Consider the following 57,671-nt stretch of genomic DNA (forward strand, 5'->3'; position numbering starts at 1 on the left):
GGGCGCTCTTAGAGGTCGCGCGGATTGGTCACAGCTTGGCCGCGGTCGAGTGTCTGGGGGCGAGGGCGGGTACGGGCCTGCCGATCATGAAGTTATCTACGCTTCGTGATCGTCTGGAGGCCGCGTGCCCACCCTGCCATCATGGCTGACCGAGCCGTTGTGGGACCAGTTCACCGCGCTGCTGCCTCATCGAGACGAGTTCGATCCCACCCATCCGCTGGGCTGCCATCGCCGCCGGATCGCGGATCGGATCGTGTTCGACAAGCTCCTGCAGGTACTGCGGTTCGGCTGCTTGTATGAGGGCATCGCTGACAGCACCTGCTCGGCGACCACCATCCGCGATCGTCGTGACGAGTGGATCAGGCTCGGGGTCTTCGCCCAGCTGCGTCGGATCGTCCTGGACGCCTACGACCGCATCGTCGGTCTGCTGCTGCACGACATCGCCGTCGATGGCGCCATCACCAAGGCCCCCGGCGGCGGCGAGGTCGCCGGTCCGTCGCCGGTGGACCGGCGCAAACAGGGTATGAAACGTTCGGTGCTCGTCGAGGGATACGGCATCCCGCTGGGCCGAGTCCTGGCCGGAGCCAACCGGCACGACTCCCCGCTACTGGGCCCCACCCTCGACCGCCTCGATGCTCTCGGCCCGCTGCCCGACGACATCACCGTGCACCTCGACGCCGGCTATGACTCCGGCAAGACCCGCGACACGCTGGCCGAACGAGGCCTGCACGGCGAGATCGCGCACAAGGGTGAGAAAGCGCCGATCCAGGCCACCCGCCGCTGGCACGTCGAGCGGACCAACGCTTGGCACAACAGCTTCAACCGGCTGCAGCGCTGCTACGAACGACGAGAAATCGTCGTCGACGCGTTCTTCGACCTCGCCGACACGATCGTCACACTCCGTAGCTTGATTCGGCAGGCCTGGACCACACACCGCTGGAACGCCCGACCTGCACGACGTCCATGATCACCAACCAATCCGCGCGACCTCTTACTCACTAATGGGTTATAGGTCACACTCAGCCTTGTACGGGTGCTTCGGTTGACTCCACCCGGCTGGCTGGGGAGCACGGTCCGGGGCGGGAGCAACCCTCCCAGGGCCGAGGCCGACCGCGATCAGGGCATGGCAGCCTCGGCCCACCCCTGCGGCGGTCCTTCTTGCCAGGCCGCAAGGGACGGACCGGGCCCGCCGACGACCGCACGGAGCAGCATCCCGCGGATCGTCAGACATGTTGTCAGGACCCTCACCTCTACCAGGCCTCGTATGCGTTGATGGACTACTTCTCCGGCCACTGCCGCCGCGGAACGATCGCCGACGGCTACGCCGGCCCCGCCCAGCTCCCACCCGCCGATGCCCCCTACGACCCCGACGACACCGGCGGCGACATCCTCGGACGGGCACTGCCGGATCACTACACCCCCGATGAGATCCAACTACTGACCATCGCCATCGCCGCACTCGCCGTGTCCTACCTGGACCGGGACAGCGCCTACCGCCGCCGCGGTCTCCAGCTCTGAACCAGACGAACACCGCGTCGTCGTCGCGATCAACGGCCCAAATCACCGGCTCAAGGACAGATTCCTGTCCGCCGGCCCCACAGCTGCGTCACGATCCAGCCGGGCCGGTCAACACCGCCCCCGGACCGGGAACGATCGTCACCAGTGCCGCATCAAGTCCCGGACCGTGAACGGCAACTCAAGGACACCGTGTTCAAACAACAGCCGCTCAACATCGGCTGTCGTGAGCGGTTCCCCGTCCTGCGCCGCGTGGAACGCCATGTTCTTGGCATCGGCTATGAGCGCCTCGTGCTCGGCGCACCATGTCGTGACTTTCCGCTTCACGACATGCCGCTTCGGCGGCGCCAGCGATTTGTAGGTATAGGCTCGATACGCATCATGCGCGGTCTTGTATCCGCGTCCCTGCGCGTCATCAAGAATCTCACCGGTCGATGCAGCGACCACGACATGGCGCTGATCGGTGTCCGTCGACAACGCCTCGCTGACGACGACCTTCGCGGCCCGACCTCCCATACCGGTTCTCCCTCGATAGTCGGCAGGACACGACCGGCCGAGCACAGTCCCATCTGGCCGGGTCCACCGTGGGGCCGTCGACGTCGTCGTCGGTGGACCGCCACGCGACCCGGCCGGTGGCCACGTGCACGATCCGTACCTCGTCGATCTCGGCGTCGGCGACCCCTTCGATCGCGACCGGGATCGCACCCTCCACCGTCGGATAGATCATCGTGAACGCCGACGCGGGTAGCCAGTCGCTGGACAGCTCCACATCGGCCTCGATCCGATACCCGCCCACCCACACAGACGACTCGGCCACGGGCTCGCTCACGGCGCGACCACCCTCCTCACCGGACGCCGGCCACCGCGCCCGCCACATCGGCGGTATCCGGTTCGGGTGTGCGGTCCCCGGCCAACGAGGCCGGCATCTGGATCCGCAACCCGACCAACAGGCGCGGGCTCCACACCCGCTCAGCACCCAGACCGACCAGCAGCTTGTTACGCCGCAACCACGCCACCGCCGCATCAGTCTGGGCGGACCCGATCCGGGCCCGCAGCTCGCGGGTGATCGTCCCGTGGGCCCGGTGCGAACCCAGCAACACCTCGGCCACCGCATCCACCGCCTCACGCATCTGGGCCTCGGGGGCGAGCCGGTCACATACCGTCCTGATCCGCGTCGCCAGGGGCTTGCGGTCGGCCGGGTGAATCTGGGCATCCGCCACCGGCTGCAGCTGTAGGTCCACCCGGTACCACGCCCACGGCCCCGACCCGGAGGTCTTCTTTTTCTTCTTCTTGTCATACAACGTCCCGGTCATCGGCCCGGCCGGGTCGACGACCAGCACGACCGCCGCTTTCGGGACGTTCTGCCGCGCCGTCGTGAGGTAACCCGACCACTCCGTTTCCACCGTGAAATCAGCGAGTGTCAGGCCCGCCGTCTCCGCGAGTGCGGGCAGCCCGTCAATACCGCCGGGCAGGTCGTGGCGGGCCCGCACCTGCAGCGGCAGGCGAGCGTCGCCGAATACCGACTTCGCCGTCAACGACGACCCGACCTTCAGCGATCCAACCTGCTTCGCAGGGACCACCGCGGCACGTTTCGTCCCGTCCTGCAACCGACGCAACGCACCCGGACCGAACAGCAACACCACCGTCTCGGGCCCTGACTTCGGCTTCAGCTCAGGCTTGGGTGCTGGCACGGCCAGGGTGTTCGTGCCGGTGGTGAGCTCGTCGGCGGTCATCGGCGGCCCAGTCCGGCGAAGCGGCTGTAGTGCAGCTGGTGGGCCACCGCGATGGTGCGGGTGGGGCCGCCCCGGTTCTTCGCCAGGATCAGATCGGCCTCCCCGGCGCGGGGGTCGTTGTGGTCGTAGGCGTCGGGGCGGTGCAGCAGGATCACGATATCGGCGTCTTGTTCCAGTGCGCCGGACTCGCGTAGGTCCGATAGCACGGGTCGTTTGTCGGCTCGTTGTTCGGGTCCGCGGTTGAGCTGGGATAGCGCGATCACCGGGACGTCGAAGTCTTTCGCCAGCACCTTCAGCTGTCGGGAGAAGTCGCTGACCTCGACTTGCCGGTTCTCCACCCGGCTACCGGAGGACATGAGTTGGAGGTAGTCCACGACGATCAGGTCCAGGCCGTGGCGGGCCTGCACCCGGCGCGCCTTCGCCCGGATCTGGGAGACCGTTGTGGTCGCGGTGTCGTCGATGAACAACTCGCCACCGGCGAGGACCCGGGTCGCGGCGGCGGTGATCCGCTCGTAGGCGACCTGATCGAGCGCATGTGGGGTGCGGAGATCCGAGACCCGGACTCGCGCCTCCGCGGCGATGATCTTGTCGCGGATCTCGGATTCGGACATTTCCAGGGAGAAGATCACGCTGGTCTTGCCGTGCCGGACTGATGCTGCCCGCACCATGTCCAGGGCCAGGGTCGATTTCCCGAGCCCGGGGCGGGCGGCGATCACGATCAGCTGGCCGGGTTTCCAGCCGCCGGTGACCTCGTCCAGGTCGTCCAGGCCGCTGGGCAGCCCGGGTTCACCCCAGCCGGCTTGCAGGCCGTCCAGCCCGGCGAGCCACGCGGCGTGACCGGATCCGAACGCGACACACCCAGCGGAATCATCATGCACAGCCGACACGCCGTCCAGCGTAGAACGAGCCCGGTCAATGACCCCGCTGATTTCCCCCGACTGCACGCCGATGTGGCCGAGTTGTTGGATCCGGATCCCGGATTCAACCAGGCGGCGCAGCGTCGCTTTCTCGGCCACGATCTCGGCGTAGTAGGCGGCGTTCGCCGCGGTCGGTACGGCCGCGATCAGGGTGTGTAGAGACGCCGCGCCACCGATCCGACCCAGCTCCCCGCGACGGTCCAACTCGGCGGCGACCGCGACCGGATCCGACGGCTCCCCGCTGGCATCGAGGCCGCAGATCACCTGATAGACGGCGGCATGTGCGGGCCGGTAGAAATCCCGGACCGTCACCGTCTCGGTGACCTCCCCGACCACCTCAGGCGAGAGCATCATCGCCCCGAGCACCGCCTGCTCGGCGACCAGATCGTGCGGCGGCAACGGCCCCGCACCCGACTCCGAGGCCGGTGTCGAGGTGCTCACGCGGTCACCGCCGAGCTCTGACCGGGACGGCAGGCCGGGCACGGCACACACCGGCCGTCGCCCCCGTCGACCGTCCGCATCACCGCACCGTCACCGGCACGGGCCTCACACATCCCACACGCCGCCGACGACTCCGAGGTCTCGACCTGCTCAGGAACGGAGACCGGGTCGACGCCAGCAGCCGCCGGCTGATCCTGCGTGGCCTGTTCCGGGCGTTGAGAGCGCCGCTGTGGGCCGTCGCGGCGGACTGGAGGGTCGAGCAAGGGCAGCGGGGTCTCGGCCAGTGGTTCCGCAGTCAGAGCGCGGCGTCGGCGAGCGAGGTGGCGGGTGAAGGCGTTCACGACGTAGACGACCGGGGCGCCCTTCGCCTCCGACAACGCCGCCTGCCCGATCACTGCCGCCTCGACCAACGACAGCCCGTGCACGGACACGGCCTCACAGATCGCGGCCTGGACCTGATCAGCATCCGCCGGGGTCAACCGCCACCCCGTCTTGCCCCGAGCCTGCGCCCACGCCACCCACGGCAACCGACGTACCACCTCCCGAGCCTCGACCCCCAGCGACACATCCAGCGCCTCATCGACCGGCTCGGTGAGTGCCTCGGTGAATGCCTCGGCCCGGCCATCGAGCCCAGTGCGCTCGGCGAGACCGCCCGCCCCGAGACCGACCGCCTCGACAACCGAACCGCCGCGACCGAACCCGGCTGGCGCGGCCGCCGCGGCGCTCGGAGCGGGCGGCGGAGCCGACCCGCGCGCGAGCGCGCTCGATCCTTCGATCTCTCTCTCTTCGAGAGAGATCGAAGATCTCTCGATCTGAAGGTGTCCCCGAAAACGGGGGACAGTCCTGACCTGCACAAACTCTGACTGTCCCCGGAATCCGGGGACAGTCGGCTCACCCTGTCCCCCGATCTCGGGGACAGCTCCGACCAGGGCGAACTCTTCCTGTCCCCGGATCTCGGGGACAGGACCTTCGACCTGTCCCCGAGATCCGGGGACAGTGCTGACCTGCGGCGATCGGGAACGGTCTGGGCGAGGCCGTGGGATGGTGTGACGCCCCGCGCGGGGCGTCTTCCCGGTCGCTTCGACGTCCCGGTAGACCGCGTCCCGCGCCGCGGTGAACGCGGCGTCGGCCTCGGTCAGCGTCGCCGCGCCGCGGTAGCCGGCCGGCGGGTGCAGACTGACCGCGAACCGGTCCGGGACCGGACGGCCGCGGCCGTCGCGGCGCTGCCGACGGCGACCGGTGTCCGGGTCGGCACCACCGTCGTAGACGGTGAGGAATCCGATCTCGATCAACTCGGCCAGGATCGGGGCGAGCTTGTCCGCGCGACCGACACCGACGTGATAGGCCAGCCGTTCACGATCGAGCACCGGGGCCTGATCACCGGCCGGGCGCATCGTGGCCATATCGGCCAGGACCTCCGCCGCAACCCGCGCGGCCGGGGACACACCGCTGTAATGCACCCACCGCGGCGAGAGCCCGATGCTCGTCGCCGACGCCACACCCACGGTGAACGGCTCCCGACCGGCCACCGCCGGCGCGGCGCGGTGTGGGGAGTTCCTCCAGGGCGTGCTCATCGCACACCACCCGTCGATGCGGAGACCCACAGGTCAACAGGTGTAAACGGCTCGTGGCCGGGGTGGCCGGGGTGGCCGGGGTGGCCGGGGTGGCCGGGGTGGCCGGGGTGGCCGGGGTGGCCGGTCATAGGTAGAGTTCTCCTATCTCAGCCTCACGGCTGGTTGGATGGACGACTGGCGGCCCTTTTCCTTGGTGGGTGGGGGCCGTTTGTCGTATTCGGGGGACAGACAGTAGTCAGGTCGCTCGCGGTCGCCACATCCGCCCCACCGGCCCGGTCGCGGCAGCGACGCCGACGCTGGTAGGTCTGCGGGCGGGCGGATCACGAACATCTCCGATCCCCCGCCGCGGACGCTGCGGTACCGGGGATGCCGCGGCGCAGGTGGTGTCGTTGGTTCGCTGACAGTCCGCCCCAGATCCCGTACTGCTCGCCGGTGGCCAGGGCGTATTCCAGGCACGGGAGCCGGACCGGGCACAGCGTGCAGATCCGTTTCGCGGTATCGGCGGGCTCGCCAGGTTCGGGATAGAAGACACCCGGGTCGGTCTGGGCACAGAGTCCAGCGCCCGGCCAGGACACGTCCGTCATACCGGACGACATGATGACCTCCGCTCCTTCACGGTCAAGCGATGACGTGCCTGCTCATCGGCAGGCGCTCTGCAGCGCGTGGGCGCGCTGCGCGGTGACGGTGAGCTGGTAGCGGGCCGCGACTCGGACGAAGTCGTGGGCGTAGGCACACGCGTCGACCGGGGGCATCCAGTGCTCGGGGCCGTGGTCGGACTTCGACCTGTTGACCTGCGCGGTGGTCGCGCGCAGGTTGTCCGGGTCGTTCGCGAACTCCTCACGCCGGGCATCGGTCCAGGCATGCGCGCCGGACCGATGCGCCAACGCGAGCGGGATGACGTGATCGACATCGAGGTCACGGGTCGGGCCGGTCACGGTCTGCCCGCTGTAAGGATCCCGCAGCGTCCCCACTGTCACGTCACAGCCACGCGTGACCGTCGTCTGGGTGAGGTCGCGGGCCAGGACAGCGTCGCGGACATCGCAGCCCGGCCCGACCGCCAGCGCCCAGCCGGGACCGAACGCGTCGCGGCGGTAGTCACGCCCGTGCCGGTCCGGGGCGACCCGCAGCCCGGACACATCCACCGGCCCGGCCGCAGTCACCATCTCCGCCGACCCCGCCGCGCCTGAACCGGTGTCGGTGTCGGTGTCGTCGCGGAGGGCCCAGACCTCGACCAGTACGAACACGGTCAGGGCGAGGGCTGCCATCAGCAGCGTCGCGGCCCGCCGTTCCCCGACCGGGCTACGCCTGCGCACCTGATTCATCCGGGTCATGATGTCGAGTCCTGCTCATCCCGATCATCCGGGGTTCGATCATCCAGGGTGGCCTGGTAGCGGCCCCGGGCGACACGACTGATGCGGCCGCACCCGATCAGCGTGTCGAGGGCGTCGTGCACGGCGGCCTTCGACACGGTCGCCGCGTCCACCAGGTTCCCGGTCGTGGCGGTCCCGCCCTGGATCAGAGCGAGGACCTCGGCCTGCACCGGCGACAACACGACCTCCGCAGCAGCAGCTGACAGAGCGGCGGTGTCGGCACCACCGGCGCCGGTGGTGCGGGTGCCCCACGCGGCTCGCCGCGGGCCGCCCGGAAAGCCGGCCGGGCCGGGCCCGTCAGTGTCGAGGAGGTGGTGGGTGCCACCGAGCCCGCCGACCTGCCACCGCCCGCCCACCGCCGGGCCGAGCACGCTGGTGATCGCGGCGTCGTCGAGTGGATGCAACTCCGGCTGGTTGAAGTAGCGGTCGAACGCGGTCGAGGCGGTCAACGCCGGCGCCGGGAGGCCTTTGCTGACCATCCGGGCCGCGTCCGCGTCCGAGGGCAGCCAGTCCCAGCGGACCGGCGCGTCCAGGTGGGCGTGTACGGCCATCCCGGGCACCGGCCGCCGCGGCCGGGCATCGTTGAGCGGGAGCTCGGCCGGGTCGAACAGCAGGCCCGGCACCAGATCCGAGGATGATTTCGAGTTGGTGCGGAACGCGATCACCTGCGCCGCGAACGCCGACCGGGCATGGTCCCCGCCCCACGCTGCTTGTCCTTGGGACTGGTTGAGCCCGACCAGCCAGATGCCCAGGGCGCGGACGGTGTTGACGGTCTCGGTCCAGAGTGCGGCGACCTTCGGGTCGTGGGCGACGAAGGAGTACTCGTCGTGCAGGAACATCCACCCAGGGACGTCCTGGCTGGGGAAGATCAGATCGGAGCCGGCCTCGGCGGCGATCTGTGCGCGCGCGGCCAGGATCGCAGTGACCAGCCGCGGCAACGCGAGGACGTTCTGTTTGCCGATGACCGCGACCCGCGCCCGTGTCGCGAGGGCGGTGGAGGAGTTCCCTTTCGGATCGGCATACAGCAGGTTCAGGACGCCGGTCGACAACGCCGAGGTCACCAGGATGTTCGTAGCGCCGGACTTCCCGCCACCGGTCGACCCGAGCACCGCGGTCGGGACGGTGCCGCCGTCATCCCACATGAGCACATCGACCTCGCCGGACCCGTCGATCGACCGGCCGACACCCTTGATCACGCCGTCGGCCACGCGTGGCGCGGTGAACAACCGGGTCTGCGCGACCGGGTCGGTGTGGATGATCGTCAACCGCGCCCGCGCCGCACCTTCCCCACGGCGCCCGGGCGCGAACAGGACCCGGTCGGCGTCGAGCCCGAGCCCACCGGCCAGGCGTACCCGATGGGAGACCAGGTCATCGAGGGTGTGTGTCCCGCGGGCCAGGACCACATCGAAACACGTCGTGTATGCGTCGTCGGTGCGGTTGGTCAGGCGTGACCCGGGGACCTTCCCGTTCCTGGCGGCGTTGGTCTCCGCCCACGCCAAGCAGTACCGGTCGTGCTCCGGGTCCGGCGGCGCGACCGCAGGCAACTGCTGCGGCGGCGTCAACGCCGCAACCCGCGGCCCGATCGGGTGTGCCCGCCACCAGCGGGCACCGATCGCTGTGGTGCCGAGGACCGCGGCGGCGGCGAGTAGCGGCGACGGGCCGGCCGCGGCGAGGTGATAGGCCAGAACTGATGCACCCGCACCACTACCGGCCAGCTCGGGCCACCACCGCCCGACCGCCGACCGGTAGCGGGCAGCGACCACCGCAGCTGCACCCAACGGCACCGCCGCGGCGGGCGCGGCGAGGACCGCCGGGTCCGCACCGGCCACCGCCGCCAGCCCGGCGCCGAGCCAGTGCCCACCCATCCCGGCCACACCACCAAGTGCGGCCGGGATCCACGGCCACCGCCGCCGTCGGTTCCGGGCCGCAACCAACACCCGACGCGCGTTCTCCACCCGATCATCACCACCAGCCGAGGCCGCCGCTGCCACGTCGTCGGCGCCGGGCACGACCGTTCCCTTCACCCGCGACCAGAGCACGCCCAGCACTGCACCCGAGCCGGGTGCAGTCGTCGTGTCGTCGACAGCACCGTCGCGGTCGCGGGCGGTCTGTCGGGATTGCGGCCGCGCCTCGGCCCGCTGCGCCGCGAGCCGGGCAGCATGCTCGAACCGCGTCTTCCGCGTGATCGTCGGAACAGACTTCGACCGGGTCATGACCGTCCTTCCTTCTTCTACTGGTCAGAACCGTGCTGATGGAGCCGGAGCGCCCGCCCACACCACCCGTGGTGTGGGCGGGACTCGAAACCCACCCGCTAGTCAGCCGTGGCCCAGGGACGCCTTCGACGCCCGCGTGATCATGTGATTGGCGGTCAGGGCGTCACGCACGATCTGCCCACCCACACCGATCCGCTCCGCCACAGCCGACAGGTTGTCGATCACCGCACCGACATGGGTGCCCGCACCGTCGAGGCCGTCCAGGCCGGTCCAGCCGTGACCTTCGAACTCGTCCACCAGCGAGCGGTGAGTGCCGATGAGCTGTTCCAGGTCTGAGGCTGCGTCCCGCAGAGCGGCTGAGAGGAACTCGTAGTTCCCGTCCACGTCCAGTGTCGCCATCACCGTCATCTCCATTCTGTTTCGGTGTGTGTGCTGGTCAGGTGCCGGTTAGAGGACGGCGTGCGGGCCGGGCACGTACGGGGCCTGGTCGTAGGCGTCCCGGCCTCGGTCGCCCTGGGCGCGCATCTGCTCGGCCAGGCCCCGGTACAGGCCCTCGGCGGCGTTCAGCCCCGACAGCGAATCGGCGAGGGGCCCGGTGACCTGGTCGCCCCAGCCGTCCCCGGACAGCCGGTCGGTGAACGCCGAGAGCTGGGTCTGGTAGACGCCACACGCGTCCGCCGCGGCGATCAACCGCGCTACCGCTGCCTCATACATCCCGTCTCCTCCGGAAGAAGTAGTTGTGCTGGTAGCCGTCGGCGAGGACTCTGCTGCCGGGGCCGTGCCAGACGGAGACGACGACGGCGCCGCCTCCGGGGCAGTGCTGGGAAAGTCGTCGAGGTCGACGCCGCCGTCCTCATCCGGGACCGGGCGGGCCACCGGAACCTGCTCCGCCACAGGCGGGGAAGGCAGGCCGGGATCATCGGTCGCCACCACCGCACCACCCGATGCCCCGGCAGCGGGACAAGTGGCGTGTCGCCGTCGACCCCACGGCTCCGAGCTCTTCGCCCCCGCAGGCCCGGCCGAACCGGTACCGATCGCCGAGCTGGCGCCGCTCGCGCTGCCGGAGCCCGCGACGGGGAGCAGGCCGCGGGCCTGGGCCCACCGGGCCCGCGCACGATCCGCCCTGTCGAGGCGACGCTGCTGGGTAGTGCGCCACCGCTCGTCCCGGGACGGCGCGGTCTCGTCGAACCAGGCACGGCGCCGCGCGGCGCGGTGTTCGGCCCGGTGTTGGGCGGCCCGGCAGGCCTCGGTCCAGCGGGAGGCGACCAGCAGTCCGAACGCGCCCTGCCCGGTCGGGCGCCCCGAGCTGGTGCGGGCCCCGCCGCCGGCGTTCTCGTGGCGCATGCGGGCTCGGGTGAGGCCGGGTGGTTCTTTGCCGTTGCTGTAGGCGGCGGTGTCGGTGCGGCCCTTGGTCACGAAGAACGCGACCACGACACAGGTCAGGAAGAACGCCTCCATCAGCCGCTCCTCTCTTCTCTAGTGTCGTATCGGCCTGCATCGACCGAGGTCGAGGACATCGACGGCATCAGGTGAGGGATGCCGCGAGCGCGGCGATGAAGGTGTCCGCGGCGCTGTACAGCCGCGGGACACCCGCCAGGACGGTGCCGACCAGGGCCAGGGCGGCGACGACCATCAGCGACTTCGTCCTGGTTGCCGCGGTGATCCCGGCGCCGCGTAGGCGGCTGTAGGCCCACAGCCCGGCGGCGGCCGCTACGGCGCCGACCGCGGAGACGCCGACGAGTTGGGCGGTGGCCTGCCCGGCCCCGGTCAACGCACCACCCGACAACGCGGTGAACAGCCCACCGAACCAGCCCGCGGACGCGCCGCCGACGCCGAACCCGCCGACCACCGCCAACACAGCGGCGACCTTCTCCCAGTCCACGCCCTTGCCGGGCACATCCAGATAGACCAGGACGATCGCCAGGATCAACGCTAGGGCGCCGAGCGCGGGCATCGACGACGGAATGAACATCGACCACGACACGATGAACCGCCTCCTTCAGATGGCGAGGGCGAGTAGGACGACCACGACAACCGTGATCACGAAGCCGGACGGCTTGTCCCGGATCACGTTCGCCAGCCAGTCCAGCGGGAACACCATCGCCAGGGCGGCCAGCGTCAGCGCCGCGTGCACGGCTCTCACCAGCTGATTGCTGGAGGTGGTCCAGTCACCGGCCCGCGAATACGCCCAGGTCTGGGCATACGACGGCGGCTGCTCGTTCCACCGCGGCCGCGCCTCCACCAGATCGCTGATGGCCTGGGCGATGCGCTGGTCCCACGGCGCCAACGGCTTCACGGCCGGCTCCGCCGGTGCAGCCGTCTGGTCCTCGCCGCCGGTGGGCGGCGCGGTGTTCGGGTCGACGATGTAGAGACCCGGACGATCCGGAGCGCCCTCGACCTTCTGCTCGTCCTGGTGCTGGTCAGATGCGGGCTGCGGCACGACGACCACCTCCCACCCGCTGCCGATGGCAGCGGCTACAGGTCCGCGGCAGCACACCGCCATCCCGTGGAATCTCGATCGACCTGCGACACACCACACACCGGGCACGCACCTGCATCACCGACCACCGCCAGCAGCAGGAACGGCGGCCTGGCGCTGCTCGCGGCGGGCCTGCGCCCGCTCGGCCTGACGCTGCTTCGCTCGCACTGCCTTGTGAGCGGCAGCCTCCTGGCCGGCGTGGAGCTCGACGAACAGGTCGGCCAGGTCGTCGGCGATGCGATCGATCCGCCGCATGACCTCTGGCGACCCGGCCCGGTTCTTAGGAAGCGTCGCTCGCACGGCGGCGAACGCCGCGATCAAGCGCTCGACCGGCGTGGACGCCTGCCCGTACGCCGATACGAACATGTCCCGGCGGACTTGACTGCGACGCAACACCGCATCCGCACGCCGAGCACTCAGAGCAGGCAGATGAACCGTCCCCGCCGAGGTCGACATCAGGCCGCCACCGCCCGACCGTCAACCGCCGCGACGGCGGCGATGGCTACGTGCCGCTGAGCGGTGCGCTCCTCGCGGGTCGTGCCGCCCCACACGCCGTACTCGCCCGTCGCTGTCGCCCACTCCCGGCACGCGACACGCACCGGGCAGCCCGTGCACACGAGACGAGCCTGCAGCACACCCAGTTCACTGACCGGGAAGAACACCTCCGGGTCGACATCGAGACAGTGCCGTGCTGGATGGGACGACAACTCGACCGGGACCGGAGCTCCAGGCCCCGGATCGTCGTCAAAGACAGGACTACGCTCGACCACGTGGGTCACCTCTTCGCACTCTGGGTGGCCTACAAGGGCCTCGGCGGCTCTCAACCCGCCGAGGCCCAACCACTCAACTTATGTAGCCAATGCAGGAACTGGAAGTTCTTACATCGACCACCTCAGCTTGCAGGGGGCTGGCACGCAAGTCAAGCCCCCGCCTGCGGCAGCGCCGGAGCTGCAGCCGACAGTGGAGGGGGCGACCAGTCCCCACCAAGGGCAGCCTTCACAGTCAGAGCAGCCCGCTAACTCAGAGTCCATAACGAGACAACATTCAGACGCAACGGGGGGGGCGTGACTTCTCGCCAGAACAATCCCTGGGCCCAACTCGGCGCACGCTTGCGAAAGTTCCGCCTCACAGCGGGAATGTCTGGGCGAACATTAGCCGACGCCATCGGATGTGACCAATCGCGAGTCAGTCGGATCGAATTAGGGAAATCGCACGTCACCAAACAAGAGACACAGGAATGGCTTCGAGCCACAAGGGCCCCCTCTGACTCCCTAGCGGAGCTGCTCGCAGAAATCGACGCCGCGCCAAGGAAGTCAGCGCCGCAGCGCAATTCAAGCCTAAATGGATGGCAGGCGCGGCGCGGCGACGTCGAATCCATCGAACTCGAGGCCGCATCCATCCTAACCTGGCACAGCTCTTTCGTGCCAGACCTTCTTCAGTCAGCCGCATACATGCGCCACTTTTTTCACTCTACCACCTACAGCTCGAAGCGAACCATAGCCGTCAAAATTGCGGAGCGTATCGACCGCCAAAACATCCTCTACACTTTTCCCCGAAAGATGGAGGTCGTCGTAACCGAATGTCTACTCAGGCAGAAGTTTGGTGGAACTCATGTGATGGTCGACCAGCTGGACAGAATCACCTCGCTAGCCAAGCGCAATTTGATCACTCTTTCCATTCTGTCCGGAAATGTCGAACTTGATCCTGCATATGGATTGGACGCAGTCGTCTACATGGCCCCCAATGAGGGGGCTAGCAACTTGGCCCTTAGTCCCGGCCAGAGCCACGCCAACGAGGACCACGAAAGTGTGCAGCGGCACATCAACCAGTTCCGCACCTACCAGCGGCACAGCTGGCGTGGTGACCAGGCGATCGAGGTCGTCGAGAGCATCGCTCGGGAGATGAACAGCGGCGGGTCCGGCACCAGCGCCGGCGGCGAGTGTGACGGCGTGTGATTGTCCAGTTGTCCAGTGGACAACGAGACTGGGCGTGCTAGTGTGCGTCCTACGCGCGCCCGGGCCCGGGCGCGCGTAGGACGCCGAAATTCAGCTGCTTGTCCAGTCTTTGTCCAGTGGTTTGTCTACCTGCTGGACAAGCACAGAACGTGACGTAGGCAAGCGCGCCGGTTGCCTGGCTCGGTTCTTTCAGGGTGCTTCCTGGTGCGTCGCCGCCCGGGGCCGTCTGCTCGTGACTTGACGCCACGCCCCATCGCGATCGCGATCGCGATCGCCGAGCCCCACCGCGATCGCGATCGCCACCCATCGCGATCGCCACCGCGATCGCGATCGCCACCCATCGCGATCGCCACCCATCGCGATCGCCACCGCGATCGCGATCGCCACCCATCGCGATCGCCACCGCGATCGCGATCGCCACCCATCGCGATCGCCACCGCGATCGCGATCGCCACCCATCGCGATCGCCACCCATCGCGATCGCCACCCATCGCGATCGCCACCGCGATCGCGATCGCCACCCATCGCGATCGCCACCGCGATCGCGATCGCCACCCATCGCGATCGCCACCGCGATCGCCACCCATCGCGATCGCCACCGCGATCGCGATCGCCACCCATCGCGATCGCCACCGCGATCGCGATCGCCACCCATCGCGATCGCCACCGCGATCGCGATCGCCACCCATCGCGATCGCCACCGCGATCGCGATCGCCACCCATCGCGATCGCCACCGCGATCGCGATCGCCACCCATCGCGATCGCCACCGCGATCGCGATCGCCACCCATCGCGATCGCCACCGCGATCGCCACCCATCGCGATCGCCACCGCGATCGCCACCCATCGCGATCGCCACCGCGATCGCGATCGCCACCCATCGCGATCGCCACCGCGATCGCGATCGCGATCGCCACCCGATCGCGATCGCCACCCATCGCGATCGCCACCGCGATCGCCATCGCGATCGCCACCCATCGCGATCGCCACCCATCGCGATCGCCACCCATCGCGATCGCCACCCATCGCGATCGCCACCCATCGCGATCGCCACCCATCGCGATCGCCACCGCGATCGCGATCGCCACCCATCGCGATCGCCACCCATCGCGATCGCCACCCATCGCGATCGCCGAGCCCCACCGCGATCGCCGAGAAGTTCAAGAGGGTGTACAGTGGTGGGTGTTCGTCTCTGGAGGTGTTGGGTTGTTCCCGCCGCGTCGTTCCGTGCCTGAACCGCTATTGCCGCCCAGTCCCACCGCAGTCCGGGCGTTGCGGGTTATCCGGGAGATCGTCGACGGCGCGACCGGGTCGGAGGCGTCGGTGCAGACGGTGGTGGATCTGCTTCATATTCACCGGGCTGCGTATGAGGCGGTGGATCCTGCTTTGTATGTCGCGGTCCGGCGGACCCGGTCGGTGTCATTCGGGCGGATGGCGGAGCTTGTAGGGATGTCTCGGGGAGCGATCCAGCTCCGGGTGGATAATGGGGACCCGGCGAAACCCGCTCGGACCGGGAAGTCCCGTCAGTATCGTCAACGAATCGCTGAACGTGACACTGTCCGCGGCCCCCAGGAAAGAGGTCAGGCATGACTGTTCGAGAGTTCCGTCCTTCCGGAGCAACATCATCAGCCGGGTCTCCGACGTCGTGGATGGCGCAGCACGCGCGTGACCGCCGGGAATCCCGCGCTCTGGAAGCGCGTCTGGCGCGAGAAGACGCTGACGCCGCCGCGCGCCGGAAGATCGCCGAACAGAATGCCCGCGAGAAACGAGACCGGATCGCGCGAGACGCCGCCCAGCGCCGGAAAGCCGAGCAGCGCAAGACCCGGGCAGAAACCCGATCCGATGCCCGGCAGGCGGCACTGTCGTGGTTGGACGCGCACGTGGTGGAGTTACTGATCTATCCGATCGCGGTGCTGTCGTTCGCGCTAGCCGCTCCGGCGATGGCCGCCTACGGGAGCGTGATCTTCGGGGCGACCGGGTTCCTGCTGGCCGGGATCACGGAGCTGGGGATGTGGGCCTTCGCCCTCGCTGTTGTCGCATCCCGGCACCGACACCCGCACCGGCCTGTGGCCGGTCTGCGAGTCGGGGTGGTCGTGTTCTCCCTCGGAGCAGCCGGGATGAACTTCACCCACGGCCTGCACAAGGCCGGCGGCGGGTGGACGGTCGCTCTGGTGATGGCCGTCGTGTCGGTCGCCGGGATCGTCGCGCACCAGCTAACCCTGGCCGGGGCCCCGCGCTCACGCGCCGAGCGCCGCGCCGACCAGTTGGCCGCGCGGGCCGCGGTCAAGATCGACCGTGCCCAGCACGCAGCGTTACGCGCGGCCGCGATCGTCATCGCCGCCGACGGCACCGCGCAGCTCGTCTATCACGACGGCACCTACCACCTCGACCGCCGCCACCGGCTCATCTCTCCGACGGCTCCCACCAAGAACTCACCGTCGCCGGGAGCCCCGGCCGGACCGGAGATCGCTGCTGATGACGCGGTCGAGACAGGCAGCGTACACACAGGCCCCGTGAACGCCGACAGCGAGGCGACGCTGGTCCTGCCTACCGTGGTGCGCGCTGAATCCGGTGAGGACGAGACCACCGACCACGACGCGGCTGCTGATCACACTGTTGACCACGCGGTCGAGACCCCGGAGTGGACTGCCCGCTACGAGGCGTTGCCGGGCGAGACGAAGCTGGCCAAGGCCGAGCTGTTCTTGACTCAGTCCTGGGACCACGGACACGAACCGGCCCTGGCCCGAGTCGACCGCATGATCGACGCCCCCCGCACGGCAACGGCCGCGAAACGCAATCTGCGGGCCCGCGGCATCCTTCCCCCCTCCGAACGCGTCACCGCCGCGACTGCGAAGCAGACGGGCTCACAGACGGACTCAGCGAGCACCCGGACCGAGACTGGTCTGGTGAGCGTGAACGCGCTACTCGGTCGTAGCAAGCCTGCATGACCAACCGCAGGTGACCGGTTCCGCAGGCCGTCAGCGCCAGGTCATGGTGAGCGGGCCTTGACCCCGGATCTTGGACACGGGGTCAAGGCCCCAGGGCGGCGCGGCCGCGCACGACGGTGTCGGCCTCATCCGCCGCAGCAGCAGCGGAACGGTCCGGGCCGGACATCCAGGTCGGCCAGGGCAGCAGATCGCCCTGATCGTCGGGGGCGTTGCGTGGTGTGTCCATGCGCGCACTGTGCGTGTCCGGGCTGCGGGGACGCCAGCGGTGGCGCTGGTTGTCACCAGCACGTGATCCCGGCGCAGCCGTGCCGTCGATGCACGCCGGGCGGTTATCTCCATGCTTTCGGTGTCGGCGGTAGTGGGTGATCCGGGCGGGTGGTGTGCTGGTTGGTGCGGCGGGTGGCGAGTTCGGCGAGGTGGGCGCGGATCTCGGCGCGGGCTGCCGCGCCCGGGACAGGTCCCCCGGTCTGAGCGGCCTTGGCGGCGTGTGCGGTGAGGTACTGGCGGTGTCGGGTGATCCGGTCGGTGGCGCGGCCGTCATGGTCGCAGCGCAGCGAGTGCTCGTAGGTGTGGCCGGTGTCGGGATCGATGATGTGGCCGTAGTCGTCGCAGTCGGTGCAGGCCGCCCGGGCTTCCCGTGCCCGGTGCGCGGTTTCAGATCGTTTCTGGGCGGCCTGGGCGGCCTGGGCGGCCTGGGCGGCCTGGGCGGCCTGGAGGTCTCGGAGGGCTTCGTGGTGGCGGCGGGCTGCTCCGCAGCCTCTACAGGGTCGATCGTGGGGGTCGGGGTGGGCGAGGTGGCGGGGGCATTTCCAGGTCTCGGGCCGGTCCGGGTCCGGAGTGGCGGCGATCGCGGGTAGTACGACCTGCTCGGCCGCGGCCGGTGCGGTCGCCAGCGGTCCGGCGGTGGGCTGCGCGGTGAGCGCGGTGGTCAGCTGTGCGGCGACCTGGGCCAGGGCCGCGGTCACCGCACCTAGCTCGCTCACCAACGACGCCTCCGGGCCGGCCGCGGACGGGGTCGAGGGCTGTGCCGCGGTCGGCTCCGGTCCGGCTCCTCCGGGTCGGGGCTCTGGTCGAGAGCTCCGGGGGGGGCCAGGCTCAGCCACCTGCTCGGCCGGTCGGCTTGCGCGCTCGCGCGTCCCCCCCCTGTTCGTCTTGTTCTCATCCCTTTTTTCGGATGACCCATCATCCGAAAAAAGGGATGATCCCCCAAACGGGTGATCCAATTTTAGGGATGACCCCCCGTGACCTGCGGATGTATGCGGGTGGCGGGGGGTGCGGCGGGTCGCCGGGCACGATCTCGCGGCCTGGGCGGCGGGTGGTGGGGGCCCGGACGGGGCGTTCGCGGCGGCCTCCGCGGCGGCCCGTGCTGCGACTCGAGCGCGGTGCTCGTAGAGCTCCTGGAAGCTGGCCAGGCCGGTGTAGCCGGGCGGCGGAGCGAGGTGGACGGTGTAGATGTTGCGCCGCCCGGTCGCGGTCGTGGCGGTCTCGACATCGACCGCGCCGATCGCTTGGAGCTCGCGGATCGCGGCGATCACGGAGTCGATCTTGCGCAGGCCGATCGTGTCGGCCATCCCCCGCAGACCGGGCCAGGCCCGGTCATCGCCCTGGGCGACGTTCACGTGCCCGCGCAGCAAGTTGTAGACGTGCACCGCCCGCGAAGACACCCCGGACAGCGCCACGAAGTCCCCGACCATCGAGAACGGGAACCCACGCCCCTCCCGCAAACCATCCTCGGCCTCATCACACCCAGGCCGGGTCATCACCAACGCGCTCACCGCACACCCCCAACCAGGACGCTGACGGCCAGGTCAGCAGACACAAACGGGACAACCACCACCGGTGGTGCGTACGCCTGGTCGAGGTCGAGGTCGAGGTCGACCAGTCGGCGAGTCATGAGTACGCTGCCTCCTATCTCCTCGAAGGGCCCGCTTCGGCGGGCACTTCGCGAGTCAGAGCAACCGAGTCGGATGCTCGTGGTGGGGCTGCGGCGCCTTGGCTCTGGCAAAAGACAAGGGCGGCGCAGTCATTGCTTGAGTGCAGACGGTAGCGGGTCGAGTCCCGACGGGATCGCCCGCTACCGCCTGCCCCAGGATCACGCGGATCCACCGGCCCTACGCCGCCCGCGCCGTAGCTGGCCCCACACGGCCCGCAGCGGCGCTGTCACCCGAGTTGATCGGGTCGCTGTCGAGACATCCCGCCGCGCGGTAGTCGTCCTCGACTGCTTCGAGATCCTGTCGCCCGGCGGCGGTGGGCGTGAGCCAGTAGGTCGCACAGTCCCCGCAGACCAGCGCCTCTACCTGGCCGAGCATCAGCGCCCGCGGCGCTTGTGTGCAGGTCGGGCACCGGTAGCTGCTGGTGGCGTCGTCCCACCGCAGACCGCTCACGTCGGTCATCCTGGGGCCGTTCGGGAAAGTCGAGTAGTTGTTCATGCTGCTGTGTCTCCGTTGCTGTCGTGTCGTGCCTGTCGTCGGGGTGGTGTGAAGCCGCGTTCGCCGAGGCGCCAGGTCAGCTGCCCGGTCGTGTACTCGCGATCGCTGTCGGAGCCGCGCGCGGAATGCGGTGGTGTCGACCAGGTGCGCCGTCACGTGGCCGTCAGCGACCAGGACCCCGCGCTGATCGCGCGCAGCCACGATGAAGTGACATCGGTGACTGGTGGTGCTGATGCGTCGTGCGGTGACGTGGAGGCGGTCTTCCGGGGATCGACGGCGCCCGATGCGCCACCTCGACCCGGGTGCCGACCGGTGTCTGCCCGGCCTGGGCGTGGCGTCGGAGGTAGGTCAGGCACGGTGCTTCGAGGAGGCCGACGAGGTAGCCGGTGGCGAACACTGCTTCTCCGGTCCGGAACGCCCAGAGGCGCGGGTGCAGGTCGGGGACGAGCTGGTCGTGCGGGACGACGTAGATCAGCGACGCGGTGTCGTCGCGGTCGTCGCGGGTGTCGGCGCTGACGTCCGCGGTGGTTCGGTCGTGCCCGATCGTGGTGGGTTGCGGTCGGGTGGTGGTCACCATCGGAAGAGGTCTCCGTGCAGGTAGAAGCGCCAGTCGTCGGTAGTGAGGCCGTGGGCGCCGGTGCGCAGGTGGTAGGACATGCCCGGCCCGCGATAGGCCCGGTCCGTCGGCGGCGGCCAGGTACTGTCGGGGAGTCCGGTGCCGGGCAGTCCGTAGAGCGCCCACACCGGTTCAGCTGTTCGGTAGGCGGCGTGTTCGCCCTGCGGGTCCGCCGTGACGTCGTCGGTGGCGGAGGCGACGACCAGGCGGCCGGGCGCGATCAGCGCGAGGAGTTGGTGCTGGTCGACCGGCAGCGCGTCGGGGCGGCCGGCGTAGGTGCGGTAGGCGGGTGGGAACCAGTGCGGGAACGCGCTGGTCAGGGCGTCGATGGACTCGCCTCGTCCGGTGTCAGCGAGCTTCGCCCCGGCGGCGCCGGAGTTGTTGGAGATCACGACCGGGAACCGCGGGTCCTGGGCGCCGGCCCACAGCGCGGCCTTGCCGCTGCGGGAGTGCCCGATCACCGCAACCCGTGCCGGGTCGACACCGGACCGGGTGGCGTCGTCGGTGTGCAGGTAGTCCAGGGCGCGGGACGCGGCCCAGGCCCACGCGGCGATCGTGCGCCCCGCGGTGTCGGGCAGCTCGGTGCCCGCCGGGTGGAAGGCGCTGATGACGCCGTCCCGGTAGCGGTCGAGGTCGTCCGGTGCGACCTCGACCGCATCCAGGACGGCGAGCGCGTGACCAGCACCGGTGATCTGGGCGATCGGCGCGTAGTCGCTGTCCGAGCCGGTGTCGGTGACGGCGCCGCGGTGATCGATCAGCAAGAATGTCCCGTGGACTTCTCGCTCGACTTCTCGCGCGGTGGGTGTGAACAGGCGCAGGGTGAACCGGGCCGCCCCGACCGGGCCGGTCACTTCGATGACGATCTTCTTCCCGACCGCCCCGTCGTCAGTGGCGCCGAGGTCGGTGACGTCGAAGGTCATGTCGTCCGGGGCGGGCAGCGGGTGGCCGTAGACGTGTTCACCGAACGCCTCGAGGAGCTGCGGGCGGTGTTGGGTCTCCCACGCACCGAGGGTGTCGGGATGTGACCCGCCGGTAACCAGTGGGTTGCCCGGTAGGTCCGGATCACCGCTAGTGTCGGGTTCCGGATCCGACGTGCGGGTCGTGTTGTGGGGTGTCGTCGTCACCGCGGTCGTGGTGCCGGGCCGGGGATCGGCGCGGGTGCCGGCGCCGCCGAGGCCGGCACCCGCGCAGACCACCACCGCCACAACAACGCCAGCGACTGCGCTGGCTCGGGTGGTGGCGCGACTGACACTACGGGCCAGTAGCACGCTGCTACGCGGGGAAGGTGAGTCGTGGGGAGTCGGGCGCAACGTCGGAAGACGGCGCGGGTGGTGGAGCGGCGTAGTAAGAGGTCATTTCAGAACGAGGTCGACGTGTCTGTTGTAGACGACAAGCGGCTATCTGACCTGCCGTTTGATCTGTCGTCGAGGGGTCAATGGAAACTCGACAAGTCGTTCTGAAACGACCTCTAAGCAGATCGACCGGGTGCGGTTGAGCGGGCGTGCGGCTGCTGAGGATGTTGTCGAGCATCTGGGGGTCGCCGTAGTATCCGGGAATAATCGGGCGGATATGGCTGGGTAGGCTCCTGACCAGGGGGTTTCTGGGGTTCTGGTCGGGAGGTTGTCGGGTGGTCGCTCCGGTGTTCACAGACGTCGAGCTGGAGAGGCTGCGGCGGTTCCCGGAGATCGGCCGGGAGGAGTTGTTCCGGTTCTTCACGCTGGCCCCGGCGGACGTTGCGTTTGTTGATCCCGGTCGGGGCCGGGGCGCGGCGGATCGGCTGGGTCTGGCGGTCGCGGTGTGCTCGTTGTCGTGGTTGGGGTTCGTGCCGGATGAGGTGGCGTCGGCGCCGCAGGCGGCGGTGGTGCGCCTGGCTGAGCAGTTGCGCGTGGATCCGGCCGTGATCGGTTCGTATGGGCGCCGGGCGAAGACCCGCACCGAGCATCTTCGGCTGGCGGCGCAGTATCTGGGGTGGCGGCCGCCGACGACGCTGGAGATCAAGGAGCTCGACGAGTTCCTGCTGGCGCGGGCGATGGAGCATGATTCGCCGACGCTGCTGTTCCGGCTGGCGTGCGAGTTCCTGATCTCGGCGCGGGTGATCCGGCCGGGACCGGTGACGGTGGTCAAGCGGGTCGCCCACGCCCGCGAGGTGGCCCGGCAGGAGACGTTCGACCGGTTGGCGCACGAGTTCACCGACGCCCGCCGCGTCGGGCTGGACGGGCTGCTGGTGGTGGATTCGGAGATCGGGATGACCCGGCTGCGGTGGCTGGGGAAGGGGCCGGTGGAGGCCTCGCCCGCGGCGGTGAAGGCCGAGATCGCGAAGCTGGAGTTCCTGCGCGGAATGGACGCCCACGCGTTGGACCTGTCGGTGCTGCCGGCCGAACGCCGCCGGTTCCTGGCCACGGTCGGTCGCCGCCTCACCGCCCAAGCGCTGGAACGGCGGGAGCCGGAACGCCGGTACCCGATCTTGCTGACGTTGCTGGCCCAGTCGGCGACCGAGGTGCTCGACGAGGTGGTGGCGCTGTTCGACCAGGCGCTCTCGGCGCGGGAGAGCAAGGCCGCGCACAGGATGCGGGACTATCTGGCCGAACGCGCCAAGTCCGGGGAGGACCGCCAGGAGCTTCTGGACGCGATCTTGGCCATCGTGGCCGACCCGGCGGTGCCGGACGGCGATGTCGGCGGTCTGATCCGGGGCGAGCGGGTCGGCTGGGACCGGCTGCGTTCGGCGCAGTCGAGCGCGTTGCCGCCGCTGCCGCGCGATCACGGGCACCTCGCCGCGCTGGACGGCTCGTACGGGTACCTGCGCCAGTTCACCCCGAACGTCCTCGACGCCGTGACCTTCGCCGGCGGCACCGCCGCGGCCGAGCTGCTGGAGGCGGTGGCGATCCTGCGGGAGCTCAACGCCACCGGCGCCCGCAAGGTCCCCGACGACGCGCCGAGCGGGTTCGTCCCGGCCCGCTTCCGCGGCTACCTGGACACCGCCGCGGCGAACCGCAGCGCGACGGCGTATCGGCATTACTGGGAGCTGTGCGTGCTGCTGGCCCTGCGGGACGGGCTGCGCACCGGGGACGTGTTCGTGCCGGGCAGCCGCCGTTACTCCGACCCGGCCGCCTACCTGCTCACCGAGGACAAGTGGGCGGATCAGCGGGCGGAGTTCTGCCGACTGGTCGGCAAACCCTCCGACGCCGCCACCGGCCTGGCCGAGGCCGAAGACGAGCTGCACACCGCGCTGGGCAAGCTGGAAACGACGCTCGCCCACGGCGACGGCCCGGTCCGCCTGGACGACGACGGCGATCTGGTGATCTCCCCGCTGACCGCGGAGGACATCCCGGCCGAGGCGAGAGCGTTGAAGGCGGAGCTGACCGAGATGCTGCCGTTCGCGCCGATCGTGTCGCTGCTGATCGAGATGGACAAGCGCACCGGGTTCCTGGACTGCTTCACCCACGCCGGCGGCAAGCAGGCCCGCACGCGCGAGCTGAAGCGGAACCTGATCGCGGTGTTGCTCGCCCAGTCCACCAACCTCGGGCTCACACGGATGGCGGACGCGTGCGGGATCTCCTACGACATCCTGGCCTGGACCGCCGAGTGGTACGTACGGGAGGAAACGCTGCGGGCGGCGAACCTGGCGCTGATCGGCTACCACCAGCGCCTGCCGCTGACCCCGGTGTTCGGCACCGGCACGCTGTCCTCTTCGGACGGTCAGCGGTTCCCGACGCGAGGTAAGTCGGTCACCGCCAGGGCTCTGAGCAGGTATTTTGCGCACGAGGGCCTGTCGACCTACACGCACGTGACCGATCAGCATACCACCTACGGCACGAAGATCATCGTCGCCACGAAACGCGAGGCGCACTACGTCCTGGACGAGATCCTCGGCAACGCGACCGACATCCCGATCACCGAGCACGCCACCGACACGCACGGCGTCACCCTGGTCAACTTCGGGCTGTTCGACCTGCTCGGGTTGCAGCTCTCACCGCGGATCCGGGACCTGGGCAAGATCACTCTCTACCGGACGGGTGCGAAGGCGGCGGCCGAGACGGCGTTCCCCCTGACGGGGCCGCTGTTGGCTCGCAAGCTCAACACCGACCTGATCGCCGAGCACTGGGACGACCTGCTGCGCCTGGCCGGGTCGCTGAAGTTCGGGCACGCCACCGCATCGCTACTGGTCGGGAAACTCTCGGCGTCCGGGCGGCAGAACGCGCTCGCCGCGGCGCTCAAGGAGTACGGCGCGCTGCGCAGAACCGTCTACACCGCCCGGTACCTGTCCGATCCGGCCTACCGGCGCAAGATCTCCCGGCAGCTGAACAAGGGCGAGTCGCTGCACGCGCTCAAGCGGGACCTGCTCTACGCCCACGAGGGCATGATCCGCGCCCGACACCTGGAGGGACAGACCGAGCAGGCGTGGTGCCTCACCCTCGTCACCAACGCCGTGGTCACCTGGACGACCGAGTACTACGGCCTGGCCGTCGAGCAGATGCGCGCCGCCGGTCGCCGCATCGACGACGAGGTCCTGGCCCACATCTCCCCGGCCCACTCGGAGAACATCAACTTCTTCGGCGCCATCGAGGTCGACATCGACGGCGAACTCGCCCAACTCAGCCCGACCGGCTACCGACCACTACGTGTCCGCGACACCCTGTTCTGATCAGGTTCGCCGTCCTCACGACGCGACGCCCCCGTCATCGGGCAAGTTTCACTCACTGGCCAGCCACCACAGCACCCATCGTCGCTGCTCAGACCCACTGTCGTCTCTGGCAGCGCACTCCGTGGCCACTGCTGTCGAGACGAGTCCATGGTCGCTTCCGCCTCGATAGATTGAGACACGCGATAATCGCGGCTTATCTGACCTATCCCCACGAACCACGAGGTCACAGCCCTGCATCCTCCATATCCGCCCGAAAAATTCCGGATACTACGGCGCCCCCGACAGGGGAGACGAACAGCTCCTGACACTCATCGATCACGACCACACGCGGGCGCATCGACCGATCGCTGGTGGCGAGCTTCCGCGTCAGCTTCGGCTCGCCTGCCGCGGACAGCTTCCGTCCTCGTTGCGACAGCTCCGACATCAATGCCTTGAGCCCGTCGAGGACCGTCGGCACCTCGTCCGGGTCGTCGGAGACGAACAGCGTTCGGGCGACCGGCGCGAACGGGTCGTAGTCGGCGTTGTGGGCCATGCAGTAGATGTCGATCTCGACCAGCGGGTCCAACACGGCCCCGGCCAGGGCGGTGATGATGAGGGTGGACTTGCCCGATCCCATCATCCCGGCGACGCCCCAGTTGCTCCCGAACAGTCGCGCGTTCACCACGTTCGCCCGCGGGTCGACGCTGACCGGGACGCCGGTGAAGTAGTCGGTCGTCCCCTCGGTGAGCAGCGGCCACGGCGCCACCGGCCTGGTCAACGAGCCCTGGTCGGCGACCCACAGGTCCAGCACCCCCGGCTGGTCGCGCGGCTCGGTCGGCCACACCTCCACCGGCAGGCGGAGCAGGTTGTGGGCCAAGACGTCCTTGCGTCGGTTGAGCATGTCCACGGTGACGCCCTCGGGGAGCAGGAACTGGCAGTGCCAGCCGCGGCCGTCGTGGACGGGTGGCTGGATCCAGCGCGGCTGCCATCCGGCCTTGAACTTCGCGTTCAGCGCGCCCATGCCCAGGTGGCGCAGCGCGTTGACCACCGCCCGCTCGTCCGGGATCACGTCCCGACCGCCGGTGTCGTCCTCGCCGGGGGGTGCGACCCAGGTCGGGACCTCGGTCCGGGCCCGGCCGAGCGCCCACAACCCGATCACCATCCCAGCCAGGGCAACAGCACCGAGCAGGGAGGCGTAGATGGTCACGAACATGACCACCCACGCGACCGCGTCGATCACCCCGACGATCGGGGCGACGACCAGGGACACATCGCGTGCGGCGATCGCGAGGACGACACCGAGGCCGACCAGCAGGCCCAGCACGCCCAGGACAGCGGTCCCGGCGGCACGGACCCAGGCCAGGGGGGCGTTGACCCAGTCCATGACCCGCCCGTGACGGCGGGCCTTTTCGGCGGTGTCGCGGGCCTCCCACTCCAACAGGCGCTCGTGGTCGCAGGCGGCCTCAGCAGCGCGCATCTGACGCTCGTAGCGGGTGGTGCCGTGGGTGTCCCGCCACCGCGACACCAACACACCGGCCCCGGAGAACACGAACCACGTGTTCCTGACCAGGCCTTTCGCCGTCGACACCGCTGTCGTCGAGGTGGCTACAGTGACGGCATGCCGTCGTGCCGTCACGACGTCATGACGGTAGAGGCCCTGCCGCGACACCACCCCAGTCCCCGGCGCCCTGGAGGTCGTGGTGTCTGTCTGCGGGCCGCAGGCCACGATCTCGCCCTCGACCACCACCGGCTGGTCGGTGTTGTCGGTGCGGTGGTGTAGAGAGATGACCGGCGCCAGCTCGTCCCCTGATGACGCGTGGTGGGCTGGGCTGGCGCCGCCCACCTTCTCGTTCTTCCCCCGGCCGTCGTCGCGGTTCATCGCGCGCCCCCGGCGGGCTCATCACGGAGCTGGCGTGCCCGCTGTGCCGAGCAGCGCAGGGTGCGGCGGATCGACTCGGCCGAACACGGGTCGACCCGGCCGTCGGCGACCGCGGCCCGGAGCAGCCGTCGAAGATCATCCAGGCTGCGGGGAGTCGGCCCGGTTTCACGATCATGGTCGGGGTCGACTCCTAGGGTCGACGATGATCTTGGGTGGGTCGACTGTCGCAGGTCAGGCCTCGACTCCCGATCCGGCTCCTCCGGCGTGCGGTCGAGGACGGCGACACCCCCGCCATGATCATCGTCGAGGTGCGGGTCGACCCCAGAGTCGAGGCCCGGGTCGTGGTCGGTGGTGAGCTGCGAGCCGCCGTATCCCGCGCTCTCGATCAGGGCGGCGAGGGCCGAGTCCCAGTCATCCGCGATGCCGCTATGAGGGGCCGGCGTGGCCGGTCGTCTCGGCGCCGTCGTTGCGGCGAGAGCCCGGCGGCTCACCTGGAAAATGCCGGTGCGGTAGGTCAGGGCGGCGGTCCCGTCCGGGCTGATGACCGCGACCGCGTCGGCGATGGCGAGGCGTCGCGCGCGGTCGGTCTTCGCCGCCACCAGCGTCTCCAGTCGCGCCGTGCGGCGTTCGGCTCGCGAGCGCGGTGCTCCGGCCAGGGTGAGCTGGTGGGCGAGCACTCCGGCGATCGAGACGACCGCCATCACCACAGCGGCGGTGACGCCCTGGTGGAGGCCGTGGAGCAGGTTCATCGAGGCGGCGACCAGGGAGAACAGCACCACCCCGGCCTGCAACCCGGTCACCGGGCGCTCCGGGGCCTGGTGTCGTGAGGCGACGACGGCGAGAGCGAAGACCCACATGCCCAGCTCCGTGATCCCGGCCAGGAGGACGCCGAGCGGTCCGTAGAGGTGGGCGCCGTAGGCGGCCATCGCCGGAGCCGCCAGGCAGAAGGACAGCAGCGCGATCGGGTAGATGAGCAGTTCGACGATGTGGGCGGAGGCCCAGGTCAGAGCCCTAGAACGTGCTGCGGCACGTGCGGATGCACGTTCGGTCCGTCGGCGGTCGGCCGCGGCCCGGTCAGCCCGGGTCCTTTCCCCGCGGGCGGTCTCGATCTCCAGGCGGCGCCGCGCAGCAGCGTCAGCGGCCTCGCGGGCGAGGCGGGCCTCCAGGGCGCGGGTCTCGCGCCGCTCGGCCGCCCGTGCTGCAGCCCACGAGTAGTTCGAGGAAGAGGATGTGGTGGTCACGCCTCGGCCCTCCCCGCACCCATCTGACCAGCCGAAACCTGCCCAGCGGGCGTTACAGCGGCCGGTGAGACGGCGTCTGCGGGGCACTGTTCGGCCCGCGGAGAAGAAGCCGGGGCGAGGCGGCGGGCACGCCGCAGGCGCAGCTCAGCGGCGATCCACCAGCCGACCGTGAAGCCGAGCGGGGCGGTGAACCACCAGGTCAGCCACATGGTCGCCCCACCGAGGGCGGCGACGACAGCGATCTCGACGGCCCGGTCAGCGATCGCGGCTACGGTCCGGCGAAGTGACGCGTTCATGCCGCCTCACCACCCGCGATAACCGGCTGGCCAGCGGAAACGGCCACAGGCCGGCGGGCCGGGAACGGAAACAGTCGTGCCGTGTCCGGCTCGTCTGACGGCCCGTCAGGCTCGTCGGAGCCGTGGAGGAGGTCGCCGTAGAGACGGTCGATGACCTGTTCGGTCAACCCATCCGGGAACCATCCGCACCCGTGAACCCCCAGGTCAGAGCCGGGATCGGGATCGTGAGCGGGTGGATCGAAGGGAGAAACCCCGTGCCGGGGTAGAGACACACGGATGCCAAGGGCAGCATGGCCCATAGCCGACCACCTATTCGTGTAGGTCGTTCGGTTAGGTCACCCCCCCGGTTCACAAGGCCGGAGCGGCGACCGCAGCCCGCCGGGCGGCGAGGTCGCCTAACCAGCAACTCACGCCCCCGGCGGGCCTGTCAAGCACCGATCCTGAACCGGCCTGAACCGGCCTGAACCCCCGCGGCTTCTGTCACGGAACGTGACGAATAGCTTGCGACCTCCCATCTTGAACTGTTTCCACTGGTCAGACTGCGCTCAGGGCGGTCTTCGGCTCATGTGAGCGTGCGGTTCGTTGAGGGGGTGTGACGGGTTGACCCGTCACACCCCCTCAACCCGTCACAGGCAAAATCTGGGTCTGACCTGCACAGACGGAAGATCTGTGACGGGTGTGACGGGTTGTGACGGGTTGGGGGTCGTTTCGGGACATCCCCCGGAATCTCACCGTGCGTCACTAGAGTTGGTGGCGGGAAGTATTCGGTTAGTCGCAGCGTGTGCTTATTGCTGGTGGCGTCGTCCGCTGACAGTTGTCCCCCCACCAGCGGGTATCTTTCGACGGTGAAATTGTCGAGAGCGTGGCGGGCTGCGGCCGTTAGCGTGGTGGTCCTTGTGGTCAGTGCGGGTGCTATTTCCGGGGCGGTTGCTGCGGAGCCTTCTGATTCGGTGGTTGTGTCTGTGTCGAAGGGGCCGCGGCCGGTGGAGCCGGAGCCGCCGGGTCCGGATTCATCGGTGGCGGCACCGACTGCTGGCGGGCCGGGTGTGGAGACGTTCCGGACCGGGTCCGGAGAGGATTCTTGGGACGGTTCGTGTAAGTATCTGCACGAGCATTTTGATGAGATTTCCGCGCGGGCGACGGGCGAGGGTGGTATCCCGTGTGTGGAGGTGACTATTCCGCCGCCGTCGGAGAACCACCTTCAGTCGTATGATCTGAATCCCGATGCGTTTGATCTGGTGGCGCATCCGAAGGAGTGTGAGGGGTACACGGATTGGGTGGTGAACCGGACGGCGCAGTGCAAACGGGATCGTGTGAATATCACGATTTTCGAGCAGCGCACGAAGGTCGTGCTGGGCACGTTGAACGTGAACCGCCGTACATTGTCGTACACGAATGCCGGGAATCCGGTGTGGGGTGTGCAGACGACGTTGTCGCTGGCGGGTGCGACGGGTGTCGGCTATGGGGCGTCGGTGCGCGGGTTGGGAACGTGCGGATCTCCGCAACCGGGCGAGATGTCGGAGTGCACGCCTAACGGGCCGAACACGTTCGGGCCGAGTCCGGCGTTGAACCCGAACTTCCCATTCACCGGGGAGACCTACTACCGGAGCACAAAGACCGGACCGGGACAGAGCGGATCGGCCAAGAACACGGTGGACCTGACCTTCACCAACCCGAAGTGGCAGACCCCGGAATTCTCCTCGACGTTCGTGCCGCACCCGGTCCGCTGCGACAACGTGATCAAGGGCCGCGGCCCAGGCTGTGTGGTGCCGAGCCACACCCCCGCGATCGCCTACTCCCGCACCGGGGACGTCAGCGAGCTGGCCCGTCACATCGGTGACGCACAAGCTTCAGGCCTCCCGGGCACGTACCCGTCGGGGCCACCGTTGACCCGGCTCATGGACAAAGACGACGCGAAGGACAACCGAGGCCGGGCCTGCCCACGCACCTACACCCGCCCTGCCGGGCTCAGCTGCGACGAATACCCCTTCGCCTCCAGCTACCAGGGAGCTGAACAAGCCCCGAAGGGGCCGGGCCGCACCTTCCCGTATTGCCAGGTCGCTGACTTGCGACAAGGAATACGTGGCGCCACTGGATACAGTTCGTGCATGATCAATGACGCGCAGAACAAGCAGGGCGGGTCACAGCTCAGCGCGTTCTTCTCAAGGAACCGCGTCATCGACCGGGACGCTTACCGCGTCTGGATTCAACCATGATGTGCTGGCTGCTGGGGAGCTGCACTCAGCGCAGCTCCCCAGCAGCCTTGCGGTATCGCTGCCAGGTGAGGCGTCCGCCGAGAGCGATGGGAGTGAGGCCAGTCTGCTCTTCAGGTGTCTCCGATATGACAGCTTGGAGTGTCGCGCGACTGAGAGCGAGGAAGCTCTTCCAACGGGGAGCGTCGTTCAAGTCAGCATCGACCTTGTCATAGAACACAGCCGCCCCAAACTCCTTTCCCCCTCTGCGGTCGATCATCAGATAGCTACCGCTCTGATCTTCCGCAACTGGCAAAAGAGAAGGAATGAAACCCCCGGTTTGAGAGCCCGCGGGGTCATTCGGGGCAAATAAGTTAGCATCGGCGGCGTCAGCGACGGCTTGGCCAAAGAATCCTCCCCGCGCTTCGGGATCGCTCCTTGGCGGAGGCTGAGATGTTGTTATTAGTGCGATGCAGGATGTCTCCATAGCACCCTCCCAGGCCGATATTATCTCGCTACTAGTAAGAGGGCGAAGACCGGGGAGGAGGTGCCCGCTAGATGTCTGGTCTAGTCCGTCGCACCATTGGTAGAATGCCAGGATGTCTTCAGGCCAGGGGTAGCCTCCCGTGTTCCGCTGAGCAGTACTTAATTTGTCACCCGTAACCGGCTGAAAAATTGAAGAACGAGTCTTTGGTGCGTTTCTTTCACACCACTCGCTGATGACTTCCCATGGGTCCATTACTTCTACCTCCCGTTGACTGAACCTTTCCCAACCTGTTTTCCCTGGTCGGAGGACCTGACGCTCGTAGCGATAGGCTCTGGCGGCGCACCAGAAGGCCGCCGCGGCACCCAGTCGCCGATCCCTCCCGAGGAGCAGGTCAACGCCGCGCTGAAGTGCTGAACGGCCCACCGCACCAGCGGCGAAGGCGGGTTCAACGCGATATCGCGCCCCAGCTCCTCCGATCCGACCCCACCTGACCAGCGAAAACAGGTTGGGAAAGGCTGTGAGACTCCCGTGCAGCTGGCCTGGGGCCGGCTGGCAGGGTCGGTTCTGTGATCTTCGGTCCGAGCGTGGCTCCTGGAAAAGGTGGCCTCGTCCAGCGGGTGCCCGAAGTGAGATCTGCCCGCTCGGATCCGGAGACGCGGCGCCGGCCCTGCCGCTCTCGTCGCCGAGAGCTACGACCTGCTCGTCGGCGTCGACACCCACGCCGCGAGCCACACCTACGCCATCGTCGACGCCGCCACCGGTGCGCTGGTTGAGCACCGAGAGTTCCCGACCAGCCCTGCCGGGTTGCGACGCGCTCAGGACTGGATTGATCGGCGCACCGAATCGGGCACGGTCCTGGTGCTCGTCGACGGCGCCGGTTCCTACGGCGCGGTCCTCACCGAGCAGCTGCTCGCCGCCGGCCTCGATCTGGCCGAGGCCCCCGACATCACCAGACAGGTCCGCCACGCCAGCGGCAAGAGTGACCTCATCGACGCCGCCGAGCTCGCCCGCGCTGCCCGCGGCTTGCAGACCAGCCAGCTCCGCCGACCCCGCCAGGGCGGGGACCGCACGATCCTGCGAGTGCTGTCCGCCGCCCGGGACCAGATGACTGGTGAGCGCACCCGCACGATCAACGCACTCACCGCGCTGCTGCGCACCGTCGACCTCGGAGTCGATGCCCGCCGAGCACTCTCCGCGGCGACGATCGCCACGATCGCGGGCTGGCGCACCAGCACCGCCAGCGCCGCTGGCACCGCGACAGCCCGGACGGTCTGTCGCGGCGAGGCAATCCGCCTGGCTCGCCGGGTTCGCGCTCTCGACACCGAGCTGGCCACCAACCACACCGCGCTCACCGCCGCGGTCAGTGCCCAAGCCCCTGAGCTACTCGAGGTCCGCGGTGTCGGGCCTGTTGTCGCTGCCGTCGTGCTGCAGGCCTGGTCGCATCCTGGACGAGTGCGTTCCGAGGCCGCGTTCGCCGCCCTCGCCGGAGTCGCTCCCCTGCAGGCCTCATCCGGGAACACCCGCCGCCACCGCCTCAACCGGGGTGGTGATCGTCGGCTCAACCGGGCGCTCTACACCATCGCCCTGACCAGGCTCGGTCACGACCAGCGCACCCGCGCCTATCGAGCCCGACGCGCCGCCGAGGGCGCTACCAAACGCGAGATCATCCGCATCCTCAAGCGCTACATCAGCCGCGAACTCTTCCGGCTCCTCAACACCACCCAGACATCCCCGATGACCGCTTGACAGTCATAGAAGCATCTCACTCACTCAGGCACAACTCCACGCACACAACCCGATCCTGTCACTGCCAGGTGAGGCGCCCGCCGAGAGCAATGGGAGTCAAGCCAGTCTGCTCTTCGGACGTCTCCGATATGACAGCTTGAAGTGTCGCGCGACTGAGAGCGAGGAAGCTCTTCCAACGGGGAGCATCGTTCAAGTCAGCATCGACCTTGTCAAAGAACACAGCCGCCCCAAACTCCTTTCCCCCTCTGCGATCGATCATCAGATAACTGCCACTCTGATCCTCTGCCACAGGGAGGAGAGATGGAATGAAGCCGCCAGTTGCAGACCCGGCGAGCTTGTCTGCGTCAAATGACTTTGCAGCTATGGCATCCGCCCCAAGCTGGGCGAAGAAAGTCCCCCGCGCATCCGACTCCTCGAATGACGGCGGAGAAGTTCCTGCCGTCAAGTGATCATAGCTGGAGATCATGTCTTCCTCCCAGGATGACACGATCTCGGCGACCCCGAGAGGACGAAGTCCCGGCAGAATGTAGCCGTTAGGCGTGCGCAATGTCCCGTTGCACCACTCATAAAACGCGAGGACGTCCTCAGGCCAAGGGTATCCGCCAGTTCTTCCCTGTGCGGTATCTAGTTCAAGTGTCGGCCCCCCAGGGAGGACGGCCCTCCCAGTTTCGGGGGCGTTCTCAGCGCACCATTCATAAATCTTTACCCATGGATCCATTTTAGACGGCCTCCTAATTAGCGGGCTCTGATTTCAGCTTGGCCGCGCGAGGGCGCGCAGGCTCGGGTGGGTCCGGTAGCTCAGGGCGCGGCGTCGATGTTGATCAGGGGCACCCAGACCCGCGGGTCCGACGACGAACGGCGCCGAGCAGCGCCCAGCACCTGAGGGCCCGTTAAGGCCCCTCAGATCCCCGTACGCGCGCCAACTCCTAATCCGGGGCAGGGAAGGAGGGCGGGACGCCTCCGGGGCTTCTGAGGGCTTCTCAGGGCTCAGAAGGCTTCCTTGAGGACGCGGGCGGCGGTCGACGCGGGCGCTCGTTGCGGACCGTCCCACTCGCCGTGCTGCCGGGCTTCGTAGAGCAGGCGCCTGACCGCGGCCTCGGTCTCACCGGTGGTGGCGATGATCTGCTTGTAGGTGAGTCCTTGGTCGCGTAGGGCGGTGACGCGGGCGCGGCGGGCTTTGGCGCGGGCGAGGTACTCGGCGCGGGGTTCGGCGACGATGGCGCGCACGGTGCGTTCGGAGACCCCGGCGCGTTCGGCGACCTCACGGGCGGTGCGTTTGCGGCGCCGAGGGTTCAGCGCTCCCATCCGAACGCCTCCCGCTCCACACGACCACGAATCTGACCAGTCTGCGCCGTCTTCAGCTCACCGCTTTTGCGGCCGCGTGCGGTTTGGATGGCGTGGAAGGTCTGGTCGTAGGCCTTCGGGCCCTGTCGCCAGAGCCGGGACCGGGTCAGGATCCAGCGGCTGATCGAGTCCGCGATCGCCCGGACCTCCGCTGCGGGGAGCGGGTCGCTGAAGGCTTGGTTGCGCTCGGCGGCTCCGGCGCGGATCGCGGCTTCGAGGCCGGCGGGGTCGCCGAAGTGGTGGCGGACCTCCCGGTAGGCCCAGCGCCGCGCGGTGGTGAACAACGCGCAGTTCCGACCCGGACCCGACGGGTCGAGCAGATGCGCCCGCCGACGCATCCAGCCCGGCTCGGGCATCGACCCCGACGACGCCAGCGGGGCGTGGAGCTCGTCGAGGCTGTAGCGGTGGTAGTGCACGTGATGGGCGTTCCAGCGCGGGTGGAACGGGTTCTTCGTCAGCAGCCCGCCGTAGTCCCGGTCCCCACCCGTCGCGCGGCGGAGCCCTTCCAGGACCGAGGTCAGGTAGTTCAGCGGCTTGAGCCGGGCGTAGTCGGTCGTGGTCACCGGCTCGGCCAGCACCCAGCCCAGGTGCGCTCGACCGGTCAGCGGGTTCTCCACGATCAGGTTCGGCAACGCATGGCTGTCCCGGGCTGAGAGCCCGCGCAGCTCGGCGTCGGGTTCGTCGCAGTCGATCACCACCAGGTTCACCATCCCCGCGCAGTTGGCCTCCAGCAGCTCACGAGCCAACGCCCACCGACGCGACATCCGGTACACCCCACGGCGCGGATCATCCGCCGCGAACGGCCGCCGCGGAAGCCACAGCGCGTCCCAGGCCTCCCACCCATCCAGATCCGACGCGGCCAGAACGTCCTCCACCGCCCGCGAGACCAGAACCGAACCAGGCGAGGGGACCCCCGAAGCGGGGGCGGGGAGCAGCTGGGGCACGGGGTCTCCGGTCGGGGTCGGGGCGGCTGGAGGGCGAGGAGCTACGCGCTCTCTTTCTGCGCGTGCGCGGAACATCTGACTTGGTTTCGCGCCGTCTCAGGAGGTTACCTCCTAGTCAGGATGCTTCTAGCTAGCGACACGCCGCGGTGCGCCGGCCGCGCCAAACACCAGGTCCGATGGGTCGCCAGTGCAGGCGTCGGGTGCGGTCACGGCCGCCAGTACGGGATCTCCTCTAGGCTCTTCGGCGCCCACGACAGCCCCGCAGGCAACCGCTCCGGCGACGACTCCTCCCGGGACCACTTCGCCCGCGCCACCATCTCCTCCATCGCGCTCGTCAGCACTCCGAGTGACTGCGGATGACACCGCACCACCACGACCGAGCAGCGCAGCACCCGCGCCCGACGCGCAGCGTCCACCAACAGCCCCGACGGCCCGAGCAAACTCCCCGGAGCGGCGGCCCTCACGAAGTACTCACGCGGCCTCAGCGTCTCCTCCACCTGCACCAGCAACCGGCGCCCGTCTCGCAGCACCTGCACGCCATCCGGAGCATCCACCGACCGCACCGGCTGGTCCCCCCGCAGGGCCTGCGCCTGGGCTGCCTGACGCGCTAACAGACGCTGCGACTCCCACCGCGCCACGTCCAGACCTGCCCGGTCCAGACGCACCGCGCCTACCGCACGCACATGCGCCACCACCGATGGCCGTGGCGCCCACTCCCCCGGGTCCCAGTCCAGCGACTCCCGCGCTTGCGCCCGCGTCGGCCACACCCACGTCGCACCGCCATCGATCCGCCCCGTCCGCACCCACCCCGCCCGCTTCCACCGCGACGCCAACCCCGACATCCGCCCCGGCGAAATTCCCAACGCCGCACCCAACACATCCAGCGGCAACCCGTACTGATGCGCCAACACCTCCAACGCCAACGCATCCCGCGCCGTCAACTGCACCCCACGCCGCCGCCCACTACCCACCACCACAATCCCCTCTCACCCATCCAGCAGAAAAACTACAACAACCCCAGTCGATACGGGTGGAAAGCAGATAGCCCATCTACGCCACAGATACACCCAGCACGATCCATTCACCTCCTCTAATCGCAGTCTGTTGACTTTGACCTCAGTCTTTCAAAAGCATTGAACTTCGCACTGATGATCTTGAGGTCGCTACCGCGACCCGGGCTGGCGGTGCCGCTCCAGGACACCTCGACCGGCCGTCTAGCGAAGCTGGGTGGTTGAGGTGTCCTGGAGCGGCACCGCCAGCCCAAAAACCGCCGAACAGCATGTCACACTACACATAGCCCCGAGAGCTAGGCCTCTACCACCCTCAATATCAACCCGAACAAGATCTAGAGCTCTCTCGGAGAAACTCGGCTCTACTTGACTCTGATCGTGGTCACAGGAGGCTGCAGGACGGGCACAGCACGTAGCGGCGAGCCGCAGCGGAGTCGGTAGTCACGCCAGTCATCGACGACGTCGAAACCAAAGGATGAGATACGTATAACGACACCCGAAATAAACCCCCAACTCATCCGGGATCACATCCCGCGCGTTGTCGCCTACACCGCAACCAGGCTCACCCGCCAGCAAAAATAACTGAAGGTCAGAAAAATGGGATTCAGGTGGAGGATTGCCAACCCCGCACTACAGTGTCATGCCTGACGCGCGCACCGTCTACCTGCACACTAAAATCGAGGAATCAACGGCCTGGAACCGCCACGGATTAACGTCAGGAAGCCGTCGCGAAGAAAGTTCAGACGCACCCGTCGCCGCCCGGCAGTCCCGGCGTGGGCTCGCTACGCCGAAGCCCGACTGCGGGCCTACCGGAAGGTCCACCACCGCTTCCCAGCAGGCGGGCGATCCGCCGGAGGAACTCCGGGACTGCACTTCACTACTACCGCAGCACTGTCACGCACGGTAATATTTCGGGGGATGTCCCGAAACGACCCCCAACCCGTCACAACCCGTCACACCCGTCACAGATCTTCCGTCTGTGCAGGTCAGACCCAGATTTTGCCTGTGACGGGTTGAGGGGGTGTGACGGGTCAACCCGTCACACCCCCTCAACGAACCGCACGCTCACATGAGCCGAAGATCCTCCTGAACGCGCCCTGACCAGCTACTACACTGCTTCGTCTCCTTCTTCGTCGCCGTCTGCACTGTCGGTGACGAGATCAGGCGTGTAACGGCGCCAGGCGTCAGCAAACGCAGCACGCAGGTAGCCCCGGGTTTGTCCGAGCCCGGCGAAGCGCATCGGGGCAGGGCGGATGTCGTACTCGGCGAGCAGTACGCCGAGACGTCGAGCGGTGAGTCCTTCGCCGCGTGGTCCGTAGTCGGTCCAGGGTGCTTCGGGGTCGGCGCGGAGGTGCCGGAGGAGCTGTTGTGTGGGGATCGCGGTCTCGGTGCCGAACGCTTGGTGGCAGTCGGCGAGCAGGCGGATGCGTTCGGAGCGGTCGTCGCCGGTGTCCTCGGTTTGGAGGGCGAGGATGGCTGCGCGGGCGCGGTCGGGCCAGTCTCGTCCGGCGTGGTCGGCGACCGCGATCAACGGTTCCCAGGTGTCAGCGGCCCGGTCTTCGACCGGCATGGCCGGTTCGGCCGCTTCGAGTGCGGTGAGGTCGTTGCGGAGCCATGCGTTCAGGCGCTGAGCGAGGCGCTGAAGGCGCGGCCGGTCGCGTCGGAGCCGATACGGCGCCACGTGTTCTCCGGGGGCTCTGCGGCGCATCTGGACCACGACGGCGCGGTCTTCGATGGTGTCGGGCATCCGTCCGATCCCGGCCAGCGCGGCCATCGCGAACGTGGAGATCGACTCGACCCGGTTCTTGTTCAGGTCGTAGCGCTTCGCGGGCCGGTTGCGTTGGTGTCCGGCGTTCAACAGTCCGCGCAGGTCTTCGTGGCCGGTGGCGGCGGGTCCGAAGATCGTGTCGGCCTCATCGACCAGCATCGTGGGCGGGTCAGCGGTGATCGACCGGTAGACCGCCGCGGGGGTGGCGTTGACGGTGATGAACGGGTCATGACACGCGCCCTCGACGACATCCAGGAGCCTCGATTTCCCGCAGCGCTTCTCCGGTGCCCGCACCACCAGGCGCGGGGCGTGCGCCCACGCAGGCTGGGCATGCGTGGCGGCAATCCAGAGTGTCACCGCGACCACGGCCGCATCCGACGGCAGGAACACGTAGCGGCGCAGCGCGGCCTCCAGGTCGTCGAGGATCACCGCCCCGTCCGGGCCGGGAACAGCGCTGCCGGTCGGCGGGTCGGGCGGGGTCGGGGTCTTGGTGCCCATTTCGGCACCTAGACCCTGACCTGCAGGTTCGTGGCGGTCGGGGGTGCTCACGTGCTCCTCCAGAAGGTCGCTGGGGTGGTCGTGGTGGTCGGGTGGTGTCGCCAGACGCGGCCGGTCACGCCGGGCTCGACCGGGTGCTCGGTCCAGGTCTCGGTCGGGGTGTAGGTGCGGAGTTCGGCTGCGGGATGCGAGTCGGGGTAGCGCCGGGCCGCGGTCTGCATGGCGGTCAGGTCGGCACGCCAGTACCAGCGCCCCTGCCAGGGCCCGTCGACGAGCACCGCCAGCTCGGCGCGTTCAGGCCCGTCGGCGGCCCGGGCAGCCATCCGGGACGGTCGGGAGACCCGGTGCTGCCGCGTCGCTTCCGGTCCTCGCCCGCCGGGGCGGGCTGTGGTCCGGGTCGACTTGCCCCCGACCCCGCGGTCGCTCGGGGCGCTGTCGGGGTGACCCCGGTGTCGGGTGTCAGTGCTGACCAGCCGAAATGCTGTTGGGTGGTCATGCCACGGCCCGGTCGTGGATCCATTCGTCGATGTCGCCGTTCGGCGGGTAGCGGCGCCGCAGCAACTCCGTGAGGGACGGCAGCCGGGCCAGTCCCGCTTCTGCGTAGGCGACGGAGATGGCCTTGCTGGCGTCGCGGAGGGCGGTCCAGTGCGCGTGCCGGAGGTCGGCGACCTCCACCCCGACCCTCGCAGCAACCAGCAGCGGCGCCGACGGCTGCGCCCGCCCGAGCACCGCCGCAAGGACGACCGGGTCGACGAACCCGATCACCTCCAAGGCCTCGGCCCGGTCGCTATCGGTGAAGCGCGGGGCCGGGTGTGGCAGCCCGCGAGACGCGAGCACCTCGGGTGGTTCCAGTCGGCCAGAGTGGTGACTGTGTGTGGTCATGGGGTCTCCTGTTTTCGGCATGCCGAAGGGGAGGGAGGGAGGCGTCGAGGTGCCTTCTTCCCTGCGTGTGAGCGGGTTTCAGAGGTGCTGGAGTGGGTGGGTCCCTGGACTCCCTGAGTGACTGTCAGTGCAGATCAGGGCAGGGAGGGAGGCGTCAGGGAGGTGGGAGGGAGAACTCCCTGCCTCCCTGACGCCTCCCTGACCGGCTCCGGCTAGAAGTGGCCCTTCTGGCCGAGCCCGTTTCCATCACTGTCGGTGATGGATTCGTGGGCGGTGTGGGCTTCGTTGTGGGCTTCGTGGAGGCGTGCGGTGTTGAGGACCATGACGCCGTCGGACTTGTAGGGCCGCGCCTGTTCGGGGAGGGCGTCGGCGAGGCGGGCGAAGGTCCACGAGCTGTAGTGCGCCCGGTCCAGTTCGGCGAGGGCGGCGAGTGCTTCCTGGGTGCGCATCCGCTTGGCTCCTGCCTCGGCGAGGACGTGGAGCAGGTCTTCCAGGAGATCCCGCTGCGCGGCCGGTGCCGGTGCCGGGCTGGTGGCGAGCCCGGCTTCCTGACGGAGTTTCACCGCTCGTTCGACGATCGGTGTCAGTTCGTCGGTGCCGTCGCCGCGTGGGATGTAGAAGCAGCGCATCAACCCGTCGCGGGGGGTGAACCCGGAGGTCATGGCGGTGCCGAGGTCACCCAGGTCGACCGTGCCGTCAGTGTTCACGGTCATGGGGCGCAGCGTGGTCGCCGAGATCCCGGCCTGGTGCTTGCCGGTGCCGAGGATCGCGTCGTTGCCCTGGTGGTCGCCGATCGCGAAGCACGCCCGGTTGGACAGGACTTTCGCCACCGCCCTCGGCAGGGACTCCGCCGAGGGCACCGGTGTGGCGAACAGGAGTGTGACTCCGTACTTACGGCCCTTCGCGACGATCTTGCCCACCAGCTCGGCGGCCTCGGCGCCGACAGGGGAGACGAACAGCTCCTGACACTCATCGATCACGACCACACGCGGGCGCATCGACCGATCGCTGGTGGCGAGCTTCCGCGTCAGCTTCGGCTCGCCTGCCGCGGACAGCTTCCGTCCTCGTTGCGACAGCTCCGACATCAATGCCTTGAGCCCGTCGAGGACCGTCGGCACCTCGTCCGGGTCGTCGGAGACGAACAGCGTTCGGGCGACCGGCGCGAACGGGTCGTAGTCGGCGTTGTGGGCCATGCAGTAGATGTCGATCTCGACCAGCGGGTCCAACACGGCCCCGGCCAGGGCGGTGATGATGAGGGTGGACTTGCCCGATCCCATCATCCCGGCGACGCCCCAGTTGCTCCCGAACAGTCGCGCGTTCACCACGTTCGCCCGCGGGTCGACGCTGACCGGGACGCCGGTGAAGTAGTCGGTCGTCCCCTCGGTGAGCAGCGGCCACGGCGCCACCGGCCTGGTCAACGAGCCCTGGTCGGCGACCCACAGGTCCAGCACCCCCGGCTGGTCGCGCGGCTCGGTCGGCCACACCTCCACCGGCAGGCGGAGCAGGTTGTGGGCCAAGACGTCCTTGCGTCGGTTGAGCATGTCCACGGTGACGCCCTCGGGGAGCAGGAACTGGCAGTGCCAGCCGCGGCCGTCGTGGACGGGTGGCTGGATCCAGCGCGGCTGCCATCCGGCCTTGAACTTCGCGTTCAGCGCGCCCATGCCCAGGTGGCGCAGCGCGTTGACCACCGCCCGCTCGTCCGGGATCACGTCCCGACCGCCGGTGTCGTCCTCGCCGGGGGGTGCGACCCAGGTCGGGACCTCGGTCCGGGCCCGGCCGAGCGCCCACAACCCGATCACCATCCCAGCCAGGGCAACAGCACCGAGCAGGGAGGCGTAGATGGTCACGAACATGACCACCCACGCGACCGCGTCGATCACCCCGACGATCGGGGCGACGACCAGGGACACATCGCGTGCGGCGATCGCGAGGACGACACCGAGGCCGACCAGCAGGCCCAGCACGCCCAGGACAGCGGTCCCGGCGGCACGGACCCAGGCCAGGGGGGCGTTGACCCAGTCCATGACCCGCCCGTGACGGCGGGCCTTTTCGGCGGTGTCGCGGGCCTCCCACTCCAACAGGCGCTCGTGGTCGCAGGCGGCCTCAGCAGCGCGCATCTGACGCTCGTAGCGGGTGGTGCCGTGGGTGTCCCGCCACCGCGACACCAACACACCGGCCCCGGAGAACACGAACCACGTGTTCCTGACCAGGCCTTTCGCCGTCGACACCGCTGTCGTCGAGGTGGCTACAGTGACGGCATGCCGTCGTGCCGTCACGACGTCATGACGGTAGAGGCCCTGCCGCGACACCACCCCAGTCCCCGGCGCCCTGGAGGTCGTGGTGTCTGTCTGCGGGCCGCAGGCCACGATCTCGCCCTCGACCACCACCGGCTGGTCGGTGTTGTCGGTGCGGTGGTGTAGAGAGATGACCGGCGCCAGCTCGTCCCCTGATGACGCGTGGTGGGCTGGGCTGGCGCCGCCCACCTTCTCGTTCTTCCCCCGGCCGTCGTCGCGGTTCATCGCGCGCCCCCGGCGGGCTCATCACGGAGCTGGCGTGCCCGCTGTGCCGAGCAGCGCAGGGTGCGGCGGATCGACTCGGCCGAACACGGGTCGACCCGGCCGTCGGCGACCGCGGCCCGGAGCAGCCGTCGAAGATCATCCAGGCTGCGGGGAGTCGGCCCGGTTTCACGATCATGGTCGGGGTCGACTCCTAGGGTCGACGATGATCTTGGGTGGGTCGACTGTCGCAGGTCAGGCCTCGACTCCCGATCCGGCTCCTCCGGCGTGCGGTCGAGGACGGCGACACCCCCGCCATGATCATCGTCGAGGTGCGGGTCGACCCCAGAGTCGAGGCCCGGGTCGTGGTCGGTGGTGAGCTGCGAGCCGCCGTATCCCGCGCTCTCGATCAGGGCGGCGAGGGCCGAGTCCCAGTCATCCGCGATGCCGCTATGAGGGGCCGGCGTGGCCGGTCGTCTCGGCGCCGTCGTTGCGGCGAGAGCCCGGCGGCTCACCTGGAAAATGCCGGTGCGGTAGGTCAGGGCGGCGGTCCCGTCCGGGCTGATGACCGCGACCGCGTCGGCGATGGCGAGGCGTCGCGCGCGGTCGGTCTTCGCCGCCACCAGCGTCTCCAGTCGCGCCGTGCGGCGTTCGGCTCGCGAGCGCGGTGCTCCGGCCAGGGTGAGCTGGTGGGCGAGCACTCCGGCGATCGAGACGACCGCCATCACCACAGCGGCGGTGACGCCCTGGTGGAGGCCGTGGAGCAGGTTCATCGAGGCGGCGACCAGGGAGAACAGCACCACCCCGGCCTGCAACCCGGTCACCGGGCGCTCCGGGGCCTGGTGTCGTGAGGCGACGACGGCGAGAGCGAAGACCCACATGCCCAGCTCCGTGATCCCGGCCAGGAGGACGCCGAGCGGTCCGTAGAGGTGGGCGCCGTAGGCGGCCATCGCCGGAGCCGCCAGGCAGAAGGACAGCAGCGCGATCGGGTAGATGAGCAGTTCGACGATGTGGGCGGAGGCCCAGGTCAGAGCCCTAGAACGTGCTGCGGCACGTGCGGATGCACGTTCGGTCCGTCGGCGGTCGGCCGCGGCCCGGTCAGCCCGGGTCCTTTCCCCGCGGGCGGTCTCGATCTCCAGGCGGCGCCGCGCAGCAGCGTCAGCGGCCTCGCGGGCGAGGCGGGCCTCCAGGGCGCGGGTCTCGCGCCGCTCGGCCGCCCGTGCTGCAGCCCACGAGTAGTTCGAGGAAGAGGATGTGGTGGTCACGCCTCGGCCCTCCCCGCACCCATCTGACCAGCCGAAACCTGCCCAGCGGGCGTTACAGCGGCCGGTGAGACGGCGTCTGCGGGGCACTGTTCGGCCCGCGGAGAAGAAGCCGGGGCGAGGCGGCGGGCACGCCGCAGGCGCAGCTCAGCGGCGATCCACCAGCCGACCGTGAAGCCGAGCGGGGCGGTGAACCACCAGGTCAGCCACATGGTCGCCCCCCCCGAGGGCGGCGACGACAGCGATCTCGACGGCCCGGTCAGCGAGGCCCCCGGCGATGCGGTGAAGCAGCGCGTTCATGCCGCCTCACCACCCACAACAAGCCACTGACCAGCGAAAATTCGCCGGACAGGGAGCGCGAACAGCCGCGCTTCGGCGTCGCCATCTGAAGGCCCACTGGGCCCGTCGAGGTTTGCGAGGAGGTCGCCGTAGAGGCGGTCGATGACCTGTTCGGTCAGGCCGTCCGGACACCAGCCGAACTCGGGAATCCCCAGGTCAGAGCCTGGATCGGGGTCGCTGTCGGGCGACGATGGAAGAAAAGTTCCACCCACTGGTGGAGACACACGGATGCCAAGGGCAGCATGGCCCATAGCCGATCACCTGCCTTTACAGGTTGTTCGGTTAGGTCACCGCCCCGGAGCTCAATCCGGATCGGCGACCGCAGCCCGCCGGGCGGCGGAGTCGCTTATCCAGCAACTCACGCCCCCGGCGGGCCTGTCAAGCACCGATCCTGAACCGGCCTGAACCGGCCTGAACCGGCCTGAACCCCCGCGGCTTCTGTCACGGAACGTGACAATCAGCTTGCGATCCCTAATTTCTAATCATTCTTGCTGGTCAGGGCGCGTTCAGGACGGTCTTCGGCTCATGTGAGCGTGCGGTTCGTTGAGGGGGTGTGACAGCTTAAGCCGTCACACCCCCTCAAGCCGTCACAGGCAAAATCTGGGTCTGACCTGCACAGACGGAAGATCTGTGACGGGTGTGACGGGTTGTGACGGCTTGGGGGTCGTTTCGGGACATCCCCCGGAATCTCACTCTGGGTAACTGATGTGGCGTTGCTTCACGACTCTGGTCCATGTGCCGTTGCGGCGAGGATTTTTCGGATGGCGCACGAAGGCGACTTCGCTTCGGCGTGACCGTTGCATCGGATGTTTCTTGGCGTTTTGTTTCTAGACGCCGGATTGCCGCTGGGGGCTACCACTCGCCCTAGCCGAGGACTCGACCCTGGTGAGCGTTTCGTTGTCGCCTCTGATGAGCGCCCGGGGGCCGTGCTGCTGGGTGCCTGGGGACGGCCTGGCAGGGCTGAGTGGGTCCCGGATTGGCTTATTATTGGTTCGGATTTTCCCGGATTTGCATAGATCATCTCCGGGGTGCTTGCCGGGGAGTCTCGGGTCGGCGTCAGGCGTGCCGGGTGTGGCAGCGAGTCGGGGCGCTGGGAGGGGCCGAGATCGGCTTTGAAGTGGCTGGGAGCACCTGTGAAACGGCGTTGTTGGGTGTCTGGGGTGTTGCTCGGCGGGGGTGGGGGTGTGACCTGTGGTGTGGGTGGGTTGGGTGCCGCTGGGCCCGCCGGACACCTCGACCGCCCTGCTTCGCGGTCGGCCGGTCGAGGTGTCCGGCGGGCCCAGCGACACCCAGCTTTGGGGCACGGAGTGCCCCAAACAGTGGAGTACGAAGTTCAATGCCTTTTCAGTGAGCTTGAGAGGGTTGAGGCGTGGGTGGGTTATTTGCGTGGTGCGTGCCGGTTTGTAGTGTGCTGAGTGTGTTCCTACGGTTGCTCCTGGTGAGGTTCTTGACCAACGGGGGGGGGGCGTGTTCGCATGCGGTCATGCTTACGAAGAAGTGCGCATCTGCGTCTCGTGTTATCGGGACGGTGTTGGTTGTGGCTGTTGCGATGGGGTCGGCTACTGGGATTGCTGCAGCTGCTCCGGTGGTGTCTTCGGCCTCTGCCGTTTCGGTTCCCTTGCGAACTGTTGTGGCTACTTCGAAAGCATCTGCCGCTGAGGGAGTGGATGAACTCGCCTCGGGCTTGGATGTTATCGCTTCCATCCCGGACTCGGCTTTAATTAGCGATTCAGCGCTTCAGCAGTGGTTCTCGACATCTGAAGGGGCAAGTCTGAAAGCCCGAGCCGCCGCTCTGGGGCAGTCGCCACAGCGAGGAGTTGGGGATGTCGCCGATTGCGCTTCTGCTGTTGGTCAGGTGATCCTTGGAGTCGGGGTTCCGGCGGTCCGGCTATTGAAGATTAAGAAGCTGATCAGTGAGATGGGCGGCGTGTGGGAGTCGGCTAAACTCCTTGCCGGGGCGGGGACTGCGGCGGAGAAGGGTGATGCGGTGATGACAGCTCTGGGGTCTTTAATCGGTGAGCTCTCGGGAATCTCGGGGGTAGTCAAGGCGTGCCCGAAGCTGTTTAAGTAATGCCGTCTGCAGTCAAAGCGTGGGTGCCTTGTGTCTCCGCTCTGTGTCTGATAGCTGCCGTTGTCGCATTCTTCTTGGGGTGGTGGCAGATTGCCGGAGGGCTCGCAACTTCATGCTTGCTGCTCTTGCTGCTAAAGACAATGGGCGCGCCCCCCCGTGATCACTTCAATAAAAGTGGTGTTACTGACAAGCTGAGCAAACAGGATATCGCGGCGGTTCGCGCTTACAGAAAGAAGAACCCTGGGGCGAGTTTGCTGGATGCGGTGAACGCTGTAATGAAGGATCGCTGATTATTTTCTGGCCCGGTGTGCAGATTCTGATCTGCTGCCATCAGAATTTCGATCGGAAGACGGCGAGTTCGTGGGCAAGTCGATCCGGACCGGAGCCCGCCCCTGGCGGGTGAGGACCGGAAGCGGCGCGGCAGCCCGTCTTTTCGGCTCAGTGCAGCGACCCGCCTGCGCGGGACCCGTTCTTTGCGATACCCACTTAGCCGGGCTATGTGTATAGCTTGCTCCGCCGGAGGCGGGGCCGTGAGGGTCCTTCCGGGTGTCGCGGCCGGGGGTGAAGCGTCCGTGCGGAACCGGCACCCGGCCGGAGATCATCAGTGGATGCATAGGTGTGCTCGCCGTTGATCTGCTCGCTGTTGATCTTGCGGTGGATCAGGTCGAGAGTGCTGCCGCGCCGCTTCCGGTCCTCGCCGCCGACCCGGCGGCTGTGGTCCGGGTCGGTTTGCCGACGACCGCCCGCGCGGTCGCAGCGAGATCAACAGCGAGCAGATCAACAGCGAGCGAGCAGACCCATGCATCATCTGATGATCTTCGGTCGGGGGCTCTGTCCCGGTGCTGGTCGTGGTCGCCCGGGTGCCGCCTTCGGCGGAGCAAGCTATAGGTGTAGGGCACCTAAGAGGTCGTTTCAGAACGACTTGTCGAGTTTCCATTGACCCCTCGACGACAGATCAAACGGCAGGTCAGATAGCCGCTTGTCGTCTACAACAGACACGTCGACCTCGTTCTGAAATGACCTCTAAGTGGGTGTCGCGAAGGAGTGGTCCCCGGTGGGCGGGGTCGCTGCGCTGGCGGTGGGGGTGTCGGTTCGTGTCCGCCTGCGGTGGAGCGGGTTGTGCGTTTTCTTCATGAAAACGTCGAGGGGTGCCGGGCGCGCGTCGTCGTCGTCGGCGGTCCCGGTCGTGGGGTCGGTGGGGTCGTGTCGGTGGTCGGCGGGGTCGGCGCGGTGGGTGCTGGTCGGTCCGCGTGCTTCGTTGTCCGGTGCCTGGTCGTGCAGGGGGTGACTTGCCGGGGTGACCTGGGGGTTCGTGACAGACGGGCCTGTGACCTGGAATTATTCGAGTAGGAATCAAGCAACAAGCCAAGTCAGAGTTTCGCCCGAAGCGCAGCGAGGGCGCCCCCGGGGACCCGCGCGTTAGCGCGGGTCCCCGAACGAGGACAGGGCGAAGCTCGACGCCTTGAACCGGCACCGCCCCCGAAGGTGCCCTGATCCCCCGCTGGGAGGGCCTTCGTGCCCGCACCGCCTCTACTGGCTCCCCCCACGGCCAGGGAACAGGCCCTGAGAGCCTCTCTGAGCGCCCCGATCGACGACCCCGGGTATCCAGTCGGGGGACTGCCGTTTGAGGCCGCACGCGAGATCTGGGAGCGTTTGTGGACGTCGCGGTACCCACTTGCCGCCGACGCCTTCGACGACGGCGTCTGGCGACAGACGAGGGAGGAGGCGATGACCCGGATGCACGTCGAGACCCACCCCAAACACGTGTGGGGTCTGATCGGCCAGGACGTCGACCACCCCGACGGCGCCCTGCGAGCGTTGTCGAGCACCGGGAACCACCCGATGCCGAACGTGATCATCGAGAACCCCGTCAACGGCCACGCCCACCTCGGATGGACCCTGACCGTCCCGGTCACCACCACCAACTACGGATCACGCCGATCGGTGCGTCTCGGCCTCGCTGTCGAAGAAGCATTACGGGTCGCGGTCGGCGGCGATCCCGCCTATACGGGCCGGTTGATTAAAAACCCGTTCCATCCTCGCTGGCTCACCCACTGGATCCACCGCGAAACCCGCACCCTCAACCAACTCGTCCCCACCCTCGCCGCCGCCGGGCACATGCCGACCCGGGGCTGGCACGCCCGCCGCCGCCGCGAACCCGTCGGGTATTCCCGTAACGAAACCCTGTTCCACGCCGTCCGGCATTTCGCTTACCGGGAGATGCGTCACCACTGGGGCGACCCCGACAGTTACCGGGCCGCGATCGCCCGGGAAGTCGGGATCCGCAACGCCGACTTCGGAATCCCCCTCGGCGCCAACGAACTCGGCCACCTCGCCCGATCCATCTCCGACTGGACCATCAACTACTCCAGAATGTGGAACGACGGCCCCGCCGCCTACGACGCCACCTTCTCCGCCATCCAAGCCGCACGCGGACGCAAAGGCGGCCGAGCAGGCTCCGGACGCAACGGCGGACTCACCGGAAACAGCCGCCCAGGAGGACTCGCGCGTGGCGTAATCCGGGCGGACGAGTCATGGCAGCTCCAAGATGAGATTAGGAAAGCGGGCCTGGTATGACCGCCCGTATCGAGCAGCGCCGGACGAGAACAGCGCGTGACCTAGCCGAACAATTTGGGGTAACGCCGAGGACTATTCGAGCCATGCTCGCTGAGCCCCGCGACGAGTACGAACGTCGAGCTCAGAAGCGCCGAGCGGAGGTAGTTGCCCTCCGACTCCAGGGGCTCACCTACCAGGAGATCGCTGAGCGTGTCGACAGCACCGTCGGTGCCGTTGGTCGCCTCCTCGCCGACGCACGGCGTTACGGAGAGGAGGCGGCCGCTGCGACGGGGGATCGTCGATGCCGTCACGCACGGTGAGATTCCGGGGGATGTCCCGAAACGACCCCCAACCCGTCACAACCCGTCACACCCGTCACAGATCTTCCGTCTGTGCAGGTCAGACCCAGATTTTGCCTGTGACGGGTTGAGGGGGTGTGACGGGTCAACCCGTCACACCCCCTCAACGAACCGCACGCTCACATGAGCCGAAGATCCTCCTGAACGCGCCCTGACCAGCTACTACACTGCTTCGTCTCCTTCTTCGTCGCCGTCTGCACTGTCGGTGACGAGATCAGGCGTGTAACGGCGCCAGGCGTCAGCAAACGCAGCACGCAGGTAGCCCCGGGTTTGTCCGAGCCCGGCGAAGCGCATCGGGGCAGGGCGGATGTCGTACTCGGCGAGCAGTACGCCGAGACGTCGAGCGGTGAGTCCTTCGCCGCGTGGTCCGTAGTCGGTCCAGGGTGCTTCGGGGTCGGCGCGGAGGTGCCGGAGGAGCTGTTGTGTGGGGATCGCGGTCTCGGTGCCGAACGCTTGGTGGCAGTCGGCGAGCAGGCGGATGCGTTCGGAGCGGTCGTCGCCGGTGTCCTCGGTTTGGAGGGCGAGGATGGCTGCGCGGGCGCGGTCGGGCCAGTCTCGTCCGGCGTGGTCGGCGACCGCGATCAACGGTTCCCAGGTGTCAGCGGCCCGGTCTTCGACCGGCATGGCCGGTTCGGCCGCTTCGAGTGCGGTGAGGTCGTTGCGGAGCCATGCGTTCAGGCGCTGAGCGAGGCGCTGAAGGCGCGGCCGGTCGCGTCGGAGCCGATACGGCGCCACGTGTTCTCCGGGGGCTCTGCGGCGCATCTGGACCACGACGGCGCGGTCTTCGATGGTGTCGGGCATCCGTCCGATCCCGGCCAGCGCGGCCATCGCGAACGTGGAGATCGACTCGACCCGGTTCTTGTTCAGGTCGTAGCGCTTCGCGGGCCGGTTGCGTTGGTGTCCGGCGTTCAACAGTCCGCGCAGGTCTTCGTGGCCGGTGGCGGCGGGTCCGAAGATCGTGTCGGCCTCATCGACCAGCATCGTGGGCGGGTCAGCGGTGATCGACCGGTAGACCGCCGCGGGGGTGGCGTTGACGGTGATGAACGGGTCATGACACGCGCCCTCGACGACATCCAGGAGCCTCGATTTCCCGCAGCGCTTCTCCGGTGCCCGCACCACCAGGCGCGGGGCGTGCGCCCACGCAGGCTGGGCATGCGTGGCGGCAATCCAGAGTGTCACCGCGACCACGGCCGCATCCGACGGCAGGAACACGTAGCGGCGCAGCGCGGCCTCCAGGTCGTCGAGGATCACCGCCCCGTCCGGGCCGGGAACAGCGCTGCCGGTCGGCGGGTCGGGCGGGGTCGGGGTCTTGGTGCCCATTTCGGCACCTAGACCCTGACCTGCAGGTTCGTGGCGGTCGGGGGTGCTCACGTGCTCCTCCAGAAGGTCGCTGGGGTGGTCGTGGTGGTCGGGTGGTGTCGCCAGACGCGGCCGGTCACGCCGGGCTCGACCGGGTGCTCGGTCCAGGTCTCGGTCGGGGTGTAGGTGCGGAGTTCGGCTGCGGGATGCGAGTCGGGGTAGCGCCGGGCCGCGGTCTGCATGGCGGTCAGGTCGGCACGCCAGTACCAGCGCCCCTGCCAGGGCCCGTCGACGAGCACCGCCAGCTCGGCGCGTTCAGGCCCGTCGGCGGCCCGGGCAGCCATCCGGGACGGTCGGGAGACCCGGTGCTGCCGCGTCGCTTCCGGTCCTCGCCCGCCGGGGCGGGCTGTGGTCCGGGTCGACTTGCCCCCGACCCCGCGGTCGCTCGGGGCGCTGTCGGGGTGACCCCGGTGTCGGGTGTCAGTGCTGACCAGCCGAAATGCTGTTGGGTGGTCATGCCACGGCCCGGTCGTGGATCCATTCGTCGATGTCGCCGTTCGGCGGGTAGCGGCGCCGCAGCAACTCCGTGAGGGACGGCAGCCGGGCCAGTCCCGCTTCTGCGTAGGCGACGGAGATGGCCTTGCTGGCGTCGCGGAGGGCGGTCCAGTGCGCGTGCCGGAGGTCGGCGACCTCCACCCCGACCCTCGCAGCAACCAGCAGCGGCGCCGACGGCTGCGCCCGCCCGAGCACCGCCGCAAGGACGACCGGGTCGACGAACCCGATCACCTCCAAGGCCTCGGCCCGGTCGCTATCGGTGAAGCGCGGGGCCGGGTGTGGCAGCCCGCGAGACGCGAGCACCTCGGGTGGTTCCAGTCGGCCAGAGTGGTGACTGTGTGTGGTCATGGGGTCTCCTGTTTTCGGCATGCCGAAGGGGAGGGAGGGAGGCGTCGAGGTGCCTTCTTCCCTGCGTGTGAGCGGGTTTCAGAGGTGCTGGAGTGGGTGGGTCCCTGGACTCCCTGAGTGACTGTCAGTGCAGATCAGGGCAGGGAGGGAGGCGTCAGGGAGGTGGGAGGGAGAACTCCCTGCCTCCCTGACGCCTCCCTGACCGGCTCCGGCTAGAAGTGGCCCTTCTGGCCGAGCCCGTTTCCATCACTGTCGGTGATGGATTCGTGGGCGGTGTGGGCTTCGTTGTGGGCTTCGTGGAGGCGTGCGGTGTTGAGGACCATGACGCCGTCGGACTTGTAGGGCCGCGCCTGTTCGGGGAGGGCGTCGGCGAGGCGGGCGAAGGTCCACGAGCTGTAGTGCGCCCGGTCCAGTTCGGCGAGGGCGGCGAGTGCTTCCTGGGTGCGCATCCGCTTGGCTCCTGCCTCGGCGAGGACGTGGAGCAGGTCTTCCAGGAGATCCCGCTGCGCGGCCGGTGCCGGTGCCGGGCTGGTGGCGAGCCCGGCTTCCTGACGGAGTTTCACCGCTCGTTCGACGATCGGTGTCAGTTCGTCGGTGCCGTCGCCGCGTGGGATGTAGAAGCAGCGCATCAACCCGTCGCGGGGGGTGAACCCGGAGGTCATGGCGGTGCCGAGGTCACCCAGGTCGACCGTGCCGTCAGTGTTCACGGTCATGGGGCGCAGCGTGGTCGCCGAGATCCCGGCCTGGTGCTTGCCGGTGCCGAGGATCGCGTCGTTGCCCTGGTGGTCGCCGATCGCGAAGCACGCCCGGTTGGACAGGACTTTCGCCACCGCCCTCGGCAGGGACTCCGCCGAGGGCACCGGTGTGGCGAACAGGAGTGTGACTCCGTACTTACGGCCCTTCGCGACGATCTTGCCCACCAGCTCGGCGGCCTCGGCGCCGACAGGGGGGCGCCGTAGTATCCGGAATTTTTCGGGCGGATATGGAGGATGCAGGGCTGTGACCTCGTGGTTCGTGGGGATAGGTCAGATAAGCCGCGATTATCGCGTGTCTCAATCTATCGAGGCGGAAGCGACCATGGACTCGTCTCGACAGCAGTGGCCACGGAGTGCGCTGCCAGAGACGACAGTGGGTCTGAGCAGCGACGATGGGTGCTGTGGTGGCTGGCCAGTGAGTGAAACTTGCCCGATGACGGGGGCGTCGCGTCGTGAGGACGGCGAACCTGATCAGAACAGGGTGTCGCGGACACGTAGTGGTCGGTAGCCGGTCGGGCTGAGTTGGGCGAGTTCGCCGTCGATGTCGACCTCGATGGCGCCGAAGAAGTTGATGTTCTCCGAGTGGGCCGGGGAGATGTGGGCCAGGACCTCGTCGTCGATGCGGCGACCGGCGGCGCGCATCTGCTCGACGGCCAGGCCGTAGTACTCGGTCGTCCAGGTGACCACGGCGTTGGTGACGAGGGTGAGGCACCACGCCTGCTCGGTCTGTCCCTCCAGGTGTCGGGCGCGGATCATGCCCTCGTGGGCGTAGAGCAGGTCCCGCTTGAGCGCGTGCAGCGACTCGCCCTTGTTCAGCTGCCGGGAGATCTTGCGCCGGTAGGCCGGATCGGACAGGTACCGGGCGGTGTAGACGGTTCTGCGCAGCGCGCCGTACTCCTTGAGCGCCGCGGCGAGCGCGTTCTGCCGCCCGGACGCCGAGAGTTTCCCGACCAGTAGCGATGCGGTGGCGTGCCCGAACTTCAGCGACCCGGCCAGGCGCAGCAGGTCGTCCCAGTGCTCGGCGATCAGGTCGGTGTTGAGCTTGCGAGCCAACAGCGGCCCCGTCAGGGGGAACGCCGTCTCGGCCGCCGCCTTCGCACCCGTCCGGTAGAGAGTGATCTTGCCCAGGTCCCGGATCCGCGGTGAGAGCTGCAACCCGAGCAGGTCGAACAGCCCGAAGTTGACCAGGGTGACGCCGTGCGTGTCGGTGGCGTGCTCGGTGATCGGGATGTCGGTCGCGTTGCCGAGGATCTCGTCCAGGACGTAGTGCGCCTCGCGTTTCGTGGCGACGATGATCTTCGTGCCGTAGGTGGTATGCTGATCGGTCACGTGCGTGTAGGTCGACAGGCCCTCGTGCGCAAAATACCTGCTCAGAGCCCTGGCGGTGACCGACTTACCTCGCGTCGGGAACCGCTGACCGTCCGAAGAGGACAGCGTGCCGGTGCCGAACACCGGGGTCAGCGGCAGGCGCTGGTGGTAGCCGATCAGCGCCAGGTTCGCCGCCCGCAGCGTTTCCTCCCGTACGTACCACTCGGCGGTCCAGGCCAGGATGTCGTAGGAGATCCCGCACGCGTCCGCCATCCGTGTGAGCCCGAGGTTGGTGGACTGGGCGAGCAACACCGCGATCAGGTTCCGCTTCAGCTCGCGCGTGCGGGCCTGCTTGCCGCCGGCGTGGGTGAAGCAGTCCAGGAACCCGGTGCGCTTGTCCATCTCGATCAGCAGCGACACGATCGGCGCGAACGGCAGCATCTCGGTCAGCTCCGCCTTCAACGCTCTCGCCTCGGCCGGGATGTCCTCCGCGGTCAGCGGGGAGATCACCAGATCGCCGTCGTCGTCCAGGCGGACCGGGCCGTCGCCGTGGGCGAGCGTCGTTTCCAGCTTGCCCAGCGCGGTGTGCAGCTCGTCTTCGGCCTCGGCCAGGCCGGTGGCGGCGTCGGAGGGTTTGCCGACCAGTCGGCAGAACTCCGCCCGCTGATCCGCCCACTTGTCCTCGGTGAGCAGGTAGGCGGCCGGGTCGGAGTAACGGCGGCTGCCCGGCACGAACACGTCCCCGGTGCGCAGCCCGTCCCGCAGGGCCAGCAGCACGCACAGCTCCCAGTAATGCCGATACGCCGTCGCGCTGCGGTTCGCCGCGGCGGTGTCCAGGTAGCCGCGGAAGCGGGCCGGGACGAACCCGCTCGGCGCGTCGTCGGGGACCTTGCGGGCGCCGGTGGCGTTGAGCTCCCGCAGGATCGCCACCGCCTCCAGCAGCTCGGCCGCGGCGGTGCCGCCGGCGAAGGTCACGGCGTCGAGGACGTTCGGGGTGAACTGGCGCAGGTACCCGTACGAGCCGTCCAGCGCGGCGAGGTGCCCGTGATCGCGCGGCAGCGGCGGCAACGCGCTCGACTGCGCCGAACGCAGCCGGTCCCAGCCGACCCGCTCGCCCCGGATCAGACCGCCGACATCGCCGTCCGGCACCGCCGGGTCGGCCACGATGGCCAAGATCGCGTCCAGAAGCTCCTGGCGGTCCTCCCCGGACTTGGCGCGTTCGGCCAGATAGTCCCGCATCCTGTGCGCGGCCTTGCTCTCCCGCGCCGAGAGCGCCTGGTCGAACAGCGCCACCACCTCGTCGAGCACCTCGGTCGCCGACTGGGCCAGCAACGTCAGCAAGATCGGGTACCGGCGTTCCGGCTCCCGCCGTTCCAGCGCTTGGGCGGTGAGGCGGCGACCGACCGTGGCCAGGAACCGGCGGCGTTCGGCCGGCAGCACCGACAGGTCCAACGCGTGGGCGTCCATTCCGCGCAGGAACTCCAGCTTCGCGATCTCGGCCTTCACCGCCGCGGGCGAGGCCTCCACCGGCCCCTTCCCCAGCCACCGCAGCCGGGTCATCCCGATCTCCGAATCCACCACCAGCAGCCCGTCCAGCCCGACGCGGCGGGCGTCGGTGAACTCGTGCGCCAACCGGTCGAACGTCTCCTGCCGGGCCACCTCGCGGGCGTGGGCGACCCGCTTGACCACCGTCACCGGTCCCGGCCGGATCACCCGCGCCGAGATCAGGAACTCGCACGCCAGCCGGAACAGCAGCGTCGGCGAATCATGCTCCATCGCCCGCGCCAGCAGGAACTCGTCGAGCTCCTTGATCTCCAGCGTCGTCGGCGGCCGCCACCCCAGATACTGCGCCGCCAGCCGAAGATGCTCGGTGCGGGTCTTCGCCCGGCGCCCATACGAACCGATCACGGCCGGATCCACGCGCAACTGCTCAGCCAGGCGCACCACCGCCGCCTGCGGCGCCGACGCCACCTCATCCGGCACGAACCCCAACCACGACAACGAGCACACCGCGACCGCCAGACCCAGCCGATCCGCCGCGCCCCGGCCCCGACCGGGATCAACAAACGCAACGTCCGCCGGGGCCAGCGTGAAGAACCGGAACAACTCCTCCCGGCCGATCTCCGGGAACCGCCGCAGCCTCTCCAGCTCGACGTCTGTGAACACCGGAGCGACCACCCGACAACCTCCCGACCAGAACCCCAGAAACCCCCTGGTCAGGAGCCTACCCAGCCATATCCGCCCGATTATTCCCGGATACTACGGCGACCCCCTCTGGACAGCGCTGCTCATCCTGACCGGATGGCGGCTGACAGTCCTGGCCCGCACCGACGAGCCCACCGACTGGAACAAGGCCATCACGCTGCTGTTCGCGATCGCTGCCGCCTCGAACACCTTCGGCCTGTCACCGGTCAAGACCGCGCTCGACGCCGTGACACCGGGCCTGAGCTACCTATGCGGCTACACCCTGCTGACCATCATGTACAGCGGCTTCGTCTACCTGTTCGCCTCCGGCGAGAAGAGCCGGCCTTAGAGGTCGTTTCAGAACGACTTGTCGAGTTTCCATTGACCCCTCGACGACAGATCAAACGGCAGGTCAGATAGCCGCTTGTCGTCTACAACAGACACGTCGACCTCGTTCTGAAATGACCTCTAAGAGGTCATTTCAGAACGAGGTCGACGTGTCTGTTGTAGACGACAAGCGGCTATCTGACCTGCCGTTTGATCTGTCGTCGAGGGGTCAATGGAAACTCGACAAGTCGTTCTGAAACGACCTCTTAGAGCGTCCGGCAGTAGAGGTGGCCGTGTGTCGGTGTTGGTAGAGACACGGACCTGCAAGTGATCATGGGATTGCTGATGTCCTGATGGTCGCCTGGAGGGTCCGTGCCTCTATTGCCAGAATCGCTGATCGACCCCCTCTGGGTCGAGTTCGCTGCCCTGATCGAGGCAGAGCGGCGCCCGGAGTTCGACCCGGCCCATCCGTGGGGCTGTCACCGTCGCCGGATCTCTGATCGGGTCGTGTTCGACCACGTCGTTGCCGCTCTGGTGCACGGTAGTGGCTACGAACGCATCGCCACGCCGGGTTGCTCGGACCGCACCATCCGCCGCCGTCTCGATGACTGGGCCACCGCGGGAGTCAGCGAGGAACTGCTCCGCACCGCGCTGGCCGGTTACGACCAGATACTCGGCCTGGATCTTGACGATCTGGCGGTCGACGGATCGATCACCAAGGCACCAGGCGGAGGCGAGGTGGCCGGCCGCAGCCCTGTCGGCCGCGGCAAGCAGGGCACGAAACGGTCCGTGGCCTGCGATGACCAGGGCATCCCGCTGCACCTGGTCGCGGCGCGAGCCAACGACCATGACTCGCCCCTGCTGGAACCGACCTTGACCGGCATCGTGACGATGATCGGCCCGCTGCCCCGCCACCGCGACGCCCACGGTGGTGATCTGTTCCCGACCGTGCACCTGGACCGCGGCTATGACTCCGGCAAGACCCGTACTCTGCTGCACACCCTGGGCTTCACCGGCGAGATCGCGACCACGGGGGTCCCGGCTCCGATCCAGGCAGGACGACGGTGGCCCATCGAGCGCACGCACTCCTGGATGAACGGCTACGGCAAGCTGCGCCGGTTCACCGATCGCCGGAAGATCATCGTCGAGTTCTACCTCAACCTCGCCGCCGCGCTCACCGTGATCCGCCGGCTGATCAACCGTGCCCGCAGCCGCTACCGCTGGACAACCCGACCCACGACCCGTCGACTCCGATAACCATCAATTGCCGGGCGCTCTAAAACTCCGGCGAGCAGCGAGCACACCCGGCTTCTTGAGTTCCGTGAGAGGTGCTCAAGAAGATCACGCGGTGGCCGCCCAACCCCGGGCTCTGCCCGTCACCGAGCCGGTCGCACACCACTCTGGTGGATGCCACTACACACACCCGTCGGCAGCATGCTGTGTGCTGGTCGTCGTCCAGCTGGGCGCAGGCCATGACACCGCCATCCGAAGTATGTTTAGAGCGCCCGGCAAATGAGGTCGTGGGGGTGTCGTTGCAGGTAGAGGCACGGACCCTCCAGGCGACCATCAGGACATCAGCAATCCCATGATCACTTGCAGGTCCGTGCCTCTACCTGCAACGACACCCCCACGACCTCATTTGCCGGGCGCTCTTAGAGGTCGCGCGGATTGGTCACAGCTTGGCCGCGGTCGAGTGTCTGGGGGCGAGGGCGGGTACGGGCCTGCCGATCATGAAGTTATCTACGCTTCGTGATCGTCTGGAGGCCGCGTGCCCACCCTGCCATCATGGCTGACCGAGCCGTTGTGGGACCAGTTCACCGCGCTGCTGCCTCATCGAGACGAGTTCGATCCCACCCATCCGCTGGGCTGCCATCGCCGCCGGATCGCGGATCGGATCGTGTTCGACAAGCTCCTGCAGGTACTGCGGTTCGGCTGCTTGTATGAGGGCATCGCTGACAGCACCTGCTCGGCGACCACCATCCGCGATCGTCGTGACGAGTGGATCAGGCTCGGGGTCTTCGCCCAGCTGCGTCGGATCGTCCTGGACGCCTACGACCGCATCGTCGGTCTGCTGCTGCACGACATCGCCGTCGATGGCGCCATCACCAAGGCCCCCGGCGGCGGCGAGGTCGCCGGTCCGTCGCCGGTGGACCGGCGCAAACAGGGTATGAAACGTTCGGTGCTCGTCGAGGGATACGGCATCCCGCTGGGCCGAGTCCTGGCCGGAGCCAACCGGCACGACTCCCCGCTACTGGGCCCCACCCTCGACCGCCTCGATGCTCTCGGCCCGCTGCCCGACGACATCACCGTGCACCTCGACGCCGGCTATGACTCCGGCAAGACCCGCGACACGCTGGCCGAACGAGGCCTGCACGGCGAGATCGCGCACAAGGGTGAGAAAGCGCCGATCCAGGCCACCCGCCGCTGGCACGTCGAGCGGACCAACGCTTGGCACAACAGCTTCAACCGGCTGCAGCGCTGCTACGAACGACGAGAAATCGTCGTCGACGCGTTCTTCGACCTCGCCGACACGATCGTCACACTCCGTAGCTTGATTCGGCAGGCCTGGACCACACACCGCTGGAACGCCCGACCTGCACGACGTCCATGATCACCAACCAATCCGCGCGACCTCTTACTCACTAATGGGTTATAGGTCACACTCAGCCTTGTACGGGTGCTTCGGTTGACTCCACCCGGCTGGCTGGGGAGCAC

The 57,671-nt window shown here is 68.3% G+C and carries 54 protein-coding genes; 15 read left to right on the top strand and 39 right to left on the bottom strand.

Annotated elements, in window-relative coordinates:
• Positions 1-124 precede the first annotated feature (124 nt).
• On the top strand, positions 125-967 hold the full coding sequence (locus KPF47_RS35560) for an IS5 family transposase (protein WP_224389057.1): 843 nt from the start codon (positions 125-127) through the stop codon (positions 965-967).
• Between the two features lie 191 nt (positions 968-1,158).
• On the top strand, positions 1,159-1,518 hold the full coding sequence (locus KPF47_RS35565) for a hypothetical protein (protein ID WP_224389056.1): 360 nt from the start codon (positions 1,159-1,161) through the stop codon (positions 1,516-1,518).
• Between the two features lie 138 nt (positions 1,519-1,656).
• Here the strand turns inward: KPF47_RS35565 and KPF47_RS35570 are convergent, their stop codons facing one another.
• The 14 genes from KPF47_RS35570 to KPF47_RS35635 form a co-directional block, all read right to left on the bottom strand.
• On the bottom strand, positions 1,657-1,962 hold the full coding sequence (locus KPF47_RS35570) for a hypothetical protein (RefSeq protein WP_224389055.1): 306 nt from the start codon (positions 1,960-1,962) through the stop codon (positions 1,657-1,659).
• A complete protein-coding gene (locus tag KPF47_RS35575; protein ID WP_224389054.1) occupies positions 1,940-2,344 on the bottom strand; it encodes a hypothetical protein in 405 nt (134 codons plus the stop codon). The genes KPF47_RS35570 and KPF47_RS35575 overlap by 23 nt, the downstream gene beginning before the upstream one ends.
• A 16-nt stretch (positions 2,345-2,360) precedes the next feature.
• On the bottom strand, positions 2,361-3,248 hold the full coding sequence (locus KPF47_RS35580) for a hypothetical protein (RefSeq protein ID WP_224389025.1): 888 nt from the start codon (positions 3,246-3,248) through the stop codon (positions 2,361-2,363).
• Complete coding sequence (gene dnaB / locus KPF47_RS35585) at positions 3,245-4,606, bottom strand: replicative DNA helicase (protein ID WP_224389053.1); 1,362 nt, start codon at positions 4,604-4,606, stop codon at positions 3,245-3,247. Before dnaB ends, KPF47_RS35580 begins: the two co-directional genes overlap by 4 nt.
• Positions 4,603-6,180, bottom strand: coding sequence for a hypothetical protein (locus KPF47_RS35590; RefSeq protein WP_224389023.1), 1,578 nt, complete (start codon positions 6,178-6,180; stop codon positions 4,603-4,605). The genes dnaB and KPF47_RS35590 overlap by 4 nt, the downstream gene beginning before the upstream one ends.
• A 320-nt stretch (positions 6,181-6,500) precedes the next feature.
• Complete coding sequence (locus KPF47_RS35595) at positions 6,501-6,776, bottom strand: WhiB family transcriptional regulator (RefSeq protein ID WP_308015578.1); 276 nt, start codon at positions 6,774-6,776, stop codon at positions 6,501-6,503.
• Between the two features lie 42 nt (positions 6,777-6,818).
• Positions 6,819-7,511 (bottom strand): HNH endonuclease family protein, encoded by a 693-nt coding sequence (locus KPF47_RS35600; RefSeq protein ID WP_224389022.1) that lies wholly within the window; start codon positions 7,509-7,511, stop codon positions 6,819-6,821.
• Positions 7,508-9,763 (bottom strand): hypothetical protein, encoded by a 2,256-nt coding sequence (locus KPF47_RS35605; RefSeq protein ID WP_224389021.1) that lies wholly within the window; start codon positions 9,761-9,763, stop codon positions 7,508-7,510. Before KPF47_RS35605 ends, KPF47_RS35600 begins: the two co-directional genes overlap by 4 nt.
• 102 nt (positions 9,764-9,865) lie before the next feature.
• Positions 9,866-10,165: a hypothetical protein gene (locus KPF47_RS35610; protein WP_224389020.1), complete on the bottom strand. Its 300-nt coding sequence runs from the start codon at positions 10,163-10,165 to the stop codon at positions 9,866-9,868.
• Between the two features lie 45 nt (positions 10,166-10,210).
• Positions 10,211-11,221 (bottom strand): hypothetical protein, encoded by a 1,011-nt coding sequence (locus KPF47_RS35615; protein WP_224389019.1) that lies wholly within the window; start codon positions 11,219-11,221, stop codon positions 10,211-10,213.
• A 67-nt stretch (positions 11,222-11,288) separates the two neighbouring features.
• Complete coding sequence (locus tag KPF47_RS35620; protein ID WP_224389018.1) at positions 11,289-11,735, bottom strand: hypothetical protein; 447 nt, start codon at positions 11,733-11,735, stop codon at positions 11,289-11,291.
• 27 nt (positions 11,736-11,762) lie between these two features.
• Positions 11,763-12,203 carry a hypothetical protein gene (locus tag KPF47_RS35625; RefSeq protein ID WP_224389017.1) on the bottom strand — a complete coding sequence of 147 codons (441 nt, stop codon included), beginning with the start codon at positions 12,201-12,203 and terminating at the stop codon, positions 11,763-11,765.
• 117 nt (positions 12,204-12,320) lie between these two features.
• A complete protein-coding gene (locus KPF47_RS35630; RefSeq protein WP_224389016.1) occupies positions 12,321-12,698 on the bottom strand; it encodes a hypothetical protein in 378 nt (125 codons plus the stop codon).
• Positions 12,698-13,012, bottom strand: a complete 315-nt coding sequence (locus KPF47_RS35635; protein ID WP_308015386.1) for a WhiB family transcriptional regulator — start codon at positions 13,010-13,012, stop codon at positions 12,698-12,700. Before KPF47_RS35635 ends, KPF47_RS35630 begins: the two co-directional genes overlap by 1 nt.
• 294 nt (positions 13,013-13,306) lie before the next feature.
• Here KPF47_RS35635 and KPF47_RS35640 point away from each other — a divergent pair, with 294 nt between their 5' ends.
• A complete protein-coding gene (locus KPF47_RS35640; RefSeq protein ID WP_224389015.1) occupies positions 13,307-14,197 on the top strand; it encodes a Scr1 family TA system antitoxin-like transcriptional regulator in 891 nt (296 codons plus the stop codon).
• A 125-nt stretch (positions 14,198-14,322) separates the two neighbouring features.
• Here KPF47_RS35640 and KPF47_RS35645 read toward each other — a convergent pair whose 3' ends face one another.
• Positions 14,323-15,285 (bottom strand): hypothetical protein, encoded by a 963-nt coding sequence (locus KPF47_RS35645; RefSeq protein ID WP_224392895.1) that lies wholly within the window; start codon positions 15,283-15,285, stop codon positions 14,323-14,325.
• Between the two features lie 561 nt (positions 15,286-15,846).
• Between KPF47_RS35645 and KPF47_RS35650 the strand changes: the two genes are divergently transcribed.
• Complete coding sequence (locus KPF47_RS35650) at positions 15,847-17,145, top strand: hypothetical protein (RefSeq protein ID WP_224389013.1); 1,299 nt, start codon at positions 15,847-15,849, stop codon at positions 17,143-17,145.
• 82 nt (positions 17,146-17,227) lie between these two features.
• On the opposite strand, the gene KPF47_RS35655 is transcribed toward KPF47_RS35650, so the two are convergent.
• From KPF47_RS35655 to KPF47_RS35675, 6 genes are all read right to left on the bottom strand, one after another.
• Positions 17,228-17,371, bottom strand: a complete 144-nt coding sequence (locus KPF47_RS35655; protein ID WP_224389012.1) for a hypothetical protein — start codon at positions 17,369-17,371, stop codon at positions 17,228-17,230.
• Positions 17,372-17,474: 103 nt separating this feature from the next.
• Positions 17,475-18,128, bottom strand: a complete 654-nt coding sequence (locus KPF47_RS35660) for a hypothetical protein (protein ID WP_224389011.1) — start codon at positions 18,126-18,128, stop codon at positions 17,475-17,477.
• 788 nt (positions 18,129-18,916) lie between these two features.
• Positions 18,917-19,039: a hypothetical protein gene (locus KPF47_RS39455; protein ID WP_255659577.1), complete on the bottom strand. Its 123-nt coding sequence runs from the start codon at positions 19,037-19,039 to the stop codon at positions 18,917-18,919.
• A 217-nt stretch (positions 19,040-19,256) separates the two neighbouring features.
• Positions 19,257-19,529 (bottom strand): hypothetical protein, encoded by a 273-nt coding sequence (locus KPF47_RS35665; RefSeq protein ID WP_224389010.1) that lies wholly within the window; start codon positions 19,527-19,529, stop codon positions 19,257-19,259.
• Between the two features lie 208 nt (positions 19,530-19,737).
• Positions 19,738-20,151, bottom strand: coding sequence for a hypothetical protein (locus KPF47_RS35670; protein WP_224389009.1), 414 nt, complete (start codon positions 20,149-20,151; stop codon positions 19,738-19,740).
• The gene (locus KPF47_RS35675) at positions 20,145-21,386 is read right to left on the bottom strand and encodes an acetylxylan esterase (RefSeq protein WP_224389050.1); all 1,242 of its coding nucleotides are present in this window, start codon (positions 21,384-21,386) and stop codon (positions 20,145-20,147) included. The genes KPF47_RS35670 and KPF47_RS35675 overlap by 7 nt, the downstream gene beginning before the upstream one ends.
• A 132-nt stretch (positions 21,387-21,518) precedes the next feature.
• Here KPF47_RS35675 and KPF47_RS39460 point away from each other — a divergent pair, with 132 nt between their 5' ends.
• Together KPF47_RS39460 and KPF47_RS35680 are read left to right on the top strand one after the other, a co-directional pair.
• Positions 21,519-21,650, top strand: coding sequence for a hypothetical protein (locus KPF47_RS39460; protein WP_255659576.1), 132 nt, complete (start codon positions 21,519-21,521; stop codon positions 21,648-21,650).
• Positions 21,651-21,829: 179 nt separating this feature from the next.
• Positions 21,830-24,832, top strand: coding sequence for a Tn3 family transposase (locus KPF47_RS35680; RefSeq protein WP_224386186.1), 3,003 nt, complete (start codon positions 21,830-21,832; stop codon positions 24,830-24,832).
• Between the two features lie 223 nt (positions 24,833-25,055).
• On the opposite strand, the gene KPF47_RS35685 is transcribed toward KPF47_RS35680, so the two are convergent.
• Genes KPF47_RS35685 through KPF47_RS35695 form a run of 3 tightly spaced genes read right to left on the bottom strand, consistent with a single transcriptional unit; the run spans position 25,056 to position 28,227 of the window.
• The gene (locus KPF47_RS35685; protein WP_224389030.1) at positions 25,056-26,690 is read right to left on the bottom strand and encodes a hypothetical protein; all 1,635 of its coding nucleotides are present in this window, start codon (positions 26,688-26,690) and stop codon (positions 25,056-25,058) included.
• Positions 26,687-27,931 carry a hypothetical protein gene (locus tag KPF47_RS35690; RefSeq protein ID WP_224389029.1) on the bottom strand — a complete coding sequence of 415 codons (1,245 nt, stop codon included), beginning with the start codon at positions 27,929-27,931 and terminating at the stop codon, positions 26,687-26,689. Before KPF47_RS35690 ends, KPF47_RS35685 begins: the two co-directional genes overlap by 4 nt.
• Positions 27,928-28,227, bottom strand: a complete 300-nt coding sequence (locus KPF47_RS35695; protein ID WP_224389028.1) for a hypothetical protein — start codon at positions 28,225-28,227, stop codon at positions 27,928-27,930. The genes KPF47_RS35690 and KPF47_RS35695 overlap by 4 nt, the downstream gene beginning before the upstream one ends.
• Positions 28,228-29,210: 983 nt before the next feature.
• Between KPF47_RS35695 and KPF47_RS35700 the strand changes: the two genes are divergently transcribed.
• Both KPF47_RS35700 and KPF47_RS35710 read left to right on the top strand, forming a co-directional pair.
• Complete coding sequence (locus KPF47_RS35700; protein ID WP_224389049.1) at positions 29,211-30,443, top strand: hypothetical protein; 1,233 nt, start codon at positions 29,211-29,213, stop codon at positions 30,441-30,443.
• A 1,108-nt stretch (positions 30,444-31,551) separates the two neighbouring features.
• The gene (locus tag KPF47_RS35710; protein ID WP_224392909.1) at positions 31,552-32,652 is read left to right on the top strand and encodes an IS110 family transposase; all 1,101 of its coding nucleotides are present in this window, start codon (positions 31,552-31,554) and stop codon (positions 32,650-32,652) included.
• Between the two features lie 58 nt (positions 32,653-32,710).
• On the opposite strand, the gene KPF47_RS35715 is transcribed toward KPF47_RS35710, so the two are convergent.
• From KPF47_RS35715 to KPF47_RS35760, 10 genes are all read right to left on the bottom strand, one after another.
• The gene (locus KPF47_RS35715; RefSeq protein ID WP_224392897.1) at positions 32,711-33,370 is read right to left on the bottom strand and encodes an SMI1/KNR4 family protein; all 660 of its coding nucleotides are present in this window, start codon (positions 33,368-33,370) and stop codon (positions 32,711-32,713) included.
• Positions 33,371-33,639: 269 nt separating this feature from the next.
• Positions 33,640-33,957 carry a hypothetical protein gene (locus tag KPF47_RS35720; RefSeq protein WP_224392898.1) on the bottom strand — a complete coding sequence of 106 codons (318 nt, stop codon included), beginning with the start codon at positions 33,955-33,957 and terminating at the stop codon, positions 33,640-33,642.
• Positions 33,945-34,760: a replication initiation protein gene (locus KPF47_RS35725; RefSeq protein WP_224392899.1), complete on the bottom strand. Its 816-nt coding sequence runs from the start codon at positions 34,758-34,760 to the stop codon at positions 33,945-33,947. The genes KPF47_RS35720 and KPF47_RS35725 overlap by 13 nt, the downstream gene beginning before the upstream one ends.
• Positions 34,761-35,146: 386 nt before the next feature.
• On the bottom strand, positions 35,147-35,476 hold the full coding sequence (locus KPF47_RS35730) for a hypothetical protein (RefSeq protein WP_224392900.1): 330 nt from the start codon (positions 35,474-35,476) through the stop codon (positions 35,147-35,149).
• A 1,582-nt stretch (positions 35,477-37,058) separates the two neighbouring features.
• On the bottom strand, positions 37,059-38,216 hold the full coding sequence (locus tag KPF47_RS35735; RefSeq protein ID WP_224392901.1) for a DUF3631 domain-containing protein: 1,158 nt from the start codon (positions 38,214-38,216) through the stop codon (positions 37,059-37,061).
• 47 nt (positions 38,217-38,263) lie between these two features.
• Positions 38,264-38,539 carry a hypothetical protein gene (locus KPF47_RS35740; protein WP_224392902.1) on the bottom strand — a complete coding sequence of 92 codons (276 nt, stop codon included), beginning with the start codon at positions 38,537-38,539 and terminating at the stop codon, positions 38,264-38,266.
• Positions 38,540-38,708: 169 nt separating this feature from the next.
• On the bottom strand, positions 38,709-39,053 hold the full coding sequence (locus tag KPF47_RS35745; protein WP_224392903.1) for a hypothetical protein: 345 nt from the start codon (positions 39,051-39,053) through the stop codon (positions 38,709-38,711).
• A gap of 257 nt (positions 39,054-39,310) precedes the next feature.
• Positions 39,311-41,617 carry an FtsK/SpoIIIE domain-containing protein gene (locus KPF47_RS35750; RefSeq protein WP_224392904.1) on the bottom strand — a complete coding sequence of 769 codons (2,307 nt, stop codon included), beginning with the start codon at positions 41,615-41,617 and terminating at the stop codon, positions 39,311-39,313.
• Positions 41,614-42,858: a hypothetical protein gene (locus KPF47_RS35755; RefSeq protein WP_224389029.1), complete on the bottom strand. Its 1,245-nt coding sequence runs from the start codon at positions 42,856-42,858 to the stop codon at positions 41,614-41,616. Before KPF47_RS35755 ends, KPF47_RS35750 begins: the two co-directional genes overlap by 4 nt.
• On the bottom strand, positions 42,855-43,067 hold the full coding sequence (locus KPF47_RS35760; protein ID WP_224392905.1) for a hypothetical protein: 213 nt from the start codon (positions 43,065-43,067) through the stop codon (positions 42,855-42,857). The genes KPF47_RS35755 and KPF47_RS35760 overlap by 4 nt, the downstream gene beginning before the upstream one ends.
• 2,018 nt (positions 43,068-45,085) lie before the next feature.
• Between KPF47_RS35760 and KPF47_RS35765 the strand changes: the two genes are divergently transcribed.
• From KPF47_RS35765 to KPF47_RS41250, 3 genes are all read left to right on the top strand, one after another.
• On the top strand, positions 45,086-45,265 hold the full coding sequence (locus KPF47_RS35765; protein ID WP_224392906.1) for a hypothetical protein: 180 nt from the start codon (positions 45,086-45,088) through the stop codon (positions 45,263-45,265).
• A gap of 1,515 nt (positions 45,266-46,780) precedes the next feature.
• Positions 46,781-47,842: a replication initiation protein gene (locus KPF47_RS35770; RefSeq protein ID WP_224392907.1), complete on the top strand. Its 1,062-nt coding sequence runs from the start codon at positions 46,781-46,783 to the stop codon at positions 47,840-47,842.
• An 83-nt stretch (positions 47,843-47,925) separates the two neighbouring features.
• Positions 47,926-48,141, top strand: a complete 216-nt coding sequence (locus tag KPF47_RS41250; RefSeq protein ID WP_224392910.1) for a sigma factor-like helix-turn-helix DNA-binding protein — start codon at positions 47,926-47,928, stop codon at positions 48,139-48,141.
• Between the two features lie 201 nt (positions 48,142-48,342).
• On the opposite strand, the gene KPF47_RS35780 is transcribed toward KPF47_RS41250, so the two are convergent.
• The 5 genes from KPF47_RS35780 to KPF47_RS35800 form a co-directional block, all read right to left on the bottom strand.
• Positions 48,343-49,500: a DUF3631 domain-containing protein gene (locus KPF47_RS35780; RefSeq protein ID WP_224392901.1), complete on the bottom strand. Its 1,158-nt coding sequence runs from the start codon at positions 49,498-49,500 to the stop codon at positions 48,343-48,345.
• A gap of 47 nt (positions 49,501-49,547) precedes the next feature.
• Positions 49,548-49,823, bottom strand: coding sequence for a hypothetical protein (locus KPF47_RS35785; protein WP_224392902.1), 276 nt, complete (start codon positions 49,821-49,823; stop codon positions 49,548-49,550).
• 169 nt (positions 49,824-49,992) lie between these two features.
• On the bottom strand, positions 49,993-50,337 hold the full coding sequence (locus KPF47_RS35790) for a hypothetical protein (protein WP_224392903.1): 345 nt from the start codon (positions 50,335-50,337) through the stop codon (positions 49,993-49,995).
• A 257-nt stretch (positions 50,338-50,594) separates the two neighbouring features.
• Positions 50,595-51,302: a hypothetical protein gene (locus KPF47_RS35795; RefSeq protein WP_224392908.1), complete on the bottom strand. Its 708-nt coding sequence runs from the start codon at positions 51,300-51,302 to the stop codon at positions 50,595-50,597.
• Between the two features lie 306 nt (positions 51,303-51,608).
• Complete coding sequence (locus tag KPF47_RS35800) at positions 51,609-54,611, bottom strand: Tn3 family transposase (RefSeq protein WP_224386186.1); 3,003 nt, start codon at positions 54,609-54,611, stop codon at positions 51,609-51,611.
• Here KPF47_RS35800 and KPF47_RS35805 point away from each other — a divergent pair.
• From KPF47_RS35805 to KPF47_RS35815, 4 genes are all read left to right on the top strand, one after another.
• The gene (locus tag KPF47_RS35805; protein ID WP_224389031.1) at positions 54,604-54,978 is read left to right on the top strand and encodes a hypothetical protein; all 375 of its coding nucleotides are present in this window, start codon (positions 54,604-54,606) and stop codon (positions 54,976-54,978) included. The genes KPF47_RS35800 and KPF47_RS35805 overlap by 8 nt on opposite strands.
• 112 nt (positions 54,979-55,090) lie before the next feature.
• On the top strand, positions 55,091-55,213 hold the full coding sequence (locus KPF47_RS39465; protein ID WP_255659583.1) for a hypothetical protein: 123 nt from the start codon (positions 55,091-55,093) through the stop codon (positions 55,211-55,213).
• Between the two features lie 115 nt (positions 55,214-55,328).
• Complete coding sequence (locus KPF47_RS35810; RefSeq protein WP_224388065.1) at positions 55,329-56,213, top strand: IS5 family transposase; 885 nt, start codon at positions 55,329-55,331, stop codon at positions 56,211-56,213.
• Between the two features lie 511 nt (positions 56,214-56,724).
• On the top strand, positions 56,725-57,567 hold the full coding sequence (locus KPF47_RS35815) for an IS5 family transposase (RefSeq protein WP_224389057.1): 843 nt from the start codon (positions 56,725-56,727) through the stop codon (positions 57,565-57,567).
• Positions 57,568-57,671 lie beyond the last annotated feature (104 nt).

Origin of the sequence: Pseudonocardia sp. ICBG1293 (assembly GCF_020131355.1) — a bacterium.
Classification (GTDB): domain Bacteria; phylum Actinomycetota; class Actinomycetes; order Mycobacteriales; family Pseudonocardiaceae; genus Pseudonocardia.

Bases quoted from the DNA above. Each gene is read 5' to 3' on its own strand.
- KPF47_RS39455 (WP_255659577.1), bottom strand. From the start codon at position 19,039: ATGACTCGCCGACTGGTCGACCTCGACCTCGACCTCGACCAGGCGTAC.
- KPF47_RS35725 (WP_224392899.1), bottom strand. From the start codon at position 34,760: ATGTCGCGTCGGTGGGCGTTGGCTCGTGAGCTGCTGGAGGCCAACTGC.
- KPF47_RS35740 (WP_224392902.1), bottom strand. From the start codon at position 38,539: ATGGCTGCCCGGGCCGCCGACGGGCCTGAACGCGCCGAGCTGGCGGTG.
- KPF47_RS35735 (WP_224392901.1), bottom strand. From the start codon at position 38,216: ATGGGCACCAAGACCCCGACCCCGCCCGACCCGCCGACCGGCAGCGCT.
- KPF47_RS35685 (WP_224389030.1), bottom strand. From the start codon at position 26,690: ATGAACCGCGACGACGGCCGGGGGAAGAACGAGAAGGTGGGCGGCGCC.
- KPF47_RS35580 (WP_224389025.1), bottom strand. From the start codon at position 3,248: ATGACCGCCGACGAGCTCACCACCGGCACGAACACCCTGGCCGTGCCA.
- KPF47_RS35720 (WP_224392898.1), bottom strand. From the start codon at position 33,957: ATGGGAGCGCTGAACCCTCGGCGCCGCAAACGCACCGCCCGTGAGGTC.
- KPF47_RS35695 (WP_224389028.1), bottom strand. From the start codon at position 28,227: ATGAACGCGTCACTTCGCCGGACCGTAGCCGCGATCGCTGACCGGGCC.
- KPF47_RS35600 (WP_224389022.1), bottom strand. From the start codon at position 7,511: ATGACCCGGATGAATCAGGTGCGCAGGCGTAGCCCGGTCGGGGAACGG.
- KPF47_RS35620 (WP_224389018.1), bottom strand. From the start codon at position 11,735: ATGTTCATTCCGTCGTCGATGCCCGCGCTCGGCGCCCTAGCGTTGATC.
- KPF47_RS35605 (WP_224389021.1), bottom strand. From the start codon at position 9,763: ATGACCCGGTCGAAGTCTGTTCCGACGATCACGCGGAAGACGCGGTTC.
- KPF47_RS35715 (WP_224392897.1), bottom strand. From the start codon at position 33,370: ATGGATCCATGGGTAAAGATTTATGAATGGTGCGCTGAGAACGCCCCC.
- KPF47_RS35785 (WP_224392902.1), bottom strand. From the start codon at position 49,823: ATGGCTGCCCGGGCCGCCGACGGGCCTGAACGCGCCGAGCTGGCGGTG.
- KPF47_RS35655 (WP_224389012.1), bottom strand. From the start codon at position 17,371: ATGGACACACCACGCAACGCCCCCGACGATCAGGGCGATCTGCTGCCC.
- KPF47_RS35670 (WP_224389009.1), bottom strand. From the start codon at position 20,151: ATGGTGACCACCACCCGACCGCAACCCACCACGATCGGGCACGACCGA.
- KPF47_RS39465 (WP_255659583.1), top strand. From the start codon at position 55,091: ATGACCTCTAAGAGGTCATTTCAGAACGAGGTCGACGTGTCTGTTGTA.
- KPF47_RS35590 (WP_224389023.1), bottom strand. From the start codon at position 6,180: ATGAGCACGCCCTGGAGGAACTCCCCACACCGCGCCGCGCCGGCGGTG.
- KPF47_RS35630 (WP_224389016.1), bottom strand. From the start codon at position 12,698: ATGTCGACCTCGGCGGGGACGGTTCATCTGCCTGCTCTGAGTGCTCGG.
- KPF47_RS41250 (WP_224392910.1), top strand. From the start codon at position 47,926: ATGCTCGCTGAGCCCCGCGACGAGTACGAACGTCGAGCTCAGAAGCGC.
- KPF47_RS35750 (WP_224392904.1), bottom strand. From the start codon at position 41,617: ATGAACCGCGACGACGGCCGGGGGAAGAACGAGAAGGTGGGCGGCGCC.
- KPF47_RS35615 (WP_224389019.1), bottom strand. From the start codon at position 11,221: ATGGAGGCGTTCTTCCTGACCTGTGTCGTGGTCGCGTTCTTCGTGACC.
- KPF47_RS35595 (WP_308015578.1), bottom strand. From the start codon at position 6,776: ATGTCGTCCGGTATGACGGACGTGTCCTGGCCGGGCGCTGGACTCTGT.
- KPF47_RS35760 (WP_224392905.1), bottom strand. From the start codon at position 43,067: ATGTGGCTGACCTGGTGGTTCACCGCCCCGCTCGGCTTCACGGTCGGC.
- KPF47_RS35780 (WP_224392901.1), bottom strand. From the start codon at position 49,500: ATGGGCACCAAGACCCCGACCCCGCCCGACCCGCCGACCGGCAGCGCT.
- KPF47_RS35650 (WP_224389013.1), top strand. From the start codon at position 15,847: ATGGCGCAGCACGCGCGTGACCGCCGGGAATCCCGCGCTCTGGAAGCG.